Raw genomic sequence first — 57,671 nt, 5'->3', positions numbered from 1 at the left:
TCTTCGGTGGCGAACGCCGCATGGAACACCCGACGTTCGAAACGCACACCTTCACTGAGGGTGACCTCGAAGGCACGGTTGACGCTTTCCTTGACCATCATGCTGACCGGGATCGACTTGCTGGCGATAGTCGCCGCCACCTTCAGCGCCTCTTCCAGCAACTCGGCCTGCGGCACGATGCGCGCCACAAGGCCTGCGCGTTCGGCCTCTTCGGCGCCCATCAGGCGCCCGGACAGGCACAGTTCCATGGCCTTGGCCTTGCCCACCGCACGGGTCAGGCGCTGGGTGCCGCCCATGCCCGGCAGCACGCCCAGATTGATCTCCGGCTGGCCGAACTTGGCATTGTCGGCAGCGAGGATGAAGTCGCACATCATCGCCAGCTCGCAGCCACCGCCCAGGGCGAAGCCAGACACCGCAGCGATGATTGGCTTGCGGCGATTGGCAATGCGGTCCGAGTCGCTGAACAGGTCGTCAACGTAGATCTGCGGGTATTGCAGTTCGGCCATTTCCTTGATGTCGGCGCCAGCGGCAAAGGCCTTGGCAGAACCGGTAAGCACCACGCAGCCGATGTTCGGGTCGCGTTCGAGCTGGTCCAGGGCCTGGTTGATCTCGCCGACGATCTGCGCGTTCAGCGCGTTCAGCGCCTGCGGGCGGTTGAGGGTGATCAGGCCGACCTTGCCGTGGATATCCAACAGGATGGTTTCGAATGCCATGCAGTCTGCTCCTTCAAAGATTGCGCGCAATGACCATGCGCTGAATGTCGCTGGTGCCTTCGTAGATCTGGCAGACCCGAACGTCGCGGTAGATCCGCTCCAGCGGGAAGTCGCTCAGATAGCCATATCCGCCCAGGGTCTGCAAGGCATCCGAACAGACCTTTTCGGCCATTTCCGAGGCAAAAAGCTTGGCCATGGACGCTTCCACCAACGCCGGGCGCCCGGCATCACGCAGTGCGGCGGCGTGCAGCACCATCTGCCGAGCCACGGCAATCTTGGTGGCCATGTCGGCCAGGCGGAAGGCCACGGCCTGGTGCTCGATCAGTGGCTTACCAAAACTTTGCCGCTCGTTGGCGTAGTCGCGCGCCACTTCGAAAGCCGCACGGGCCATGCCGACGGCCTGCGAAGCAATGCCAATACGACCGCCTTCGAGGTTGGCCAGAGCGATCTTGTAGCCCTCGCCTTCCGCGCCCAGGCGGTTGGCCACCGGTACGCGCACATTGTCGAAGACGATCTGGCAGGTGTCGGAGGCGTGCTGGCCGAGCTTGTCCTCGACCCTGGCCACCTGGTAGCCCGGTGAGTCGGTGGGCACGATGAAGGCGCTGATGCCCCGCTTGCCAGCCTGCGGATCGGTCACGGCAAAGACGATCACCACGCCGGCATTCTGCCCGGACGTGATGAACTGCTTGCTGCCATCGAGCACGTAGTGGTCACCCTCAAGCCGTGCGCGGGCCTTCAGGCTGCTGGCGTCGGAGCCGGCCTGCGGTTCGGTCAGGGCGAACGCCCCCAGCATCGAACCCATGGCCAGCGGCGTGAGGAACTGCTCTTTCTGCTGCTCGGTGCCAAAACGCAGGATCGGCACGCAACCCACCGAGTTGTGCACGCTCATGATGGTCGAGCAGGCACCGTCACCTGCCGCGATCTCCTCCAGCGCCATGGCGTAAGCCACGTAACCGGTGTCACTGCCACCCCACTGCTCCGGCACCAGCATGCCGAACAGCCCGAGCTCGGCCATTTCCTCGATGGCCTCCTTTGGAAAGCGGTGCTCCTTGTCCCATTGCTCGGCAAACGGTTTGAGGCGCTCCTGGGCAAAGGCGCGGACCGCATCGGCGATCTGTTGTTGCTCGTCAGTTACCAGCATGGTTCACCTCAATACAGGCATTCGACAGCCATGGCCGTGGCCTCGCCACCGCCGATGCAGATGGCTGCCACACCACGGCGCAGGTTGTTCTGGCGCAGGGCCGACAGCAGGGTCACCAGGATGCGCGCGCCCGAGGCACCGATCGGGTGACCCAGGGCGCAGGCGCCTCCGTGGATATTGACCTTGTCGTGCGGCAGGTCGAGGTGCTTCATGGCGGCCAGGGTGACCACGGCAAACGCTTCGTTGATCTCGAACAGGTCGACTTCGCCCAGGCTCCAGCCGGTGCGCTTCATCAGCTTGTCAATGGCACCGATCGGCGCGGTCGGGAACAGTGCCGGGGTGTCGGCGAAGGCGGCGTGGCCGTGGATCACCGCCAGCGGCTTGAGGCCTCGCTTGTCGGCTTCGGAGCGGCGCATCAGCACCAGCGCGGCGGCACCGTCGGAAATCGAACTGGAGTTGGCGGCGGTCACCGTGCCCCCTTCGCGGAAGGCAGGCTTGAGCTGCGGGATCTTGTCCAGGCGCGCCTTGGGCGGCTGTTCGTCATCCTTGATGGTGCGCTTCTCCTTGCCCTCGGTGACCTCGACCGGCACGATCTCGGCGGCAAAGCGACCGTTCTTGATAGCGTCCTGGGCGCGGGTCAGCGAGGCGATGGCGAACTGGTCCTGGGCTTCGCGGCTGAAGGCATTGGCCTGGGCGCAGTCTTCGGCGAAGGTGCCCATCAGGCGGCCCTTGTCGTAGGCGTCTTCCAGGCCGTCCATGAACATGTGGTCGATGATCCTGCCGTGGCCCATGCGGTAGCCGCCACGGGCCTTGTCCAGCAGGTAAGGTGCGTTGGTCATGCTCTCCATGCCACCGGCCACCACCACATCGGCCGTGCCGGCCAGCAGCAGGTCATGGGCCATGATCGCCGCCTGCATGCCCGAACCACACATCTTGTTCAGCGTGGTGCAGGTGGTGTGCTTGTCCAGCCCGGCACCGAGTGCCGCCTGGCGCGCCGGTGCCTGGCCGAGGCCTGCGGGCAGCACGCAGCCGAACAGCACCTGCTCGACACTGCTGGCATCGATGCCGGCGCGCTCCACGGCACCACGAATGGCGGCGCTGCCCAGCTGCGGCGCGGTCAGGCTCTTGAGATCGCCCTGCAGGCCGCCCATGGGCGTGCGCACGGCGCTGACGATAACGATCGGGTCATTGGCGAGGGTCATGTGCGTTCTCCTTACTTGGCAGCCATGCGCAGTGCGCCGTCGAGGCGGATCACCTCGCCGTTGAGCATGCTGTTCTCGATGATGTGGCGGGCCAGGGCGGCATATTCCTGCGGGCGCCCCAGGCGCGGTGGGAACGGCACGCCTGCCGACAGCGAAGCGCGAACTTCCTCGGTCATGCCGGCCATCATGGGCGTTTCGAAGATGCCCGGGGCGATGGTCATCACGCGGATACCAAAACGCGCCAGCTCGCGGGCGGCCGGCAAGGTCAGGCTGGCGATGGCGCCCTTGGAGGCTGCGTAGGCGGCTTGGCCGATCTGGCCATCATAGGCGGCGATAGAAGCCGTATTGATGATCACACCGCGCTCGCCGCCGTCATCGGCCGGCCCTTCAGCCATGGCCGCAGCAGCCAGGCGCAGCAGGTTGAAGCTACCGACCAGGTTGACGTTGATGACCTTGGCGAAACTGGCCAGGCCATGTGGCCCCTGTTTGCCAAGCACTTTTTCGGCGCCGACGATGCCGGCGCAATTGACCAGCCCGTGCAGGCTACCAAAGGCGCTGACAGCTGCATCCACCGCCGCCTGAGCGGCCTGTTCGTCACTGATGTCGGCCACCGCGAAGCGGGTGTTGTCACCCAGTTCGCGTGCCTTGGCCTCGACGGCCTGGGCATTGAGGTCGACCAGCATGACCCTGGCGCCAGCCTCGACCAGCATCTGCGCGGTAGCTGCGCCCAGGCCAGAGGCCGCGCCGCTGACGATGAAGTGTTTGTTGGCTATCTGCATGATCGTGTTCCTTGTCAGGCGCTGGCAGGGGTGGCCTGTTGCGCGTGTTGTTTGGCGACTTCCTGGTTGCGCAGGATGAAGCGTTGCAGCTTGCCGCTCGGGGTTTTGGGCAGCTCGCTGACGAATTCGATTTCTCGGGGGTAGGCATGGGCGTACAGCCGCTGGCGCACGTGCTGGCGCAGGGTTTCCTGTAGCTCGTTACTGCCTTGATAACCGCTGGCCAGCACCACGAAAGCCTTGATCAGCTCGGTGCGCTCCGGGTCTGGCTTGCCGATCACTGCCGCTTCGATCACCGCCGGGTGCTCGATCAGCGCGCTTTCCACATCGAACGGGCCAACGCGGTAGCCGGAGGTGGTGATCACGTCGTCACTGCGGCCGACGAAGCTGATGCTGCCGTCCAGGTTCAACTCGACGGTGTCGCCGCTGAGGTAGTACTTGCCGACGAAGGCCTTGGTCGGCAAACCATGGTAGCCACTGAACCAGCACAGCGGTGACTGCTCTCGGTCGACCGCGAGAATGCCCGGCTGGCCGGCGGGCAGCTCGTTACCCTGCTCGTCCAGCACCACGATGCGGTGGCCGGGGATGGCGAAGCCGGCCGAACCCAGGTGTACCGGGTGCTGCAGACCATGATGGTTGCACAGCACCATGCCCAGTTCGGTCTGGCCGTAGTGGTCGTGAATGGTGACGCCCAGTTCATCGGCGAACCAACGGATCACCTCTGGGTTGAGCGGCTCGCCGGCACTGCTGACGACGCGCAGGCGGCCTTTGATCGGTGCCGAAAATTCATCACCGGCTGCGATCAGCAGGCGGTATGCGGTGGGCGAGCCTGCCAGGTTGGTAATGCCCAGTTGGCCGATCACCCGTGCACAGCTCTCGACGCTGAACGGGCCATCGTAGAAGGTGGTGGCATGGCCCAGCGACAAGGGGCCGGTGACAGCGTAGTACAGGCCATAGGCCCAGCCTGGGTCGGCCAGGTTCCAGAAGTTGTCGTCAGGGCGCAGGTCGATGGCGTCGCGCATGTAGCCCTGAAAGGCGACGATGGCACGCAGCGGCACTTCCAGCGGTTTGGCCGGGCCGGTGGTGCCGGACGTGAACATCAGCAGGAAAGGGTCATTGCCCGTGCGCATGACCGGCTCGCAATCGCCCGAGACCCGATCCAGGCATTGCTGGAAATCCAGCTCGCCGCTGCGGGCCTTCACGGTAATGATCGTCGGGCAGGCTTGCACCTCGTCCAGCTTGGCGCGGTTGTGGCTATCGGTGACCACGACCCGGGCGTGGGACTGTTCCAGGCGGTGCTCGATGGCCTTGGGGCCGAAGGCGGTGAACAGCGGCTGGTACACCGCGCCGAGGCGCCAGGTGGCAAGAATGGTGACCAGCAGTTCGGGAGTACGCGGCATCAGCCCGGCTACCCGGTCGCCGACACCCACACCCTGCGCACTGAGCACATTGGCAAAACGGGCTGCCTGTGCCTTGAGCTGATCGAAGCTGTAGTCGCGCGTGTTGCCCTCACGGTCTACATGGACCAGAGCCAGCTTGCCGACCCCGGCATGGCGGTCGCAGCATTCGACACAGGCATTGAGGGCATCGAGGTTGCCATGCAATGCGGCCATGGTGGCCTGGGCATGGTCGAATGCTCGAGCGGCCTCGGTGTAATCGCGCATCGTCGGACTCCTGATTTGTTGTTTTTGGAGTTGAACAATCGGTCCGACGATGTTCGCGCCACCCGGGCGTGGCGACAATGGCCAAAGCTGTCAATCTGGATGACCGGTTTGGCCGCAGGCCACAAGCACTACACCGGGGTTTCGATTGCTTCGCGGGTCAGCTTCAGGGCCAGGGCGGCCAAGGCCATCTCGCGTTCCTTGCGCAGGTTGGTGGCCTGGCGCAGGTACTCCTGATGCCCCAATGCCGCTTCGCTGGCGACGCTCGACTCCCACCGGGCTTCAACGGCTTCCCAGCTTTGCTGGAACGCTTCATCGATGGCGCCAAAGGCTTCGGGGTGCAGTTCGCGCAACGCGTCCACCCAGAACTCACGCTCACTGATGAAGACCACCCGCTCCTCGGACGCTTCGGCACTGATTACCTGCTGATAGGCTTTGTCCAGATCCGCCTGGGTGACACCGGCCAATGAGCCGAACAACATGTGCCGTGGCTGCCCCAACAGGTTCAGGCGCTCGGCCAGGCCGGTGCGGTAGGCCAGGCTCACTTCCACCTCCTCTTCGTCATGGGTCCCCCGCCACTGACCGTTTCCGTAGCGCTCATCCATCATCGCCCGGGCCAGGGCATTGACCTTTTCCAGGCGGAACAGGCGCTGGGCAAGCTGCAGCCGTTCGCTGCTGGTGGCTGCGGGTGCCCCGTTGTGGGTGAATTGCGACACATGCATCTGCACTTCAAGGTTGCTGAAACAGTGAGCCACACTGTCGGCGCAGGTACGTGGATCAGCGGCGATGTCGAAGAGGTCCTGACGAATGCGGTCATCCCCGGCTGCCGCGCCGATAACCCGCCAGACCCGCTCTGCCGTAGCCTGCGCAGCAGCCCTGAAATCGGCACTCTCGACCAGTTCGTCGAGCAAGCCGAAGAATGCATCGCTACCCGGTGTAGCGCGCAGCGTATCCCACTGCGCGCTGCGGGCCGCGTATTCAGTTTCATCAAGTGTGGCCAGCCACCGGCTGCCAGACAATGCAGGCTCGACATCTTCGATCGGTGCCAGCCGATGCCGACGCAACTGATCGTTCAGCATCACAGCCACCGGGTTGCCGGTCAGGACTATCACCTGGCGCCGTTGCACGGGCGAGTTCAGCAGCGCCGGCGTAACGGCTTCAATCTGGTTGTTGCGAAAATCGATGAGGGTGAGCCTTTCGCAGCGCTCGAGCCCCTCAGGCATGGCCCGCAATCCGGCGCTTCGTACAACCAGCGCCTGCAAATTGACCAGCTGTCCAACACGCAAGGTAACAGCGCCGATCGGGTTGTCACTCAGGTTCAGGTGGCGCAACGTGGTCAGACGTGCCAGCACATCGGCCTGTGCCTGGGTCAGGCGAAGGCGGTTGCCGGCCAGGATCAGCTCGCGCAGATCGGTAAGGCGCTCCAGGCCCTGTGGCAATGTGTGAAGGTCGTTGAAGCTCAGGTCCAGGCTCTTCAGGGAGGGGAAGTTTTCAAGGAAGCCTGCCGGCACCACCGTCAGTCTCAGATTGACCAAGGTCAAATGCGTCACATGAGAAAAATCGGTTCCTCCAGGAATGTCGGGCAGGTCGCCTAACGGCAAAGCGGCAAGGGCCAGGCGCATGCTCCAGCGCGCCTCCACATCGCCAGGTGCGCCCTCCACCCTTTCCACGATCCGTGGCCCCTCCAGCCGCCAGGTGCGGCGGAATTCATCGCTGGCCAGAGAGCGCAGCCGCCATTGCGCGGCATCCCCCTGCCGGGCCCAGGCTCTCAAGCTGCGGTCCAGCGCGTCATACTCCATTTCCTGACGCAGCAAGGTGGTAAAGGGGGATGACCTGCGCAGGAGCAGAAAGTGAATGAACCGCTCGACCTGAGCCTCGCTGAAGCCGGGATAGAGGCTGCGCACCCGGCGCCGCAACGTGGTCCCAGGTGAATCCAGGCATGACAGCACAGGGCCCAGGGGGTAGCCGACGCGGCCATCGTCCAGCCGCTGGATGGCCGCGCCCAGCGGCTTGGCTTCGCGCCAGCCCAGCAATGCCAGCAGGCCCTCACGATCCCGCGGCAACAAGGCCTGCATCCTTGCCCTGATATGGCCGGGTCCATTCTCACCGACCCCGCCCAGACGCTCTAGCATACTGCTCGATAGCGTAGCCGCCAGCACATCGAACAAGCCCTGCGGCTCGGCCACTTCAAGATCGCTGGCCAGGCCTCTTTCGTCATACAGTTGGAAGCTGCCGTCTGCCCACACCAGATCGAGGGTCTGCGATGCATCGCCAAAAGCCGGCAGCAACCGCGCCTGTACCGCACCGGTGGAGCTCCGCTCACGTAACACAAGATTGATCTGCCCGGCACTCAAACCCTGTCGCCGAAGCAGGGCAAACACCAAACGCACCAGGTCTGGGCCATAGCTGCCGTGCAGGAACAACGCCTCACGCATACGCACCAGGCGCACCTCCAGCAGCAGGCGCCGCGCCTGCTGGGCAAGGGCCAGTGGCAAGCGCAAGTCTTCGACCATGCGCTGGCGCATTTGCGGCGAAGCGGCCTTGAGCACGTCCAGTGCATAGGCTTTCGGCAGGCCGGGGAAATCGCGCCTGATCACGGCAAGTGCCGGATCGTCTGGCAGGCTGGCTTCGGCGAAATGGTCGAGCATGGGTTGGCGCAAGCGTTGCGCGGCATCGCTGATCGCCGCGAGCTGTGCGTCCGGCGCCTGCTCCTGCAGCGATAACCTGTCGAGGCACCACGTCAGCCGCTCGGCGTACTGCGGCCCTGCCCCAGCCGGGTCGAAAAATGCTTCATTCTCGCGCTGCACCTCGAAACGTCGCAGGGTGTCTCGTAGCCCGACCGGCAGCGGCCGGCTCTCCACCAGCAGCTGCCGCAGCTTCGCCTCGTCCACGCCAGCCACCAGCAGAATCTGCTCGACCTGTTCGGCACTCAGGGCCCTCGCAGCCGGCCACAGGCTGGTCAGCAGCCTGGAGCTGCCTTGCCATTCCAGCGGCCGGTCGTAACGCAACCACCAGCCACGCTCGCCATTGCCTCGCAACCCTGGGCCGAAGCGTTCGACACCGCCCTGGTGCAACAAGCGCCAGGTGCCATCGCCATCCTGGCGCACAGCGTAGAACGCCCCCTGATTGTGCCACCAGAGCTGATCGTCGCCAGAAAACAAGCCGTCGTGCCGCTCGGTCAGGGTAATGTCGGATGCCGCGGTGCGATACGGCGTCAGATCGTTCAGCCACAGGCGCTGCGAGCCCGACTCGGTAGTGACAGGCTCCAGGGTGTCGACGAAAGCACTGCGCAGGGCATGTACCCCCAATGTGGCAGTGCCCAGCAGCGCGACAGAGGCGGCAAGGCCCACCAGATGTTCCAGCGCCTCGTGCTGATGCCCCTGGGCCCAGTGATCGGCACCTTCATACACCTGGGTCAGCAATTGCCGGGCAAGGTCACCCAGCAGCACAGCATTGATGACGGGCACGAACAGCCCGGCAAGGCCCAGCAAGCCCAGCCCTGCGCCTTCCAGCGCAGCAAGCCGCTCAGCGCTGACGCGGCGGTCCACGTCGGCAGTGGGCACTGCGAGGAAGCGAGCGTCTTCCCTGATACGCCGGGCGTGTCGCCTGGCCATGGCGGTGAAGACATCATCCTTTATCGCTAGCCAGGTCGGTTGCAGATCGGGTTCATCGTCGCTCATGCGCTTGCCCAGCAACGTCAGGAAAGCTGCCCGCTCATGCAATGCGATACGCTGGACGAATGCACTTCTGAAAGCCTTACCCCGCATGCTCCGCACCAGCGCACTATTGACCGCATCCCAGTCCGCAAAACGCCGCAAGGGCTGCTCATGGTCATCAGGCAAGTAGATGATCACCCCCTTGAGTCTGTCCGGCGGGCCACCCGGGATATCACTCTGGCGTCGCGGCGGTTCGATCAACTCAAAGGCCATGGCGCCATCGACCTGGCAATCGAGAACCCGCAAAGCCCTGGCAACACCACTCCAGCCCTGAGCATGTCGGGCAGCCCTGCCTTGGATGAGCAGGCGAAGCATGTTCAGATCACTGCTCTGGAGTTGCTTTCGCAATGCGGCGATTTCCACCACCAGCGCCAGACGGGTGCGCAGATCGTTAGCCAGGGCCGTGGAAAAATCCCCAGTCAGCACCTGGTCAAGATGCTGCTGGTACGCACCGCCAACATCAGCCTCACGACACAGGCTGACCAGGTCATCGATCTGCCAGCTCAGCACCTGTGCCGATGAGCCTTCGGCCGGCTGCTGCTTGATGACCGCCGTCAGCTCGAAGAACGATTCGCCATCCGTGAAGTTCTGCAAGAGTGTCTGCAGCAGCGGCTGGTAGACCAGCACCTGTTCATAATCAGGGGGCAACACGCCCAAACCCGGGTCAAAAGGCCGCGGGCTGAGGCGAAGGCGTTCTTCACGCCACACCACGTTGTCCAGATCCAGCTGCATCTGCAGCTTCGCTTCGATGGCAGGGTTCAGGCGCTCTTTGGCGAAGCGGTCCAGCGGTTGCAGGCGTTTCAGCCGTGCGGTCAGCATGCTGCGGCTCGCCAGGTGATCAGCCACCGTTGCGCGCAGTGCCTTGATCGGTTCGGCCCCTGCTTTGCTCAGCCAATCAGGCAGTATTTCGACGATGAAATCGTTGACCGGGTGGGCGAGCTTGGGGTGTTCACTCGGTTGAAGCATGGCGATCTCCAGGCAATGACAAAGGCGATCAAATTGCGCCTGCACGAGCACGTCGTGCAGGAGGAATTTCGCCTAGGGATGCTCGCCTGCGGCCGCTCGGGAAGTCCCCTGTTGCGAGGCTTTCAGCTCATCCTGGGTGAGCCGCAGAGCAAGCGCATCGAAGGCTTGCTCGGTATCCCGGCGCAGCTGTTCGTAGCGCTGGGCATAAGCGCCGCTACCCAGTGTTTCTTTGCCTTCGTCCAAGGCGTCCAACTGCTGGTCGAAGTTGTCGGAGATCTGCTTGAACTGCTCGGGGTATCGCTCACGCAGGTACGCGATCCAGTAGTCGCGCTGGCTGATGTAACGCGCCCGCTCATCAGTTGCTTCAGCAGTATGGACTGCCTGGTAGGCACGATTCAGATCGTTTTGCGTCACGCCGGCAATTGCACTGAACTGCAGGGTCCGTGGCTGCCCGATCAGGTTCAGGCTGCCCGCCAGGCCCGTGCGATAAGCCAGGTTGACCTCGACCTCATCCAGGCCAGATTCACTTGCCTGGCGAACCAGGAATTCATTACGCGCGAAGGCTTCAACCTGATCGAGACGGAAAAGACGCTGGGCCAACTGCAAGCGCTCATCACGCGTAGCGAGCGGAGCCCCCCCATAAGTCGCCTGGAGGACCCGCATGCGCACTTCGAGCTGGCTGAAACAGTGCGCGACGCTGTCGACACAGGTACGCGGGTCTGCGGCCCGCTCGAACAACTCCTCACGGATCACGGCGCTGTTGTTCGCGGCGTCGATCATCGACCACACCCTGCGCGACAGGTCAGCCCTTGCCAGACGAAAATCAGAGCTCTCGGTCAGCTCTGCCAGAAGCTGGAAGAACTGGGTGTTTCCTGGCTCCCCCTGCAAAGCATCCCATTGCGTGGCATTGGCTGCCTGCTCGGCATCAGCAAGTGTTCCAAGCCAGGCAGTGCGGCCTTGCAAGGGATTGGCAACGCCCGCTTGCACACCGGCATCGAATGCCTGGCCCTGAGCATGGAGCCGCTCACGGTCAGCCACGGACAGCGGATTGCCATCGACCCACACCGCCCGGCGCAAGGCCAGCGGGGCGTCGAGCAGCGCCTGGGGCAGACTGGATATCTGGTTGCCACGCAGATCGACATACTCGAGCAGACCACACCACTCCAGCCCCCTTGGCACAGCGTGAAGCCCTGCCCGATTCAGATGAAGCTCACGCAGGCGCGACAACTGATTGAAGCTCAAGTTGATCGAGCCCAATGTGTTCTCACTCAAGTCCAGAATGCGCAGGCGGCCCAAGCCGGCCAGCGCGTCGACGTGTGGCACCGTCAAGCGAATCCGGTTGCGCGGCAGGCGCAGGTGGCGCAGGTGCGACAACCCCGCAAGGCCTTCTGGAATTGCGCGCAAGGCATTGTTGCTCAGGTCCAGCCGGCGCAATTCGGGAAAGGTGTGCAGAAAACCGCTGGGAAGCGACTCCAGGCGCAGCCCGACCAGCACCATGTCAGTAATGTGGGCAAAGTCCGTACCCACGGGCAGTTCAGGCAAACTGCCAGCCGGCACACCGACGATGCTGAGCCGCATGCCGCCTGGCTGACCGTTGCGGTAGACCACACGCTCGCCCTCAAGACGCCAGGCCCGCAGAAATGCATCGGCAACCGCTTGTCGGTGACTACGGCTGGGGTCGCCAACGGCGTCAGTCCAGAGCCGCAAACTTTGCGCAAGCTGTCGATAGTCTTGCTCTTGCCGCAACAACGTGGCATAGACCGACTGCGAATGAGTCAACATCAACTGCAGGTAGCGTTCTATCTCTTCATCGTCGAACGACGGATAGAGGCTACCGATACGGCGGCGCAGTATCGCACCCTGCCCGGGGCTTGAATGCCCTCGCCCACTGAGCAGATAGCCCACTCGACCATCGTCCAGGCGACGCATGGCGGATGCCAAAGGCCTGGCCTCACGCCAACCAAGCAGCCTTATCAGTTCCAGGCGTTTGCGTGGCAGCCACGCCTGTAACGATGCACGGATACGCCCGCAGACGTCTTCGCCGGTCCACCCTTGCTGTTGCAGGAAAACGGAGGGCAAACAGGCTGCGAGTACCTCGAAAAGCCCCTGAGGTTGCGCGACTTCGATCTCGCTGGCACGGCCCATGGCGTCGAACAGTTCGAAACTGCCGTCACGCCAGACCATTTCCGTGATGAGTTGAGCACCCGTGCGCTCAGGGAAGAGCCGCTCCAACACCGGTCCGGTAGCTGAACGCTCGCGCAAGACCAGATTCATCCCACCCGGTGCCAAACCGTGGCGGCGGAGCAAGGAGAACGCCAGGGTTACCCCATCGGCACGGTAGCTGTTACGTAGAAAAAGCACTTCGCGCGCCCTGGTCAGGCGGGCCTGCTGCAGCACGCCACGGGCCCGCTCGGCCAATGCCAGCGGCACGCGCGCTGCACTTGCCATGCGTTCGCACAATTCGGCACCGGCGCTCTTCAGCAAATCCAGCGCGTAAGCATCTGGCAGCCCGGGGAAGCTGCCCTGGAGCGTGGCCAGCAGCGGATCATGTGCAAGGTAACGCTCGGCGAAATGCTCCAGCATCGGGCCGCGCAGCGCCTCGGCCGACGCAAGGATCGACTGGTATTGCTCTGTCAGGCTTTCCCCATGCAGGTTCAACCTGTCGATACACCACTGCAACGCTTCGCTGTCATTGCCTGGCACATCCGCTTGCGCGAAGAACGCTTCGACCCGGGCATCGGCAGCAAAGCGCTCCAACGTATCGCGCAGGCTGATCGGCAAGGGCCGCCCTTCCACCCACAACCCACGCAAATGCGCCTCGTCGATATCCGCAACCATCAGGATTTGCGCGATCCGCGCCGGGTCAAGTTCCCTAGCGCCGGGCCACAGGCGCTTGAGCATCATCTCGGCCCCCTGCCACGTCAACGGCCGCTCCCAGGCAAGCCGCCAGGCACGCTCACCATTGCCTTCCAGTGCGGGCCCGAACACCTTTGGCCCGTCGCGATGCAGCAATCGCCAAGTGCCCGTCGCATCGCGGCGTACCCTGTAGAGCACACCATCGCGCCGCCACCCGTGCGCGTGGCCGTCACTGAACAGGCCATTGTCCAGCTCGGTCAAGGACGCCGTGAACGAGCGCCCCTCATAGGGCTGCAAGTCGAAGCGCCAAAGTCGTTGCTGGCCCGACTCGGTGACAACCGGCTCCATCTGCTCGACAAACGCACTGCGCAGTGCCCTATCGCCGGCAACGACAGCAGCCCCAGTAGCGAGTGTCGCGGCGATCTCGAGCAGGTGCTCCATCGCCTCATGTTGATGTCCCTGCGCCCAGTCTCCAACACCCTCGAACACATCAGCGAGCAGCCGCCGGGCCAAGTCAGCCAGCAGCAACGCGCCAACGGTCGGCACGAACAGCCCCACCAGATTCAGCAGCACCAGGCCCGCCGTTTCCAGTGCTGCCAATCGAGCTGCGGCCGTCCGCGCACTGGCCCGCTCCGTCGGTACAGCCAGGAATGCAGCATCCGCCTCGATACGTTGCACATGCCTGCTCGCCATGCCGGCGAAGACTTCAACGTCCATGGCAAGCCGTCCAGGCTCAAGGTCAGGCTCGTCGTCATTCATGCGCTTGCGCAGCAATGTCCGATAGCCGAGCTGGTTTTCCAGGCCAATGCGCCGAGCGAAAGCCTTTTCAAATTCGGCACCGTTCATGAGCTTGGCCAAGGCGCGGTTTGCCGCTGACCAGTCGTCGAACCGGTGAAAGGGATGCTCCTGATCATCTGGCAGGTAGAGCAGCACCGCCTGTAAACGATCCGGATTGAAAATCAGGCCAGGTATACCGCTCACAGTGCCGGTCAATTCGAATGCCAGTGCGCCATTCACTGTCTGGCCAAGCACCTGCAAGGCACCCATGCCCAGGCGCAGGCTCGAAGGCAGTTGCACCGTTTCACCCCGGCCGATCTGGCGCAGCATCCGCAGATCGCTGCCTGCCAATTGGCCCTTCAAGGCCGCGACCTCGACGGCTACCGCCAGGCCCAGCCGCGTCTCCTTGGCCAACTGGCGCTTGAAAGCAGGCGTCAACGTTTGTTTCAGATGCTCCTGGTAGGCTTTGCCCACATCCACCTTGCGGCACAGCGTGACGATGTCGTCGATCCGCTGGGTGAGGATATGCTCGCCTTCACCGGCAGCCTGCGCCTCACTGATCACCGCAGTCTGGTCGAAGTAGGACTCGCTGTCCTTGAAGTTCTGCAAGAGTTTCTGCAACAGCGGCACGGTCACGAAATACGACTCGAAATTGCGCACTGCACCCTGGACCACTTCCAGTCGGCGGCGCTCCTCCCGCCATCGAGCCTTGCTCACATCGATATCCAGCTGCAGTTGGTCTTTCAGCGCCTTCTCCAGACGCTCGGCGGCGAAGCGCTCGAGCGGTTGCAGTTTGCTCAAGAGCGCCACCATGGCCTTCTGGCTTTGCAGGTGCGCTGTCATGCAGGCACGCAAGGCCTGGATCTGTGCATGCGTGGCGCTTTTCAGCCAAGAGGGCAAAAGTTCGCCGATGAAGTCATCAGCCGGGTGCAGCAGTTTCGCAGGGACCTGGTCGGGCATGGTCGACTACCTCAGGATGGTTCGACCTGCCAGCCTGCGCCCGTTCAGGGCAGCCCGATAGCAGGAAGACCTGGCCCCTCAGCGCTGCCCATCACGCGCCTGATTCAGGGCTCGGTAGTGCCCCGGGTTGCAGCCGAACCATTTGCGAAATGCCTTGTAGAACGAACTGCTGTCGGCGAAACCCAGGCGCTCGGCGATCTCGGCCATGGGCCGCTCACCCTGGCTCAGCCAGGCAATGGCCAACTCACGCCGCACGCTGTCCTTGAGCCCTTGGTAAGTCTGCCCCTCCTCGCCCAGGCGGCGGCGCAGGGTCGAGGGCGACAGGCCCAGTTGCCGGGCCACGGCATCGGCGTCGGGCCACGCCGCCGGGTCCAGGTGCAGCAGGTTGGTGCGGATGCGCCGGCCCAGGCTGGCCGGGTCACGGTACTTGACCAGGATGTTGCCAGGCGCTTCGGCCAGAAACCGTTGCAGGTCATTGGCCGTGCGCCGCAGCGGCAGGTCGAGGCTATCGGCGGCGATGATCATGCGCGTGCACGGGCGGCCGAACTGCAGGTTCTCCGAAAACATCACCCGGTAATCATCGCAGAACGGCGGCTCCGCACAGCGCAGGTCGATGGCCAGGATGGGAATGCGTCGCCCCGCCAGCCAACAGGCCACACCATGCACGATCATCCAGAAAGTGAAGTAGGTGAAGGCACGCCGCGGGTCGTCACGGGGCTCGTTGATCACTATCTCGGCCAGGCTCTGCTGCCGCACCAGGCTCGGCTGCAAGTCTTCGAGCATCAGTGCAAGAAACGCCAGCAGGGTATCCAGGCCTTCGCCCAGGGTCGGCTGGGCCATGCTCGCCCGGCACATGAACGCCAGGCTGCCGCTGCGCAGGCCACGTGGGTCCATGGCGAAGAACTCGTCATTGCAGCGCCGCGCCAACAGCCGCCAGAGGCTTGCATAGGATTCGGCGCTGACCCGCGCCTCTGGCCGCTCGAGTTGGCCGATATCGATACCGGCGCGGGCCAGCAAGCCAGCATCGGGTTGCCCGGCCGGGCAGGTCTGCAACAGTGCCTCGCGCACCAGTTGCATGGAGATGGTGTCTTTCTCGCTCATCGGCCGTCCAGTCTGCTCTATGCCGGCCATCTTAGGCCCGCCGGGGAAAAACGCCAGCCCTGGTTCACAGGCTTTCAGCCAGCCCCAGGAAGGCCTGGATCAGGCGCAGTTCACGCCGCCGTTCCAGGCAGCCGAGCATGTGCTGATTGACCAGCCCTGCCCCGGCCAGTGGGCGTGCCACGACTCTCGGGTCATGGGCCACTTCAGTAGATGAGACCACGCCAATGCCCAGTTCCGACGCCACCGCCTCGGTGACCGCCTCGCGGCTATCCAGTTCCAGCAGCACCCTCGGCTGCACAGCCGCCTTGCTACAGGCCTGATCGAAGGTGCGGCGGGTGGTGGAGCTCGGCTCGCGCAGCACCATGATCTGCTGATGCAGCTCGGCCAATGGCAAGTCGCCCGTGCCGCTGGCCCAGGCATGCCCGACCGGCAGCAAGGCGCACAGGCGCGACTCGCAGAGGTTCTGCAGATGCAGGCCCTTGCGCGGCTCGATCTCGGTCAGCACCGCAACGTCGGCATGCTCGCTGAGCAACGCACTCAAGGTTTCCTGAGCATTGCCCAGGCGCAGGTTGACGGTGATGCCCGGGTAACGTTCGCGCAGCAAAGCCAGCATCGGCATGACCCGGTGCGGGCCGTCAGCAGCCACTTCCAGGCGACCTGTCAGCAACTGCCGGTTGGCTTCGAGCATGGCCTGGGCTTCCTCGGCCAGGCCGAACATGGCGCGGGTGATGGCCGCCAGGCGCGTGCCCTCTTCGGTCAACTCGACGCGCCTGGCAGTGCGCCGCAGCAAGGTGATCTGGTAGTGCTCTTCCAGCGCCTTGACGTGCCCGGTGACCGCCGGCTGGCTGATGAACAGACGCGCAGCGGCGCGGGTGAAGCTGCCTTCACGGGCCACGGCATCGAAAGCACGTAACTGGAACAGGTTCATTGGTATCGGCCTTACTTATAGCTCGGATAACAACAAACAATTTGATTGATGACAGGGCTAATTGCAACCTAGGCCCCGTAGTTTCACTCCACCGCTTGCGAGGAATAACGGAATGAGCAATGCCCCGATACTGCTGACCCCAGGCCCGCTGACCACTTCAATCCGCACCCGCCAAGCCATGCTGGTGGACTGGGGTTCCTGGGACCGCGACTTCAACCAGCTGACCGCCAGCGTGTGCGAGCAACTGCTGGCGATCATCGACGGTAGCGCCAGCCACCACTGCGTGCCCCTGCAAGGCAGCGGCACTTTCGCCGTGGAAGCCGCCATTGGCACACTGGTGCCTCGCGACGGCAAGGTGCTGGTACTGATCAACGGCGCCTACGGCCAGCGCCTGGCGAAGATCTGCAAAGTGCTGGGCCGCGCCTTCAGCACCTTCGAAACCGCCGAAGACCAGCCCACCACTGCTGCCGATGTCGACCGCCTGCTGGCCGCCGACCCGGCCGTAACCCACGTCGCGCTGATCCACTGTGAAACCAGCACGGGCATTCTCAACCCGCTGGCGGAAATCGCCCAAGTCATCAAAGGTCACGGCAAGCGCCTGATCATCGACGCCATGAGTTCGTTCGGCGCACTGCCCATCGATGCCCGTGAAATCCCCTTCGAAGCGCTGATAGCGGCCTCAGGCAAATGCCTGGAAGGCGTGCCGGGCATGGGCTTCGTCTTTGCCGAAAAAGCTGCCCTGGCCGCCGCCGAAGGCAATGCCCACTCGCTGGCCATGGACTTGCACGACCAGCACGCCTACATGGCCAAGACCGGCCAGTGGCGCTTCACCCCGCCAACCCACGTGGTCGCCGCCCTGCATGAAGCGCTGCAGCAATATAACGAGGAAGGTGGGCTGCCCGCCCGCCACCAACGCTACGCCGACAACTGCAAGGCACTGCTCGAAGGCATGGCCGCCATTGGCCTGCGCAGTTTCCTGCCGGCCGAGATCCAGGCACCGATCATCGTCACCTTCCACGCGCCGAAGGACGCCCGCTACCAGTTCAAGGACTTCTACGAGCGGGTCAAGGCCAAGGGCTTCATCCTCTACCCAGGCAAGCTGACCCAGGTCGAAACCTTCCGCGTCGGCTGCATCGGCGTGGTCGGTGCCGAGGGCATGCAGGCCGCCGTGAATGCCGTGGCCGAAGTGCTGCGGGAAATGGAAGTGCTGGACATCTAACCCTTTGCCCACCCGATTTCAGGAATAAGCGCACATGAACTACAGCAACCCCACCCAGCTGCAAGCCGCCATCCTCGACTGGGCCGGCACCGTGGTCGATTTCGGTTCCTTCGCCCCCACTCAGATCTTCGTTGAAGCCTTCGCCGAGTTCGACGTGCAGGTTTCCATCGAGGAGGCCCGTGGCCCGATGGGCATGGGCAAGTGGGATCACATCCGTACCCTGTGCGACGTGCCGGAAATCGCCGAGCGCTACCGCAAGGTGTTCGGCCGCACGCCGACCGACGATGACGTCACCGCTATCTACAACCGCTTCATGCCGCTGCAGATCGAGAAGATCGCCGTGCACTCGGCGCTGATCCCCGGCGCCCTGGAAACCCTTACCGGCCTGCGCCAGGGCGGCCTGAAGATCGGTTCGTGCTCGGGCTACCCGAAGGTGGTGATGGACAAGGTAGTGGAACTGGCGGCGCAGAACGGCTACGTTGCCGACCACGTGGTGGCTACCGACGAAACCCCGAATGGCCGGCCGTGGCCGGCCCAGGCGCTGGCCAACGTGATTGCCCTGGGCATCGACGATGTGGCGGCGTGCGTGAAGGTCGACGATACCGTGCCGGGCATACTCGAAGGGCGCCGTGCCGGCATGTGGACCGTGGCGCTGGTGTGCTCGGGCAATGCCCTGGGGTTGACCTGGGAGGGTTACCGGGCCTTGAGCGCCGAGAAGCTGGAAAGTGAGCGCAAACGCATTCACCAGCTGTTTGCCGGGTCGCGGCCACATTACCTGATCGACACCATCAATGAACTGCCAGAGGTGATTGCCGATATCAACCGCCGCCTGGCCAACGGCGAGATGCCACAGGCGTCCTGACCGATCGCTGCCGTGCCCCCTCGTGGCAAAGCCCGCGCCAACAGGTTCACCAGCAACCCTGTTGGCGCGGGCTTTCTCGCACGTCTCGTTCAGCCCCTGCTTCGCCCCAGGCTGCGAATGGCCTGCAAGGTAAGTTGCAACCTCAAGGCATGGGTATCGGCATCCTGCTCGTTGTCCAAGAGATCAAGATGGAACCGGTACTCCGCCTCGCCCAACTGCCCGCGCTGCCCTTCGATCAGGTTAAGCCGTTGCTGATACAGTTGGGTCAAGTTACTGAAGGCGTCAGCATTCACCAGTGCCACATAACGTTGCCAGAACGACCGGCGGCACAGGCTGGCTGCCAGGGCCTCGTCCGTTTCGATCACACGTAACGCGCGAACGGCCTCGAGCAACTGCTCACCGGTTATCCGGCCGTCCTGTGACTCTCGCATTGCCAATGGCTGTTCAGGCAGGTTCAAACGCTGGCGAAGACGCACCCGATAGCCCAGGACAATGGCCGTGCGGTCTACACGGCTGCGCAAGGCTAAACGCCGAGCGACCTCCCGCCGAGCGTGCTGATCGAGAAAGTCCAGACGCATCAGCGCCCGCCCCAGCTCCAACAGTTCGATACCACTGCCGACAGCCACGCGGCCAGTGGCCCGCGCAACGCGCAAGCGCAATGACAACTGGCTGAAGCGCTCGATGGCCGCATTATCGTCGGCTATTGGTTGCGCCATCAGCGCATCGATTTCCTGGCGGAATTCGGCATTGCTTTCCCTCTCGGCCAGCACACTCCAACCCCGCTCGAGCAGGTGCGACTGCGGCCAACTGAAACCGGCGAATTCAATCAAGTCGCCCAGCAGCGCCTCAAGCCTTGCCCCTTGCTCAGTGGCCTGCAACCTGTTCCACAGCTGGCTGCGACTACCCGGCGCCTCGGCGTGCTCCCCGACCCACCATTGACGAACAGCGGCCGCCGACCTGGGCAGTTCATAGGGCTCTTCCGAGATGCTTTCCAAGGCATAGAAGCGCTGCACGGCCCCGCTGCTGATCGGGTTGCCATCAAGCTGGATCACACGGCGAAACTCATAAGGCATCTGCAGCAAGGCATCCGGGGCATCCTGCAGTTGGTTGTCGCGCAGGTCTGCTACCTCGAGGAAACCACAGAGCTCCAGCCCTGTCGGCCAGGCACCCAGGCGACAGTTGCGCAAATAAAGGCTCACCAGATGGGGCAAATGATTGAACTTCATTGCAAATTGACCCAGTGGGTTCTGACTGAGGTCGAGATGGGTGAGGCGCGGCAACCCGGTCAATGCTTGCTGGGCTGCGGCATCCAGCCGAATATTGTTACGCGCCAGGCGTAACTCGCGCAGTCCGGTGAGGTAGGAGATGCCCGCTGGCAAGCGCAACAAGCCATTGCCGGCCATGTTCAGGACCTGCAGGTGGGTGAACGTGCCGATGAACTGCGCCGGCACTTCGGTGATTGCCGTACCACTTACCACCAAGGAGGTGATGTAGGTGAAGTCCAGTTGTAACGGAAACTCTGGAAGGGTGGTGATATTGAGGTCGGTCAAGGTCAAGCGTTGCCCTGCCACACCTCGATCATTCGCAGGCACCGGTTCGGCCTGTGCAGCCCAAGCCCTGCGCAGGCGCTGGACAACGTGTCCACGGATCTGCCGCCGGGCATCGTTGAGCTCGCTGCCTTGCCAGCGCTGCAGCGCCCTCTCCAGCTGCTCGTGGTCGTGCTGCAGCCCAAGCAAGAGTTCATACGCCGACGCCCGCCCTGCGAGCAAACGGTGCAGTTCCGCATCGATTTGCGCCTCGCTCAAGCCCGGGAAATACCGGCGCATACCCTCTCGCAGCACATCTCTGGAGCTCCTGCGCTGGCCTGCACCGCGCCCGCTGAGCAGATAACCGACGCGACCGTCTTCCAGGCGTTGCCCGGGGTTGAGCCAGCGCTCCCGGTCAGGCCATTCCAGAAAACGTGCAATTTCCTCATGGCTTGCGGGCAACTGCTCCAGTGCAAGAGCCCGTAGCGTCTGACTGACCGGCTCGTCCCCCTGAATTCCCAGTTCAACCTGCTGACCGGGCGACAACAAGGCGGCGATGACTTCGAAGAGATCCCCTGGGTCGTTGACAGAAAGCGCAAGCGTGCTGCCATCACTGGTGAAGGCATTGAACTGTCCATCCTGGCGTACCAGTTCCCGCAATGGCGTCCCTTGCTCCTGCGCCACCAGACTGGCCACTATGCGCCCGTCCACTTCACCTTCACGCAGGTTGATGTTGAGCGTCTGCGGGCCCAGTTGATTGATCAATGCGAAGATCAACTCACCGGTTTCAGTGGAATATGCGCTGGCCAGGTAAAGCCCGGCCAACGCCTTGCTGATCCTCGCCACTCGCAGTAACGAAGCCGCTCTGCGCGCCATTGCCAGGGGTAGCTTGCCAGTCCTTAGCGCTTCATGGCGCTCAACCGTGCCGGCCTCGGCTTCCAACCGCTTGGCAAACGCACCTCCCAAACCAGGGAAATCTTTGTACAGCAGCGTCAGCAGTGGTTCATTGCCAACAGACTCCAGGCGCGTCAGATGTGTGTATAGCTGCCCACGCAGTTTCAGCTTTGCCGCCTGCACTTGTGCAACGCCCTTGCCCACATCGGGTAATGCCTCGCACCAAGCCAGTAACTGCTCGTCCTGTTCATCAAGGCGTTTGTACTGCAAATGCTCGAAGAAACGTTCGATCTGCTCGTCTGCTTCAAAGCTGCGTAGCGACTCACGCAGGTTGACGGGCAGTACCCGGTTTTCCATCAGGATGCCACGCAGTTCGTCTTGATCGACCCCTGCCACGTTCAGTATCTGCGCGGCTCGCTGGGCATCGACCATCGGGTGGCGTGGCCACAGCCGATCGAGCATCCGGCTGCTGTCATCCCACTCCCAGGGCCGTTCGCATATCGGCCGCCAGCAGCGCTCATCGTTATGCAGCACGATTGGCTCGTAGGCCCCCGAACGCCGTTGGTGACGCAACCGATAAGGGCCTTCTGGGTCGGGCCGATGCACTTCATAGTAACGTGAACCGGAGCGCAACCAACGCTGCTTGCCATCGCCATACAGGCCATCGGGGTGCAGGACGATGTTCTCGGGTACCGACTCGTAAGGCACGAGGCTGTTGTCCCACAGGCGCGCAACGCCAGTTCTCACATTGACAGGCTCCATGGCAGCAACCAGGGCACTGCGCACGACACTCACGCCAATCACGGTCGCCGTGGTGGCCGCCAGCGCTTCAGCCACACCCAGCATATGCTCCAAGGCTTCATGGCGGTGGCCCTCATACCAGTCCTGCGCGCCCTCGAACACATCGCCCAAGGTCTGCAATACCAGTTGCCCCAGCATCACAGCCCCCACCACCGGGATAAACAACCCTGCCAGATTGGTCAGGTTCAAGCCTGCTGACTTCCAGGCCTCATGCCTGGCACGGGCGGCTCGGGCGTCGGCTTCGGCGGTTGGCACCAGCAGCAACCGCGCATCGTCCTTGGTGCGCTTGACTTGGCCACTGGCCAGCGCTGCAAAGATACTGCCTTCAACCACGATACCTTGCATTTCAAGGTCAGGCTTCGGGTCTTTCAGACGCTTGCCGAGCCGCTCGACAAAATCGGCGCGGGTGCGCAGGCTGATCAATTGGGAGAAAAAGGAGTGATAGGTTTCGCCTTGCAGCAACGTGACCAGGGTGCTGTTCAACGACGCTTCATCAGCAAAATAGCGCAATGCCTGCAGCGGGTCGCCTGGCAAATAGAGGAGGATCCCCGTCTGCTGCCCTTCCACATTGCGCAAGCGGACAAGCATGCCATCGCTGGCCACCTGACCGAGCACCTTCAATGTTCCGCCATAAGCGCGCAGCCCCGAATGCTGGAGGTGTATCTGCTCGCGAGTCATCTCCAGCAGTGCGACCTCGACATCAGCTGATATATCGCCTTTCATCGCGGCAATCTTGCTGGCCAAGGCCAGACCGGAACGCTTGTCCTCGGCCAGAATGCTCAGGGCGGCCGAGCCGAATACTTCATCCAGCCTTTCCTGGTATTTTTTACCTGCATCCAGCTTGCGGCACTCGGACGCGATCTGCGTCGCCGAGATCGACAGCACTTCATCGTGCCCCGGCGCAACCAGCCCAGACCCTTCATAAAATGAGCCATCAGCCTCAAAGTTGCTCATCAACCTCAAGGCGCCGTTGCTGCGTAAAGCCTTGTAACCAAACTGCTGCATGTCGCTACTGCCAAGCCTACCGACCCAGGGCGTCACCACCAGCCACTCGAGCGCTGAAAACGCCACCCCCTTGGGCAGTGGCTTGGCCAATAACGATTCAAGGTGCTTTTCGGCAAATACATCCAAAGGTTCAAGCTTGAGGGTGAGCCCACGCAAGCGTGCCTGGCTGGACTGGTGGGTTTTGAAGGCAGTGCGCAACGCTGCCAACTGGGCGTGAGGGGCATGCCTCAACCAGGCGGGCAGCCTTGCGCCAATGAAGTCATTGGTGGCGACGTCGATCTTATCTTCGACCGAGCGCACCGCCGCGGAATTGTTGATCATGGTCACTCCAGCGATCAGCTTCAGGAGTGCCAATACTGTTGGAAACCAGCGGTATCACTTCAGCTGGAATGGATGCCGCGAACACAGCTGACGAGGCCAGACCGGGCATCCTCCCGCGGGCGGTTCAGACCGCCCGGTTCAGTTTCACCCAGGAAGCGAACTTGTCGATGAAGCCCTGCAGGAACGGCCGCGTCTTGTCGCTGAGTTTGCCACTGTCCTCGAACAGGCTCGCCGCACCACCGATGTAGGCCTCGGGCATCTGCATGCAGGGCATGTCCAGAAACACCAGCGACTGGCGCACGGCATGGTTGGCGCCAAACCCGCCAATGGCCCCTGGCGAGACGCTCACCACCGCCGCCGGCTTGCCGCTCCAGGCGCTCTGCCCATAAGGCCGAGAGCCCACGTCGATGGCGTTCTTCAGGCAGCCCGGTACCGAGCGGTTGTACTCCGGGGTGACGAACAGTACCGCATCGCTGTGGCGGATCTCATCGCGAAAGCGCTTCCAGGGCGCGGGTACGCCCTCGGCCTCGACATCCTCGTTGTACAGCGGCAAGTCGCCGATTTCGACGATCTTCAGGGCTAGGCTGGACGGCGCCAGCTCCGAAAGTGCGCGGGCCACCTTGCGGTTGTAGGAGTCCTTGCGCAAGCTGCCGACGACGACCGCTACCGAATACACCTGGCTCATGGCGATTTCCAACCTTTGCTGGGAAAAGAGACGTCAGTAGTTATAGATGACCGTTCCTCGGCGGCCTGGTTTTTTTTCCACCCTTGGAAAACTTCCTGATGCCTTTCACGGTCTATCCCTGCAGACATTTCCCACGTAATTCAGAGGTTTCCCCCCAAATGGCAGCAGTAATGGTCGGCCAGTTCCACGCCCGTGACGCCGAAGGCCGCATCTACCCCGTCCACGAATTCCAGGAGTCCACCCTCCAAGCGGACGGCAGTGCAGTGGGTGCCCCGATCACCACCTACCGCCTGGCTATCGGCGATCGCGTCAATCATCTGGGTGAAGACCGTTTCGAACTGGCGCAGACCGGCGTCGAGATCATTCGCATTCCTTGATGCAGTCCACCGTGTACTGGCCGCCATCGTTCTGCAGGCCATGCACATCGGCAACGAAACCCGGAAAACCGCTATTGAACGCCCGGGCAAACGCCAGATAGTCGAGGATCGAGCGGGTTGCTTCGGTGAACCGCTCACCTGGCATGATCAGCGCAATCCCCGGCGGGTACGGCACCAGCATCACCGCCGCGACCCGGCCCGGTAAGGCCTCGATCGGCACCGCCTCCACCTCTCCCCGCACCATCTGGTCATACGCCCGCGCCGGGCTCACGGCCACTTCCGGCAGGCGCGTGAACAACCGCTTGAGCTGCTTGGCCGTAGCGTTGGCGCGGTAGCAGTCATGCAGCTGGTCACACAAGTCGCGCAGGCCCAGGCCTTGATAGCGTGAAGCATCGACGGCAACCACGCTGGGCAGGCAGGCACTGAGTGCGCTGTTGCCGTCGTAATGGCGTTTGAACTCCAACAACTCCGTCAGCAAGGTACTCCACTTGCCCTTGGTGATACCCATCGAGAACAACACGAGAAAGCTGTACAGGCCGGTCTTTTCCACTACCAGCCCGCGCTCCCAGAGGAACTTGCTGACCACGGCCGCGGGGATGCCATGCTCACCCAACACCCCACCGGCACTGAGCCCGGGCATCACCAGGGTGACCTTCAGCGGGTCGAGCAGTACGTAGTCGTCGTTGACCTCGGCAAAACCGTGCCACCCTGCCCCCGGTTGCAGCAACCAGTCGCGCACGGCCAGCCGATGGATGCCCTCCGCCACCGGCGGCTGCCAGATGCTGAACCACCAGTCGTCTGCCGCGATATGCTCGCGCAGGTTGGCCAGAGCGCGACGAAAACTCAGGGCTTCATCGAACATTTCCTGCAGCAGCGAACGCCCAGCCGGGCCTTCCATCATGGCCGAAGCCACGTCGAGCGAGGCGAGAATGCTGTATTGCGGTGAAGTGGAGATATGCATCATGAAGGCTTCATTGAAGCGGTCACGGTCCAGCTGACGTTGGGCGCCATCCTGCACGTGAATCATCGAAGCCTGGCTGAAGGCCGCGAGCAGCTTGTGCGTCGAATGGGTGCTGAACACCAGTGGGCTACCCGCGCTGCAGGCCGTTCCCATGGCGTAGCGACCCTCAAAGAATTCGTGGAACGCCGCATAGGCGAACCAGGCTTCATCGAAGTGCAACACCTCGACACTGGTGCCCAGCGCCTGCTTGATCATGCCGGCGTTGTAACAAAGCCCGTCGTAGGTCGAGTTGGTCACCACCGCCAGCTTGATCCGCGGCTCACGCCCCTTGGCCAATGGGTGGGCCTGCACCTTGGCCTGGATTGACTCAGGGCTGAACTCACTCAACGGAATCGGGCCGATGATGCCCAGTTCGTTGCGCTCGGGGCACAGGTAGATGGGAATGGCGCCGGTCATGATGATGGCGTGGACCACTGACTTGTGGCAGTTGCGGTCCACCAATACCAGGTCGTCACGGCCGACCATGGCGTGCCAGACGATCTTGTTGGCGGTGGAAGTGCCATTGATCACGAAAAAGGTGTGATCGGCGCCGAAATTGCGCGCTGCGCGGGCCTCGGCAGCGGCCAGAGGGCCGGTATGGTCGAGCAGCGAACCCAGCTCAGGCACCGAGACCGACAGGTCCGAACGCAGCGTGTTCTCACCGAAGAACTGGTGAAACGCCTGGCCTACCGGGCTCTTGCGGTAGGCCACGCCCCCACCGTGGCCGGGCGTGTGCCACGAGTAGTTGGACTGGGCAGTATGCTGCACCAGTGCCTTGAAGAACGGCGGCAGCAGGCCGTCGAGGTAATTGTGCGCAGCGCGTGCCACCTGGCGAGCGAGAAACGGCACGGTGTCTTCGAACAGGTAGAGAATGCCGCGCAACTGGTTGAGCTCGCTCATGGCCTCGGCCGGGGCGTTTTCCAGGGTGACCTGCTCGCCCAGGGCAAAGATCGGCAGGTTCGGCGCACGCAGCCTGGCCAGACCAATCAGCTCGGCCATGTTCTGCAGCAGGTGGGTGTTGTCGCCGACGCCTTCGGCGGCGATCAGCATGCAGGCCAGGCCATGGTGGGTGGTGGCGACCAGGCGCGCTTCGGCGTGGTCGGCGGCCTTGATGATAGCGAAGCCGTCCTGGCTCAGTTCCTCGGCGATGCCACGGATGCGCTCGCCGGCAACGCTGTCGGCCTTGATCGCACGGTGGACGATGAGGATGGGGAACTTGAGGTCCTTGTACATCCGGCTACTACCTCCACAGGACTGGTTGTCCTATTGAGGGTAGTAGGCCGGTGCAGGCTTGCCGATCAGCTGGCCGGTGTCTCGGTCAGGGTTTGCCACATCGACGGCCCACCCGCCGACTTGGCCACTGCCGCCAGCCGCTCGGCATGCGCCTCGAGTTCTTCGGCACTGGCCATGATCACCCGCCCTGGCGCCCGCCCGACGATACGGCGGATCTCGCTGCCACCGCTGCCCTGCCCCTCATTGTCTTCGGCCCCGTGCCCGGCCAGCGACAGGCTGGTCTGGCCACCGGTCATCGCCAGGTAGACGTCGGCCAGCAACTCGGAGTCGAGCAATGCGCCGTGCAGTTCACGGCCGGAGTTGTCGATGTCGTAGCGTTTGCACAGCGCATCGAGGCTGTTGCGCTGCCCAGGGTGGCGGGCACGGGCCAGCAACAGCGTATCGAGGATGGTGCAGTGCCTGGAAATGTCGGCGCGGTCGCTCTGCCCCAGCAAAGCGAACTCGTTGTTGATGAAGCCGACGTCGAACGCCGCGTTGTGGATGACCAGCGTAGCGCCCTGGATGAACTCGAAGAACTCCTCGGCCACATCGGCGAAGCGTGGCTTGCCGACCAGGAACGCATCGGTAATGCCGTGGACGTTGATCGCGCCCTCGTCACTTTCGCGATCGGGCTGCAGGTAGACGTGGAAGTGCCGCCCGGTCAGGCGCCGGCCCATGACCTCGACACAGCCGATCTCGATGATCCGGTGGCCTTCACTGACCGGCATACCGGTGGTTTCGGTATCGAGAATGACCAGACGTTTATCTTGCTGCTGCTCCACGCGGGGCGCTCCAACTTGCATCAGTTACAAAGGCGGCGATTGTACCGCAGCTCAACGCTTGGCGCGCACTTCCTCGACGCCGCGGTTGGCCAGCTGGTCGGCACGTTCGTTGCCGGGGTGGCCGATGTGCCCGCGCACCCACTTCCAGGTGACCTTGTGGCGGTTGACCTGCTCGTCGAGCAACTGCCAAAGGTCGGCGTTCTTCACCGGCTCCTTGGCCGCGGTCTTCCAACCGCGCTTCTTCCAGTTGGCCATCCATTCGTTGATGCCTTTCATCACGTACTGCGAGTCGGTGGTCAGCACCACGTCGCATTCACGCTTGAGCGCCATCAGCCCCTGGATCGCGGCCATCAGTTCCATGCGGTTGTTGGTAGTTTCGCGCTCGCCGCCCCACAGTTCCTTCTCGACGCCCTTGAAGACCAGCAGGACGCCCCAGCCGCCTGGGCCGGGGTTGCCCTTGCAGGCGCCATCGGTATACATCTCGACGCTATCGCTCATGTACCACTCATGTTCAGTGCTTTTCGGTATCCGGGTTGGCGGTGGTACGGTTGACCTTGGCCAGCGGCAGCGGCAGCAGCTTGCCCATCGGCTCGCGGCGCACCTGGCGCAACGGCCGCAGGCCGACCACCATCTTGCGCGCCACCAGCAGGTAGACCCCGCCGCCAGCACACTGCCAGCCCCCCGCCATCCGTTCCCAGCCTGCCAGGCGTTGCTGCCAGGCCGGCGAAGTGAGCGGCGGACGATAGCACCCGAAGCGGCGTTTCTCCAGCGCGAAGCCCAGCAGGTTGAGCCAGTCACCGACCCGTGACGGCGAGATGCAGCGTGCCTTGCGCAGGGCGCCATGGCTGAAGAAATGGCGCACGCCCCAGCCGCTCCAGGGGTTGATCCCGACGATCAGCAGGTGCCCGCCCGGGCGCACCGCGCTGGCTGCCTCGCGCAGCAGGCCATGGGGCGACAGGCTGAAGTCCAGGCCATGCTGCAGCACTACCACGTCGGCGGCATGCTCGCTCAATGGCCAGGCCTGTTCCTCGCAGACGATTTCCACCCCGGGCAGCGGTGCGCCAAGGCGCACGTTGCGCTGCACCTGTGGCGCGCTGGGCGGCGCCTCGGCACAGGGGCCATAGTGCACGAGGTAGCCACCGAAGAAGCGCCCGAGCTCTTCTTCCAGCAGTTTTTCCTCTTCCTTGAGCATCAGCTGCCCGAGTGGGCCGTTGAACCACTCACGGGCCAGACTGATCAGTTCGACCCACTCCGGGTCGGCCTGAGCAAAGGCTTGGTCGGTCATTGCGCTCTCCCTCGAAGGTTCTCGCACAGCGCCATCGCGGCTAAGATGCCCTCATGTGCCACGCCAGGCGATACGGATCCGCACCATGATACAGATCGACGCTCTTCCCGCTTTCTCCGACAACTACATCTGGTTGTTACAGGATACTGCCAAACGCCGCTGCGCGGTGGTCGACCCTGGCGATGCCGGCCCGGTGGAGGCCTGGCTGGCCGCCCACCCCGGCTGGGCGCTGGACACCATCCTGGTGACCCACCACCACCATGACCATGTCGGCGGTGTCGAACGCCTCAAGCAGCAGACCGGTGCCCGCGTCTGCGGCCCGGCCCGCGAGCAGATCCCAGGCCGCGACCTGGCGCTGGACGAGGGTGACCAGGTCAGCGTACTGGGCGTGGTCTTCCGGGTATTGGCCGTGCCGGGCCACACCCTGGGGCATATCGCCTACTTCAGCGATCAGCCGGCAACCCCGCTGCTGTTCTGTGGCGACACCTTGTTCGCCGCCGGCTGCGGGCGCATGTTCGAAGGCACGCCGGAGCAGATGCAACCTGCCCTCGCGCGCCTGGCAGCGCTGCCGGAGCAAACCGAGGTCTACTGCACCCATGAGTACACCCTGAGCAACCTGCGCTTCGCCAAGGCCGTAGAGCCTACGAACCCACACGTTCTGCAGCGGTTCGAGGACGTTAGCCAGTTGCGCGCTGAAAATCGCATCACATTGCCATCAACGATCGCACTCGAGCGCCTGACCAACCCTTTCCTGCGTACCTCTGAAACATTAGTTAAACAAAAAGCAGACGAATGGAAGGGACATTCAAACGACTCGCAGGTCACTGTTTTTGCTGCTTTGAGGTCTTGGAAGGACACCTTCTGATAACCTCAAGATATATCGCAGAGGGTTCACAACGGTTGACCCAGGCGGGTGCGGTTTCTAGAATCGCCGAAATTTTTCGCCCGGAAACCTGTCTCAGCCGATGTCTTCCCGTAGCCGCAGAACCGCTCATTCAGTCGCCCTGACGCGCCTGGCCCAAATCAGTGCGCTGGCGCTGGCCGCCACCCTGGTGGGCTGCCAGAGCACCCGTCAGCTCGACGAAGCCGACAGCGTTCGCGCGCACAGCTACCAGGCACGGATCAAGCACAAGCCTTCGCCGCTGGCGGTCAAACCCGCCGAACCGCCGCAAGATGTGTGGGAGCGCATGCGCCAGGGCTTCGCCCTGCAGGACAACATCGACGTCAACCCACGCATCGAGCAGCAGCGCCTGTGGTTCGCCAGCAACCCGTCGTTCCTCGAAAGTGCCGGCGAGCGTGGCAGCCTCTACCTGCACTACATCGTCGAACGCCTCGAAGAGCGCGACATGCCGCTGGAGCTGGCCCTGCTGCCAGCCATCGAAAGTGCCTACAATCCGATGGCCTATTCGCGCGCCCATGCCGCGGGCATGTGGCAGTTCATTCCCTCCACCGGCCGCCACTTCAACCTGCGCCAGACCAACTTCTACGATGGCCGGCGCGACGTGACCGCCTCGACCAACGCCGCGCTGGATTACCTGACCCGTCTGCACGACATGTTCAACGGCGACTGGCTGCTGGCCCTGGCGGCCTACAATGCGGGTGAAGGTACCGTCAGCCGTGCCATCGAGCGCAACGAAAAGCTCGGCCTGCCCACCGATTACTGGAACCTGCCCCTGCCGCAGGAAACCCGTGACTACGTGCCCAAGCTACTGGCGCTGTCACAGGTGGTCTCCACACCTGAAGCCTACGGTGTGAACCTTACGCCGATCGCCAACGAGCCCTACTTCGAAGCAGTGGCCATCAACGACCGCCTCGACCTGTCGCGGGTCGCGGCCTTCGCCAACATCGACGAAGACGAACTGATCCAGCTGAACCCGGCCTTCAAGAAACGCATGACCGTGGACGGCCCGCAACAGCTGCTGGTACCGACCGCCAAGGCGCAACTGCTCAGCGACAGCCTGTCCAACCTCAAGCCCGAGCAATTGGTCAGCCTGCAGCCGAACAAGGCCGTGTTCGCCGCCGCCGTGGCCGAAGCCAAGGCGCCTGCAGCGCGCAGTTACCGGGTCAAGCGTGGCGACAGCCTGAGCAGCATCGCCAAGGCCAACCGGGTGGCAGTCAAGGACCTGCAGCGCTGGAACAAGTTGCCGGGCAACCGCGTCAAGGCCGGCCAGGTCCTGGCCCTGCGCGGCGGCAGCGCGCCGAGCGCTGCCGGCAATCGCGTTGCGGCCTCCGGCCAGCGTTCCACCCAGTACAAGGTGCGCAAGGGTGATTCGCTGTATCTTGTAGCCAAACGTTTCAATGTCGAGATGCAGCACCTCAAGCGCTGGAATCCGCGCAGCGGGCATGCACTCAAGCCAGGCCAGACCCTGACCGTCTACCTGTCCCACTGATGTAACCCTGGGGCTGCTTTGCAGCCCATTCGCGGGCAAGCCCGCTCCCACAGGTACAGCACAGGTTCCAAAGCCGGTGATATACCTGTGGGAGCGGGCTTGCCCCGCGAATGGGCCTGAAAAAGCCCTGCAGAAATCCCCTGCACCTTCTCTTTTTCCATACCCGCCAAGCTGTTACTGTACCCCGATCAAAGCCCAACGCCTCTGGATCGGATGCCGACTTGATACGTCCCCTCCTGCTGTCACTCAGCCTGGCCTTGAGCTTTCCCGCAGCCGCGATGGTGAGCGAAAGCCACGGATACGCGCAGTTCGGCACGCTCAAGTACCCAGCCACATTCACCCACTTCGACTGGGTCAACCCGCAAGCGCCCAAGGGCGGTACCTTGCGGGCCATGGCTTTCGGCACCTTCGACACGCTCAACCCCTACACCTTCAAGGGCACCAGCCCGGTTACCACGCCGAATTTTCTGCAATACGGCGTCAGCGAGCTGAACGAAACATTGATGGTCGGCACCGGCCAGTACGACCCGTCCGGTGACGAGCCCACCTCCAGCTATGGCCTGATCGCCCGCTCGGTGGAGTACAGCGAAGACCGCAGCTGGGTGGTGTTCAACCTGCGCCCGGAAGCGCGCTGGCATGACGGCACGCCGATTACCGCCGCCGACGTGGCGTTCACGTACCGCACCCTGCTCAAGCAAGGCCACCCGATCTACCGCACCAACCTGCAGGAAGTGCAGCGCGTCGACATCCTCGGCCCGCTGCGTATCCGTTTCGTCTTCAAGCGTGCTGGCAACCCGCTGTTGATCCTGCGCCTGGGCGAGATGCCGGTACTGCCCAAGCACTATTGGCAAAAGCGTGACTTCGAGGCCACCACCTTCGAGCCGCCGCTGGGGAGCGGGCCGTATCGCATCACCCAGGTGGAGCCTGGCCGGCGCCTGGTGTTCGAGCGGGTGAAAAACTACTGGGGCAAGGACCTGGCGGTAAACCGCGGCAAGTACAACTTCAACCGCGTCGAGTACGAGTTCTACCGCGATGCCACCGTGGCCTTCGAAGCGTTCAAGGCCGGTGAGTTCGACATCTATATCGAGCACCAGGCGAAAAACTGGGCCAACGGCTACAACTTCCCGGCCGTACGCCGTGGCGAGGTGATCAAGGCACAGATCCCGCATCGCATCCCGACCCAGACCCAAGGCCTGTTCATGAACAGCCGCCGGGCCGCCTTCAGCGACCCCAGGGTGCGCCAGGCGCTGGGCCTGATGCTCGATTTCGAGTGGACCAACCGCGCGCTGTTCAGCAGTGCCTACCGCCGTGCGAGCAGCTACTACCCCAACAGCGAGTTCGCCGCCAGCGGCGTGCCCACCGGCAAGGAGTGGCTGCTGCTGGCGCCATTGCGCGACCAGTTGCCCGACAAGCTGTTCACCCAGCCCTACCAGGTCAGCCATACCGACGGGCGCGGCATCGGCCGCCAGACCCTGCGCCAGGCCCTGGGACTGCTCAATCAGGCCGGCTGGAAGCTTGACGGCCAGCGCCTGGTCAATGCCAAGGGCCAGCCGCTGCGCATGGAACTGCTGCTGGTGAACCCGAGCCTCGAACGCATCCTGCAACCTTATGTCGAAAACCTGGCCAGTATCGGCATCGAGGCGCGCTTGCGCACCGTAGACCGTGCCCAGTACAAACAACGCCTGGACCAGTTCGATTTCGACATGATCCTGATGACCCTGAACCAGACCTTGAGCCCCGGCCTCGAGCAGTGGCTGTACTTTCATTCCAGCCAGGCCTCGATCAAGGGCAGCAAGAACTATGCTGGGGTCAAGGACCCGGTGGTCGACCACCTGCTCGACACCCTGCTGGCCGCGCGCACCCGCGACGACCAGGTCGCCGCCGCCCGCGCCCTGGACCGCGTGCTTTCATGGCAGTACTACATGATCCCCAACTGGTACCTCGACAATCACCGCCTGGCCTACCGCAACCGGTTCGCCTTCGTCACCACGCCGCCCTATACCCTCGGGCTGAATACCTGGTGGATAAAGCCTTCGGAGAACGCCCAATGAAGCCGACGCATCGCCTGGCCTGCAGCCTGCTGTTCGCCTGCCTGAGCCTGCCCGCGCTGGCCGCGCCGCAACACGCGCTGACCTTGTATGACGAGCCGCCGAAATACCCGGCCGACTTCAAGCACTTCGACTACGTGAACCCCGACGCCCCCAAGGGTGGCACCTTCCGCCAGTCCAGCTTCGGCGGTTTCGACAGCCTCAACCCGTTCATCAACAAGGGGGTGTCGGCCGACAACGTCAGCATCATCTACGACACCCTGATGCGCCAGAGCCAGGATGAGCCGTTCACCGAGTACGGCCTGGTCGCCGGCAAGATCGAGAAGGCCCCGGACAACAGCTGGGTGCGCTTCTACCTGCGCCCCGAAGCACGCTTCCACGATGGCCACCCGATGCGCGCCGACGACGTGGTGTTCACCTTCAATACCCTGATCAAGGACGGTGCACCGCTGTATCGTCAGTACTACAGCGATGTGGCCGAAGTGGTCGCCGAAGACCCGCTCAAGGTGCTGTTCAAGTTCAAGCACAACAACAACCGGGAACTGCCACTGATCCTCGGCCAACTGCCGGTATTGCCCAAGCACTGGTACGAAAACCGTGAATTCACCCGGGGCAACCTCGAACTGCCGCTTGGCAGCGGCCCCTACAAGGTTGCCGAGGTCAAAGCCGGGCGCTCGATCCGCTATGAGCGGGTCAAGGACTACTGGGCCAAGGACCTGCCGATCAACCGTGGCTTCTACAACTTCGACGCCATGACCTTCGATGTCTACCGCGATAACAACGTGGCGCTGGAGGCACTGAAGGCCGGCGCCTTCGACTACGAACTGGAGATGAGCGCCAAGAACTGGGCCACTGCCTACGACGTGCCCGCCGTGCGCGACGGGCGCCTGATCAAGGAAGAACTGCCCAACGGCAATCCGGTGGGCATGCAGGGCTTCATCTTCAACCTGCGCAAGCCGGTGTTTCAGGACGTGCGGGTGCGCAAGGCGCTGAGCCTGCTGTTCGACTTCGAATGGACCAACAAGCAGTTGTTCAACGGCGCCTACATTCGCACCGACAGTTACTTCGAAAACTCCGAGATGGCCGCCAGCGGCCTGCCCTCGCCAGCCGAGCTGAAAATCCTCGAGCCTCTGCGGGGCAAGGTACCTGACCAGGTATTCACCGAGGCGTTCACCAACCCGGTGAGCGACGGCAGCGGCATGATCCGCGAGCAACAGCGCCAGGCCTACAAGCTGCTGCAGGAGGCCGGCTGGAAGATCGTCGACGACAAGATGGTCGACAAGGATGGCAAGCCGGTGAACCTCGAGTTCCTGCTCGCGCAAACCCAGTTCGAACGCGTACTGCTGCCGTTCAAACGCAACCTTGCCGACCTGGGCATCGGTTTCGAGATCCGCCGCGTGGACGTCTCGCAATACATCAACCGGCTGCGCTCGCGCGACTTCGACATGATCGTCAGCGGTTACCCGCAATCCAATTCGCCGGGCAACGAACAGCGTGAGTTCTGGTCGAGCGCCGCCGCCGACAACCCCGGCAGCCGCAACTTCATGGGCCTGCGCGACCCCGCTATCGATCAACTGGTGGAGGCGCTGATCAATGCCGACTCGCGCCAGAGCCTGATCGAGCACTGCCGTGCCCTCGACCGCGTGCTGCAATGGGGCTACTACGTGGTACCCAACTGGCACATCAAGACCAACCGCGTGGCCTACTGGAACCACATCGGCCACCCCAAGGTTTCGCCGAAGTACGACGTCGGCATCGATACCTGGTGGATCAAGCCCAACGTGACCCCAGCGGTCAGCGAAGCCCCGACGCAAGAGGCCCACTGACATGCTGGCCTATATCCTGCGCCGCCTGCTGCTGATCATTCCGACCCTGTTCGGCATCCTGATCATCAACTTCATCATCGTCCAGGCCGCCCCCGGCGGCCCGGTGGAACAGATGATCGCCAAGCTCGAAGGCTTCGAGGGCGCCACCAGTCGCATCGCTGGCGGCGGTGCCGAAGTCTCGGTGGCCGGCTCCAACTACCGCGGTGCCCAGGGCCTGGACCCGGCGCTGATCGCCGAGATCGAGCACATGTACGGCTTCGACAAGTCGGCGCCAGAACGCCTGTGGATCATGATCAAGAACTACGCCACGCTGGACTTCGGCGACAGCTTCTTCCGCGACGCCAAGGTCATCGACCTGATCGCCGAGAAACTGCCGGTGTCGATTTCGCTGGGGCTGTGGAGCACGCTGATCATGTACCTGGTGTCGATCCCCCTGGGGATCGCCAAGGCAGTGCGTCATGGCAGCCACTTCGACGTCTGGACCAGTTCGGCGATCATCGTCGGCTACGCCATCCCCGCGTTCCTGTTCGCCATCCTGCTGATCGTGCTGTTCGCCGGCGGCAGCTACTTCGACTGGTTCCCCTTGCGCGGGCTGACCTCCAACAACTTCGACGAACTGTCCGCCACCGGCAAGGTGCTGGACTACTTCTGGCATCTGGTGTTGCCGATCACCGCGCTGGTGATCGGCAACTTCGCCACCATGACCTTGCTGACCAAGAACAGCTTCCTCGACGAGATCAACAAGCAGTACGTGGTCACCGCCAAGGCCAAGGGCCTGAGCCGGCCGCGGGTGCTGTACGGGCATGTGTTCCGCAACGCCATGCTGCTGGTGATCGCCGGCTTCCCGTCGGCGTTCATTGGCATCTTCTTCACCGGCTCGTTGCTGATCGAGGTGATCTTCAGCCTCGACGGCCTGGGCCTGATGAGTTTCGAAGCGGCGATCAACCGCGACTACCCGGTGGTCTTCGGCACCCTGTTCATCTTCACCCTGCTTGGGCTGGTGGTGAAACTGATCGGCGACCTGACCTACACCTTGGTCGATCCACGCATCGACTTCGCCAGCCGGGAGCACTGACATGGCCCTTTCTCCCCTCAACCGTCGGCGCTTCGAGCGCTTCAAGGCCAACCGCCGAGGCTGGTGGTCGCTCTGGCTGTTCCTGATCCTGTTTGGCCTGAGCCTGGGCGCCGAACTGATCGCCAACGACAAACCGATTGCCGTGCGCTACGAAGGCTCATGGTACTTCCCGGCGTTCAAGCGCTACCCGGAAACCACCTTTGGCGGCGAGTTCCCGCTGGAGGCCAACTACAAGAGCCCATACATCCGCGACCTGCTGGAGAAGAAAGACAGCTTCGTGCTCTGGGCGCCGATCCCGTTCAGCTACCAGAGCATCAATTACGACCTGCGCGTACCAGCCCCGGCGCCGCCCTCGGCGGATAACTGGCTGGGTACCGACGACCAGGGCCGCGACGTGCTGGCGCGGGTGATCTATGGCTTCCGCGTCTCGGTACTGTTCGCCATCACCCTGACCGTACTGAGTTCCATCGTTGGCGTCATCGCTGGCGCCTTGCAGGGCTTCTACGGTGGCTGGGTGGACCTGGCCGGGCAGCGCTTCCTGGAAATCTGGTCCGGCCTGCCGGTTCTGTACCTGCTGATCATCCTCGCCAGCTTCGTGCAGCCGAACTTCTGGTGGCTGCTGGGCATCATGCTGCTGTTCTCGTGGATGAGCCTGGTGGACGTGGTGCGCGCCGAGTTCCTGCGCGGGCGCAACCTGGAGTACGTGCGCGCGGCCCGCGCCCTGGGCATGCGCAACGGCGCAATCATGTACCGGCACATCCTGCCCAACGCGATGATCTCGACCATGACCTTCATGCCGTTCATCCTCACCGGAGCCATCGGCACCCTGACCGCGCTGGACTTCCTCGGCTTCGGCCTGCCCCCCGGCGCGCCGTCGCTGGGTGAACTGGTGGCGCAAGGCAAGTCCAACCTGCAAGCCCCGTGGCTGGGCATCAGCGCCTTCGCCGTCCTGGCGATCATGCTGAGCCTGCTGGTGTTCATCGGCGAGTCCGCCCGCGATGCCTTCGACCCGAGGAAGTGAAATGAGCGAACAGAACCTGATCGAAGTGCGCGACCTGGCCGTGGAGTTTGTCACCGGCGAGCAGGTCAACCGCGTGGTCGACGGCATCAGCTTCGACATCCGCAAGGGCGAGACCCTGGCCCTGGTCGGCGAAAGCGGTTCGGGCAAATCGGTCACCGCGCACTCGATCCTGCGCCTGCTGCCCTACCCGCTGGCGCGTCACCCGAGTGGCAGCATCCGCTATGAAGGCCAAGACCTGCTGCAACAGAACGAGAAGACCCTGCAGCGCATTCGCGGCAACCGCATCGCGATGATCTTCCAGGAGCCGATGACTTCGCTGAATCCGCTGCACTGCATCGAGAAGCAGATCAACGAAATTCTCCTGCTGCACAAAGGCCTGACCGGCAAGCAAGCCACTGCACGCACGCTTGAACTGCTGGAAATGGTCGGCATTCCTGAACCGCGCAAGCGCCTGAAGGCCCTGCCCCACGAGCTGTCCGGCGGCCAGCGCCAGCGGGTGATGATCGCCATGGCCCTGGCCAACGAGCCGGAGCTGCTGATTGCCGACGAACCGACCACGGCGCTGGATGTGACCGTGCAGTTGAAGATCCTCGATCTGCTGAAAAAGCTGCAGGCGCGGCTGGGCATGGCCCTGCTGCTGATCAGCCACGACCTCAACCTGGTGCGCCGCATCGCCCATCGCGTGTGCGTGATGCAACGCGGGCAGATCGTCGAACAGGCCGAGTGCGCCACGCTGTTCAGTGCGCCGCAGCATCACTACACGCAGATGCTGATCAATGCCGAGCCCAGCGGGTTGCCTGCGCATAATCCGATTGGCGCGCCGTTGCTGGAGGTGAAAGACCTGAAGGTGTGGTTCCCGATCAAGAAGGGGCTGTTGCGCAAGACGGTTGACCACGTAAAGGCGGTGGACGGGATCAACTTCAGCCTGCCCCAGGGGCAGACGCTGGGGATCGTCGGCGAGTCCGGGTCGGGCAAGTCGACACTGGGGCTGGCGATTCTGCGGCTGATCTCCAGCCAGGGCGGGATCCGCTTTCATGGCCAGCAGCTCGAAGGGATGAACCAGAAAGCCGTGCGGCCACTGCGGCGGGAGATGCAGGTGGTGTTCCAGGACCCCTTCGGCAGCCTTAGCCCGCGCATGTGCGTGGAGGACATCGTTGGCGAGGGGCTGCGGATTCACAAGATCGGCACGCCTGCGGAACAGGAGGCGGCGATCGTTGCGGCGCTGGAGGAAGTGGGCCTGGACCCGCGAACCCGTCATCGTTACCCGCACGAGTTCTCCGGTGGCCAGCGCCAGCGCATCGCCATTGCCCGGGCGTTGGTGTTGAAACCGGCGCTGATTCTGCTGGATGAGCCGACCTCGGCGCTGGACCGCACGGTGCAGCGGCAGGTGGTGGAACTACTGCGTAACCTGCAGGCCAAGTACAACCTGACCTACTTGTTCATCAGCCATGACCTGGCGGTGGTCAAGGCGTTGAGTCACCAGTTGATGGTGATCAAGCATGGGCATGTGGTGGAGCAAGGGGATGCGCGGGAGATCTTCCATGCGCCGCAACATGTTTATACGCGGCAGTTGTTGGAAGCGGCCTTCTTGAGGGAGTGAATCCTCGTGAGGGCCACCTGGTGCCTGTCTGCAGAATGCATGGTGGCCACCAGGTGTCGGCCGAGCGATTTGCAGCGCCTGTGAGATCGAGCGCCGCCCGCGCGGCGCATCGCGGATGAATCCGCTCCTACATTTGTTGCAACGTGGCCATGCCTATAAGGCCATGGTTGTCAGCCTTGTTGGCATGACGGGATTCAGAGGTGCGCATTGATGCCGCCTCATACGGCTTGAGGCGTGCGCCAAGGCGGGCAACCATCGCCTGTCAGGTTCGGTACGTTGCAACAAATGTAGGAGCGGATTCATCCGCGATGCGCCGCGCGGGCGGCGCTCGATTTCTGCCACCCTGCAAAAACCAAGGCATGCACCAAGCACCCCCACCGCATTCCCGCGACAAACCCTCCACCCTTTATCATCAAAAATTCTGATCACGATCGTCTTTCATCATCAGCCAGATCGGGAATAGATTCTGCGCAGTCAACTCCCAGCAGCAACGGTAGCCCCCATGTCCAGCCAACAACAAAAGCCCGCCTCCCCTGCCCTCGACACGCTGATCCAGCGCTCCGGCCTGCCCGGCCCATCCCTCAGCGATGCCCAGGCCCATGCGCTGCTGCAGGCGCACTACGGCCTGGATGGCGAGCTGACTGCGCTGGGCAGCCAGCAGGACCTGAACTTCCGCGTGGACGCAGCGCCAGGGCGCTTCGTGCTCAAGGCTTGCCATGGCAGCTACGCCCAGGTCGAATTGCAAGCACAGCACGCCGCCCTGGCCTACCTGCGCGAGCAGGGCTTGCCAGTGCCGGCCGTGCAGGTTGCGCAAGCGGGCGAGACCTTGCTGGCGGTGTACATCGACGGTCAACCCCTGCGGGTACGCCTGCTCGAGTACATCAACGGCCAGCCACTGACCCGCCTTGCGCACATGCCGCCACGCCTGATGGCCGAACTGGGCAGGCTGTGCGCACGGCTCGACCAGGCCCTGGTCGACTTCGACCACCCAGGCCTCGAGCGCACCCTGCAATGGGACCCGCAACATGCCCAGGCGCTGATCGAGCACCTGCTGCCGGTGCTGCAGGACGCCGGGCAGCGCAGCCGCATCGAGCAGGCCACACGCCTGGCCAGCGAACACCTGGCCCCCTTGGCAGACCGGCTGCCGACCCAGGCCGTGCACCTGGACATCACCGACGACAACACCGTGTGGGCCCACGATGAACACCGCCAATGGCAACTGCAGGGGGTGATCGACTTCGGCGACCTGTCGCGCACCTGGCGCATCGCCGACCTGTCGGTGACCTGCGCGGCGTTGCTGCACCATGCCGAAGGCGACCCGCTGCGGATCCTGCCGGCAGTCAGTGCCTACCAGGCGCTCAACCCGCTGACCGAAGCCGAACTGCGTGCCCTGTGGCCATTGGTGCTGAACCGTGCAGCAGTGCTGGTACTGAGCAGCGCCCAGCAATTGGCCGTGGACCCGGACAACCAGTACACCCGCGACAATGTCGCCCATGAATGGGAAATCTTCGATACCGCCACTGCCGTGCCATTCAGCCTGATGCAAGCGGCCATTCTGCAGGCCGCCGGCCTGCAAGCCGACGCAGCGGACCTCACTGGCTGTACACCGCTGCTGCCCGAGCTGGCCGGGCAGCCCGTCACCCGCATCGACCTGGGTGTGCTAAGCGTCCATTGCGAAGCCGGTAACTGGGAGCAAGCCGGCTTCGACCAGCATCTGCTGACCTCGCAGCCGGCGCCTGCCTGCAGCCTGCACGGGCAGTATCGCCTGTCGCAAACCCACATCGACCGCCCCGAAGAGCCTGCCACCTGCGCGCTGGGCGTAGAGCTGCATGTGCCCAACGGCAGCCAGGTACAAGCGCCCGAGGCGGGCACCTGGCAACGTCACGGCGACGGTCGCGGCTGCCTGCGCACGCCACACTGGGCCCTGTGGTTGCAAGGGCTGGAAGAGGCTCCGGCTGATGGCCAGGCGTTGGCCAAAGGGCAATCCCTGGGCAGCAGTTGCGGCTTCCTCAGTGTCCAGCTGTGCCTCGACACCCACATCCAGCCACCGTTCTTTGCCACACCGTCCCAGGCTGCCGCCTGGCTGGCCCTGTGCCCATCGCCTGCCGCGCTGCTGGGTTTCGATTGCGATGCCGACCCCTTGCCCGACCCGCAGGCCCTGCTGGCCCGCCGTGACGCCAGCTTCGCCCGCTCGCAGAAACACTACTACGCGCAACCGCCGCAGATCGAACGCGGCTGGCGCAACTACCTGATCGACCTGCAGGGTCGCTCCTACCTGGACATGCTCAACAACGTCGCCGTGCTGGGCCACGGCCACCCGCGCATGGTCGCCGAATCGGCGCGCCAGTGGTCGCTGCTCAACACCAACTCACGCTTCCATTACGCCGCCATCACCGAGTTCTCCGAGCGCCTGCTCGACCTCGCTCCCGAGGGCTTCGACCGGGTGTTCATGGTCAACAGCGGCACCGAGGCCAACGACCTGGCAATCCGCCTGGCGTGGGCCTATAGCGGCGGCCGCGACCTGCTCAGCGTGCTGGAGGCCTACCACGGTTGGTCGGTGGCCACCGATGCGATATCCACCTCCATCGCCGACAACCCGCAGGCGCTGGAAACCCGCCCGGACTGGGTGCACCCGGTAGAGGCGCCGAACACCTTCCGCGGCCGGTTCCGCGGTGCCGACACGGCCGCCGACTACCTGCGCGACGTCGACGCCAAGTTGGCCGACCTCGACGCCCGAGGCCGCCAGCTGGCTGGCCTCATCTGCGAGCCGGTGTACGGCAATGCCGGGGGCATCTCGCTGCCGGCCGGTTACCTGCGCGAGGCGTATGCCAAGGTCCGCGCCCGCGGTGGTGTGTGCATTGCCGATGAGGTGCAGGTCGGTTATGGCCGCCTGGGCGAGTACTTCTGGGGCTTCGAGGAACAGGGTGTGGTGCCCGACATCATTACCATGGCCAAGGGCATGGGCAACGGCCAGCCGTTGGGTGTGGTGATCACCCGCCGCGAGATCGCCGAGGCCCTGGAAGCCGAGGGCTACTTCTTCTCCTCGGCCGGCGGCAGCCCGGTCAGCTGCCGCATCGGCATGGCGGTGCTGGACGTGATGCAGGAAGAAGGCCTGTGGGACAACGCCCGCGACACCGGGCGCTATTTCAAGGCGCGCCTGCAGGCACTGGTCGACAAGCACCCGCTGGCTGGCGCGGCCCATGGTTCGGGCTTCTACCTGGGCCTGGAACTGGTGCGCAACCGTGAAACCCTGGAGCCGGCCACCGAGGAAACCATGCTGCTGTGCGACCGCCTGCGCGAGCTGGGCATTTTCATGCAACCGACCGGCGACTACCTGAACATCCTCAAGATCAAGCCGCCGATGTGCACCACCCGGGCGAGCGTCGACTATTTCGTCGACAGCATCGACCGGGTGCTTGGCGAAGGGCTGTAAGGGGGCTGTAAACCAGGCCGGCGAGTGTTCATACTTTCCGGCCTCTTCCTCAGGTTTACGGACATGGCCTTCAGCAGCGACTCCCTGGCAATTTTCCTTGCTGTGCTGGAAGCGGGCTCGTTCTCTGCCGCCGCCCGCAAACTGGGGCGTGTGCCGTCGGCCGTGAGCATGGCCATCGCGCAACTGGAGGCCGAACTGGACCTGGCCCTGTTCGACCGGGCCACACGCAAGGCCTTGCCCACCAGCGCCGCCCTGGCCCTGGAGCCGCAGGCGCGGCAGGTGATCTGCCAGCTCAACCTGCTCGATGCGCAAGCCCTGCAACTGCATCAGGGGCTGGAAAAGCGCCTGACCATCGCCATGGCCCCGGAACTGCAGACCGGCCGCTGGAGCCAACCGCTGGAAACACTGGCGAAGGAATTTCCCAGCCTGGAGATCGAAGTGCGCTCGGCGACCCAGACCGAGGCAGTGCGCTTGCTGCATGAAGGCAGCGTACAACTGGCGCTGGTGTTCGAGCGCCCGGGAATCGATGAGCGCGAGTCCTTTCTCGAAGCCGGCAGCCAGTTGCTGGTGGCCGTGGCCTCGCCGCGCCATCCGGCAGGCAGCAACAGCGGTACGCCGTTGCCTGAGGAAGCGTTTGCCGAACAGCGGCAGATCATCGTGGCCTCGGGCAAGGCCACCGGTTCGGACCCGCGCATGGTGCTGTCGCGGCGCATATGGTTGACCGACAGTTACCTGGCGACGCTCGATCTTGTGCAGTCCGGCCTGGGCTGGGCCTACTTGCCACAGCCGCTGGTGGAGCCGCTGATTGCCTCGGGGGCACTGGCCGAGGTGCGCTTTGACAACATGGCCAGCCGCTTGCGGCTGTGGGTGGACATCATCTGGCTGAAACCACGACCGTTGGGCTTGGGCGCCAGGCGTTATCTGGAGGTGATGCGTCAGCTCTTCGACAAAGAACCACCCAGGGCTTGAAACGGCGCGGGCCATGTGGGAGCGGGCGTGCCCGCGAAGCAAGCACCGCGGAGTTTGGCACCGGCTTTGCCGGTGTTCGCGGGCATGCCCGCTCCCACAGGGATCACATCAGGGCTGAGGTGCCACCAGGCGATACCCCACCCCGGCCTCGGTAATGATGAACCGCGGCGCCGTCGGGTCATCGCCAAGCTTCTGCCGCAAATGCCCCACCACGATCCGCAGGTAGTGGGTATCGTCGACATGGGTCGGCCCCCAGATGTCCTTGAGCAGTTGCTGCTGGGTGATCACCCGCCCCGGATGCCCGGCCAGTTGCGCCAGCAGTGCGTACTCCTTGCGCGTCAGTGCGATTTCCAGGCCATCCAGCGTCACCTTGCGAAAGGCGAAATCCACTACCAGTGGCCCGAAGCTGGCCGTCACTTCGCTGCCACCCGACTGCGGCACCTGGCGCAGCAGCGCGCGCACCCGGGCAAGAAACTCCTGGATGCCGAATGGCTTGGTCACGTAGTCATTGGCGCCACCATCCAGCGCGTCGACCTTCTGCACTTCGCTGGCCCGCACCGACAGCACCAGCACGGGCACTGCGCTCCACTCGCGCAACTCACGCAGCACCTGCTGGCCATCCATGTCCGGCAGGCCGAGGTCGAGCACCACCAGGTCGGGCTTGGCCAGCGCGGCCTGGGCCAGCCCTTCGTTGCCGGTGGCGGCCTCGATCACCTTGTAGCCCTGGGAACTCAGGCTGATGCGCAGGAACTTGCGGATCTGCGGTTCATCGTCGATGACCAACAGGGTGGCGGATTGGCTCATGGGATTTCGCTTTCGGCTTCAGGTTGCTGGGGCAGCGGCAAGCATAGAGTGATGCAGGTGCCGTGGCCATCGATGCCTTCGCTGACCAGGATCTGCCCACCATGGGCACCGATCATGCCCTGGCAGATCGCCAGGCCCAGGCCAGTGCCCTGGCCGCCGCGATCGCCACGGGCAGCGGTGTAGAACATGTCGAAGATCTTCTCCCGTTCAGCCACCGGAATGCCGGGGCCCTGGTCGCTGACGGCGAAGTGCAACTGCTCGCCGTGCACCGATACCCGCAGTTCCAGGCGGCCTTGCGCGGGCGAAAAGCGCGCGGCGTTTTCCAGCACATTGATCAGCGCCTGCTCGATCAACGCGGCATGCACGAACAGCAGCGGCAGTTCAGCGGGCACGTCGGTATGTACGCGCAACGGCGCCAGTACCGCGCGCAGGCGGTTGAGGGCACTGCCGACGATATCGGCGGGGGCCACCCAGTCGCGGGCAAGCTTGAGGCCGCCGTGGCCAAGGCGAGTCATGTCGAGCAGGTTCTGGATGTAGCGGTCAAGGCGTTCAGCCTCGTTGCGCGTACCTTCGAGCAGCTCGCGGCGGTCTTCGACGGGGATCGCCTCGCCCAGCGCCAGCAAGCTGTCGATGCTGCCGCGCATGGCCGTCAGCGGGGTGCGCAGATCGTGCGACACCGAGGCGAGCAAGGCGCTGCGCAGCTGCTCGGTTTCGCCGTGCAGGCGGGCGGCTTCGAGTTGTTCGGCCAGCCGGGCACGGGCCAGGGCCTGGGCCAGGGGTTGCCCCAGGGCCATCAGCAGGCGCCGGCGCTGGGCGCTCAGCGGCTCGCCGGAACGCGGGCGCACGCCAAGCAGGGCCAGGGGTTGGTCGTCGACCGCCAGCGGCCACCACCACCAGCGGCCATTGGGCAAGGTATCGCTGCCGTGGCCGGCGGCCTGGCCGTGCTGCCAGGCCCACTCGGCGGCGGCACGTTCGTTGTCGCTCAAGGCCTGGGCTTCGCCGCTTGCCAGCTGCAGCAGGCCTTCGCTGTTGCGCTCCAGCAGGCACACCTGCACGTCTTTCCAGCCATTGAGATGGCGACCGGCCGCGTTGAACACCGCCTGACGGTCGGTGGCCACGGTCAACCGGCGCGACAGGTCGAGCAGTTGGTTGGTCTGCGCCTGAGTTTCCCGCAGGGCCTGCAGCTGGCTGCGCTGGCGGGCCGCGAGATTGCCGGTGAGGGCCGCCATGAGCAGGAAGAACACCAGCGTCAGCACGTCTTCTTCGCGCTGAATGCTGAACGAGAAGTTCGGCGGAATGAACAGGAAATCGTAGGTCAGGAACGACAGCGCCGCACAGGCCAGCGCCGGGCCCAGGCTGCTGCGCACGGCCACCAGCAGCACGGCGGCGAGGAACACCAGCGAGATGTTGGGTAGCGCCAGCACGCTCGATACGCCCCAGGCCAGGCCCGCTGCCAGCGCCGTGGCCAGCAGCGCCAACAGGTAATGGCGCCAAACCCACACCCGGCTGACCGCCGCACGCGCCGGGCGTGCCTGGCTGTCGCGGTCGAGCACGTTGATCTCCAGACCATGGCTTTCGCGCAACAGCCGGGTAGCGACACCGGCACCGAACAGGCGCCGACGCAGCCGGTCACGGGATTGCCCGACCAGCACCAGGCTGGCACGGCGCTCGCTGGCGTGCTGGATCAAGGTCCGCGCCACCTCGCCAGCGCGCAGCAACACCACCTCGCCACCCAGGCGCTCGGCCAGTTGCTGGGCCGCCTGCAGGCGCTGGCGCGCAGCTTCGTCACGCAGCCGGCCGTTGTCGACGTGCACCAGGCTCCACGGCAGGTGGCGGCGCTGGGCAACACGGCTGGCGTGGCGCACCAGGCGTTCGGCCTGGTCATCGCCATCCACGCCCACCAGCAGGCGCCCGCGCAAAGCCGGCGCCGCTTCGCCGCGCAGGCGGTAGCCGTGGGCCAGGTCAGCGTCGACCTGAGCGGCGGCGGTCTGCATGGCCAGCTCGCGCAGGGCGGTAAGGTTGGTTTGCGAGAAGTATGCGTCGATGGCCGCCCGCGCCTGTTCCGGCACGTAGACCTTGCCTTCGCGCAGGCGTTCGAGCAGTTCACGAGGTGGCAGGTCGATCAGCACCAGCTCGAATGCTTCCTGCAGCACCCAGTCGGGCAGCGTTTCGCGCACCTGCACGCCGGTAATGCCGCGGACCGTGTCGTTGAGGCTTTCCAGGTGCTGGACGTTGACCGTGGTGTACACGTCGATACCTGCGGCGAGCAGCTCCTGCACGTCCTGCCAGCGTTTGGCGTGGCGGCTGCCGGGGGCGTTGGTGTGTGCCAGCTCGTCGACCAGGACCAGGCTCGGCGCGGCCTGGAGCAGGCCGTCGAGGTCCATTTCCTCAAGGGTGACCCCGCGGTACTCGCTGCGCAGCAGGGGCTGCTGGAGCAGGCCACCGAGCAGCGCTTCGGTCTCGGCTCGGCCGTGGGTTTCGACCACCCCGGCCAGCACCTGCACACCTTGGCGTTGCTGGGCATGGGCGGCCTGGAGCATGGCGAAGGTCTTACCGACGCCAGGAGCGGCGCCGAGGAAGACCTTGAGCCGGCCGCGACCGCTGCGTGGGAGGTTGGCCAACAGCGCGTCTGCGCGGGAGGAGTCACTCATGTTTATTCCTGTTTCCTGCAATCAGCACACTTCAGGCGCAAACGCCGTAGCTGTGGGAGCGGGTTTATCGGGGCGCCGAAAAATCCGCTCCCACAGGTTCTCTGCTAGCCGTTCAAGTCATTTTTCAATGGCCTAGCTGGTCCAGGGCCTGGTTCAAGGCCAGCACATTGACCACCGGCGGCCCGATCAATGGGTGGAGGGTGGCCTCTTCCAGCAAGGCTTGCAAGCGCTCTACTGGCACCTGCCGCGCTGCGGCTACCCGGGGAATCTGGTAAGCCACCGCTGCCGGTGGCAAGTGCGGGTCCAGGCCGCTGCCCGAGGTGGTCAGCAGTGCCTGGGGCACCGGCCCCAACTGCGCCTGGTACAGCGTCGCAGCATCGCCTTTGACCCGTTCGGCCAGCGCCGGATTGCTCGGGGCCAGGTTGCTCGCGCTACTGGCCACGGTGGCAAAAGCACCCGCCGAAGGCCGTGAATGGAACCAGCCATCGCCCTGGAAATCCTGGGCAATCAAGACCGAACCCCGCACCTGCCCGCGCTCATCGCGCAGCAGGCTGCCATTGGCCTGGTCGGGGAACGCCAGCTGGGCAACTCCGGTCACCGCCAACGGGTACAGCGCGCCGGTGACCACTGTCATCAGCAGAATCAGGCTCAACGCCGGGCGTACGTAATGGTTCATGATGGCCTCCTCAGACCAGGTGCAAGGCATTGAGCAGCAGGTCGATCAGCTTGATCCCGGCAAATGGCACGACGATGCCACCCAGCCCGTAGATCAGCAGGTTGCGCCGCAGCAGGTGCGCCGCGCTCGCTGCCTGCACGCGCACACCCCGCAGCGCCAGCGGAATCAGGACGATGATGATCAGCGCGTTGAACACGATGGCCGAGAGGATCGCGCTCTGCGGGCTGGCCAGCTGCATCAGGTTGAGCACGCCCAGCTGCGGATAGATGGCGGCGAACAGCGCCGGCAGGATGGCGAAGTACTTGGCCACGTCGTTGGCAATGGAAAAAGTGGTCAGCGCCCCGCGGGTCACGAGCAACTCCTTGCCCACCTGCACCACGTCCAGCAGCTTGGTCGGGTCGCTGTCCAGATCGACCATGTTGGCGGCCTCACGCGCCGCCTGGGTACCATCGTTCATGGCCATGCCGACGTCCGCCTGGGCCAGCGCCGGGGCGTCGTTGGCACCGTCACCGCACATGGCCACCAGGCGGCCATCGTTCTGCTCCTGGCGGATGCGTGCCAGTTTCTTCTCCGGCGTGGCTTCGGCGAGCACATCATCCACCCCCGCTTCGGCAGCAATGGCTGCAGCGGTCAGCGGGTTGTCGCCGGTCACCATCACCGTGCGGATGCCCAGCTTGCGCAGCTCGGCGAAACGCTCGCGGATGCCCGGCTTGACCACGTCCTTGAGGTGAATCACGCCGAGCAGACGCTTGTCCAGGCACACCAGCAGCGGGGTGCCACCACTCTGGGCGATGCGCTCCACTTCACGGGCCAACGCGGCGGGCAGGTCGAGGCGCTGCATGCCGACGAAGGCCAGCACCGCATCGACGGCACCCTTGCGGTAGCGGTGCTGCTGGAAGTCGATGCCCGACAGGCGCGTCTCGGCGCTGAAGGCGATTGCCTGGTACTGCCCGGGCGACGGCTCGATGAAGTCGTGCAACTGGCGCAGGTATTCGACGATCGACTTGCCCTCGGCGGTGTCATCGGCCAGCGAGGCAAGCAAAGCGCCCTCCCCCAGTTCCTTGGCGGTCACCCCTTGGGCGGCATGCAGGGCGCTGCAGCGGCGGTTGCCGAAGGTGATGGTGCCGGTCTTGTCGAGCATCAGCGTATGCACGTCGCCAGCCGCCTCCACCGCCCGCCCGGAACGGGCGATCACATTCAGGCGCACCAGGCGGTCCATGCCGGCGATGCCGATGGCCGAGAGCAGACCACCGATAGTGGTGGGAATCAGCGTCACCAGCAGCGCGGCGAGGAAGATCAGCGGCAGGCTGCCACCGGCAAAGTGGGCAAACGGCTGCAGGGTCACCACCACGATCAGGAAGATCAGGGTCAGGCCGATCAGCAGGATGTCGAGGGCGATTTCGTTGGGGGTCTTCTGCCGCTTGGCGCCTTCGACCAGGGCGATCATGCGGTCCAGGGTCGATTCGCCGGGGTTGCTGGTGATGCGGATCAGCAGCCAGTCGGACACCAGCCGGGTGTTGCCGGTAACGGCCGAACGGTCGCCCCCGGATTCACGGATGACCGGCGCAGATTCACCGGTGATGGCCGCTTCGTTGACCGCCGCGATGCCTTCGAGGACCTCGCCGTCACCGGGGATCATCTCGCCGGCCACCACGCGCACCACATCGTCCTTGCGCAACGCCGTGGCAGCGACGCTCTCGAAACTGCCATCGCGTTTGCGCCGCTGCGCCATCAAACCCTGGCTACCGGCCTTGAGGCTGTCGGCGCGGGCCTTGCCACGGCCTTCGGCGAGGGCCTCGGCGAAGTTGGCGAACAGTACGGTGAACCACAGCCACAGGGCGATCTGCGCGGCAACGCCGGTGCTGACGCCATTGCCAGGCGCGAAACACAAAGCGGTAGTGAGGATGGCCGTCAGGGCGACCACCAACATCACCGGCGCGCGCTTGAGCTGACGTGGGTCGAGCTTGACGAAGGCCTGCACCAGCGCTGGGCGCCACAGGGCGGCGAAACGGGTCTGGTCCTTGGCGCTGTGCGAGGTTTTCACTTCAGGAATGGGCATGTTCATGGATGATTCCTCAGAAACCCAGGCTCAGTTGTTCGGCGATCGGCCCGAGGGCCAGGGTCGGCAGGAAGGTCAGGCCACCGACCAGCAGGATGGTCACCAGCAACAGGCAGGCGAACAGCGGGCCGTGGGTGGGAAAACTGTTCAGGCCCTGGGGCGCGCTCTTCTTCGCCGCCAGGCTGCCAGCCAGGGCAAGGATCGGCAGGATGTAGCCGAAGCGGCCAATCAGCATGGCCAGGCCGATCATCACGTTGTGGAACACGGTGTTGGCGCCAAATCCGGCGAAAGCCGAGCCATTGTTGGCGGTGGCCGAGGTATAGGCGTAAAGCAGCTGACTGAAGCCATGGGCGCCCGGGTTGCTTACCGCGCTGGCTGGCCCTGGCAGGCTGGCGGCGATGGCCGCGAGCACCAGTACGCCAACTGGCATCACCAACAGGGTCGCCACCAGCAGCTGCACTTCCCGCGCCTGCAACTTCTTGCCCAGGTATTCGGGCGTGCGGCCGATCATCAGGCCGGCCAGGAACACAGCAATCAGCACGAACAGCAACATGCCGTAGAGCCCTGCACCGACGCCGCCGAAAATCACCTCGCCGACCATCATGTTGACCATCGCGACCATGCCGGTCAGCGGGTTGAGGCTATCGTGCATGGCATTGACCGAGCCGTTGGAGGCTGCGGTGGTGGTCACCGTCCACAGCACCGAACCGGTGGTGCCGAAGCGGCTCTCCTTGCCTTCCATGGGCGCGCTCTGTTGCACCTGGGCGCTTTCCAGTGCCGGGTTCGGCTGAAGTTCCGACCACAGCGCAGTGGCGCCGCCAAGCAGGAACAGGCCGAACATGCAGGCAATGATTGCGCGGCTCTGGCGCAGGTCCTTGACGTAGTGACCAAAGGTGAACACCAGTGCCACCGGGATCAGGATGATCGAGGCCACCTCGAACAGGTTGCTCCAGGCCGTGGGGTTCTCGAACGGGTGCGCCGAGTTGACGCCGAAGAAGCCGCCACCGTTGGTACCCAGCTGCTTGATGGCGATCTGGCTGGCGGCCGGGCCCAGCGGGATGGTCTGGTCAGCCCCCTGCAGGGTCACGGCGTGGGCGTAGTCGGCGAAGGTCTGAGGCACACCCTGCCAGACCAGCAGCAGCGCAAGCGGCAGGCACAGCGGCAGCAGGCCGTAGAGGGAGGCGCGGGTCATGTCGACCCAGAAGTTGCCCAAGTGGGTGGTGGAACGGCGAGCGATGCCGCGGCACAGCGCGACCAGCACGGCCAGGCCGGTGGCGGCGCTGACAAAGTTCTGCACGGTCAGGCCGAGCATCTGGCTCAGGTAACTGACCGAGGCCTCGCCACTGTAGGCCTGCCAGTTGGTGTTGGTGACGAAACTCACCGCCGTGTTGAACGCCAGCGACCATTCCTGGCCGGGCAGGTGCTGGGGGTTGAGTGGCAGGTAGCCTTGCAGCAGCAGCACGGCGAACAGCAACAGGAAGCCCGCCAGGTTGAAGGCCAGCAGGGCCAGGGTGTACTGCTGCCAGTTCTGCTCCTGGTCGGCGCGCACGCCAGCCAGGCGATAGCAGCCCCGCTCAACCGGCCCAAGCACGGGCGTCAGCCAGGTGCGCTGCCCTTCCATGACCTTGTAGTAGAAGCGCCCAAGCCAAGGTGCCGGCAACAGCACGATGGCGAAAAAAGCCACTAGCAAAGCGTAATCGTAACTGTGCATGGCCGCTCCCTAGCTGCGATCGGCGCGCAGCAGCGCCACCAGCAGGTAAACCGCCAACGCCACTGCCAGTAGCAGTGACAGACCGTCGAGCATGTACATGAGTGGAACTCCCCTTTTGGCGGCTTGTACCGCTTTGGGGGAATTGTCCGAGCGAGGGGCGTAAAGGGGCGAGACCAGGGGGTGGGGGTGGGAATAAAGAATGCGTAAAGATGAGGTTTGTTGAATGGCTGCACTGGCCTCTTCGCGGGTAAGCCCGCCCCCACAGGAACCGCACCGAATTCAAGGGTAGCGGTGATCCTGTGGGAGCGGCGGTTCGGCGCCCCGATTTACCCGCGAAGAGGCCGGTACAGGTTTATTGCTGGGCCTGCGCCGAATTACGGCTCCAGTCCAGCAGCAGGCTGTAGCCGACCGCCAGCAAGGTCGGGCCGATGAACAGGCCGATGAAACCAAAGGCGATCAAACCGCCGAACACGCCGAGCAGCACGATCACCAGCGGCAGGTTGCCGCCGCGACTGATCAGGTACGGCTTGAGCACGTTGTCCACGCCGCTGATGACGAAGGTGCCCCAGATGCCCAGGAACACTGCCATGCCGTACTCACCCTTCCACACCAGCCAGCCGGTCGCCGGGATCCACGCCAGCGGTGGCCCCATCGGAATCAGGCTGAGCATGAAGGTAAACAGCCCCAGCACGATCGCCCCGGGCACCCCGGCGATCAGGAAGCCGATCAACGCCAGCAGGGCCTGGGCCGCAGCCGTGCCGATCACGCCGTTGACCACCCGTTGCACGGTGCCGGCCACCAGCTCCAGGTAGTAATCGGCACGCTCGCCCACCAGCCGGTTCAGCAGACGCAAAACGAATGCCGACAAGCGCGGCCCGTCACGGTAGAAGAAGAACACGAACACCAGGCTCAGGGTCAGCTCCAGCACACCACTGCCAATCTGCGCACTGCGCGCCAGCAACCAGTTACCGACCTGACCCAGGTAAGGTTTTACCGACGCCAGCAAGGCTGCACCCTGCTGGTCGAGGGATTGCCACCAGCTGACCAGGCGCTCGCCAACGAAGGGAATGCCGCCGAGCCAGTCAGGCGCATCGGGCAGGCCATCGACCTGCACGTCACGGACAAAGGCGGTGGCATCGCGGATGTGGTCGGCCAGGTTGAAGCCCAGCCACACCAGCGGCAAGGCGACGATCAGGATCCAGGCCATGGTCAGCAGGCTGGCGGCCAGGGTTTCGCGCCCCCCCAGCACGCGGGTCAGCAGGCGCATCAACGGCCAGCTGGCAAAAGCCAGGATGGCGCCCCACAACAACGCGGAAATGAAAGGTGCCATGACCCACAGGGCGGCACCGAGCAGCGCCAGCAGCAGAATCTGGATCAACAGGCGGTCATTGTTGGCCATGGTGGCACTCACTCAACGAATCAGTTCCAGGTGCAGGCCATCGGTAGGTGCAGTGCCGACTTCGAGCCGGCCGTCACGCACGCCAGCCTTGACCAGTTGTTCGCGCCAGGCCCCAGCCTGGGCGCCACTCAAGCTCGCGCGCAGGGTGCTGTCGAGGTTCAGGCTGCGTGCCAGCAAGGTCACCCAGCTGTCCCGTGGCTCAGCCAGGTCAGGGTAGTCGAGCTTGCCGGTGTCGCGCATTTCGCGCAGCACGGTGGCGGCGGTCGGCAGTATTTCGCCCAGCGGGCTACTGGCGACGAACTCTTCCACATGCAGGTAGGCACGGCGGTTGCCACGGGTGACGCTGTACAGCGCAACCAGGGTGTCGGCCTCCTCGGCCGAGCGGCGCAGGAGGATGAACGCCTGCTGCTCGTCGCCACCGTTCAACCGGGCATTGGCGAACACATCATTGGCCCACAGGCTGCCTTCGCCGCAATCGCGGCCCTGGCACCAGAACAGCGGGTAGCCGCCGTCATGCTGCAGCGTTTCGCGGGCGCTGGTGAAGGCTTCGCGGGCACTGCGCTCGACCGGCAGCTCGTAAGTGACCGAGCTGACCTGGCCGCGGCTTTCGATCTTGTCTTCGACGCGCAGGCGGCCGCTGATCTTGCGCAGCGGGCCCATGGGGTAGACACGTTCCTGCTCCCCGGCCGGGCGCTGGTCGACCACCTTGGCGTCCACCGGCACCGGCAGGCTGCCGGCCCAAAGCAAGGGGCTGGCCAGCACGAGGCAGGCGGCGAAGGCAGTACGGATGGAAACGGGCGCGCTCATCGGCGACCCATGCGGCGCGGCGCGCCGGGTTGAAGCTCCAGGATATCTGGCAGTTGCATGGTTGTCTCCCTGTTCAACCCGCCCAGCCTCGGCACTTGCCCGGTGCAAGTCAAGCAAAGCCAAAGAAGCGATTGAAACAGTCTGCGACAAGGGCCGCACCCTGTTCATCGTTCAAGTGCAGGTGATGCCCGCCGGGCAACAGCGTCTGCGCAAAGGGTAGCTGCTCCAGCAGCTCGGTGTGGCGCGCCAGCATCCCGTCAGCGGCCACCACCAGGCTGGCCGGGCAACTCACACGCCGCACGTAGGCCATGGCCTGGGCCTGGCTCAGGCGCACCGGTGACGGCAAGGTCAGGCGGCTGTCGCTGCGCCAGCTGTAACCGCCGGGCACCGGCATCAGGCCGCGTTGGGCCAGCAACTCGGCGGCTTCCCGAGTGACCGCGACCATGCCCTTCATGCGCGCTTGCACGCCCTCCTCCAGGCTCGTGTAAACGGACTTGCGCTTGCCGTCCAGGCGCAGCTGGGCCTGGAGGGCCATGCCCAGGCGTTCAGCGGCATCCTGCTCGGCACCCGTGGGGGGAATGACTCCATCGATCAAGGCCAGATGGCTGACCCGGTCGGGCAAGGCACCGGCCAGCTGCACCGAAATGATCGCGCCCAACGAATGCCCGAGCAGGGCAAAACGCTGCCAGCCCAGCTGTTCGGCAACCCGCAGCACATCGTGGGCGTAATCGGCCAAGGCATAACCCGCGCCCAATGGACGGTGCTCGGAATAACCGTGCCCGGCCAGATCAAGGGCGACGATGCGCAGCCCGTTCAACCGCGGTGCCAGGCGGGCGAAGCTGTTGGCGTTGTCCAGCCAGCCGTGCAAGGCGATCACCGGCAGTCCATCGTCCGGGCCGAACAGGTGGGCGGCCAGCTCGATATGGCCCAGGCTCAGGCGGACTTCCTCGACCTGGGTGCTCATGCCTGGCTCCAGCGGTCGAACAGGCCCTTGATCAGGCTGGCGGTGTCGGTTGGCCGTTCCAGTGGGAACATGTGCCCGCCCGGCACGCTGTGATACTCGCCCCGAGGCATGCCGCGCACCGCCAGTGCATGGTGGCGGCGGATGACCGTGCTGCGCTCGCCACGCACCATCGCCAGCGGCACCTGCAACTGGCGCGCGGGCGCCGGGCTGGCGTGGGGGATGCTGCGGTAGATGCTGATTTCCGTGGCCGGGTCGAAGCGCAGGCGCAAGCCATCCTCGCCCACTTGCAGGCCATGCTCGAGGTAGGCCTCCAGGCAATCCGGGTCGAAGTGGCGGAACAGCGACTTGCTGGCAAAGTAGGCACGTGCGCTGTCACGGTCGGCGAAGGCTTCACGCCGCCCGAGGGTGCGGCCAGCCGGGGTGATGCGGTCGATGAAGCCGAAACGCTTGGCGGTGCGCAGCAGCCATTGGTCAGCACGGGTCAGTACCGGTGAGTCGAGCATCACCACGCCACGGTACAACTCGGGCCGACGCAAGGCCGCGTGCAGGTGCAGCACGCCCCCCAGCGAATGGCCGACACCCCAGACCGGCGCCTCCTGCTGCACCAGGTGGTGCAGCAGTTCATCGACCAGATTCTGCCAGTTGTCGTCCACCGGAAAGCGCGGGTCGTGGGCATGCTGGGCCAGGTGACTGACCTGATAATCCGGCGCCAGGGCGGCGAACAGCTTGCCGTAGGTGGCCGAAGGAAAACCGTTGGCATGGGCGAAGAAGATCTGCTGCGACATGGCGCCTGGTCCGGACGGGGATGATGGCCCATTGTCGGCATCGCGCTGGCACACGGCAACGTCTGTAATTGTCATCGCCAAGGGCAATCAGGTCATGCCGACTTGTCGAAACTGGCCAGCGAACGGCGCAGGCATGCCTGCATGTAGGTAATCTGGCTCTCCAGTGCCTCACGGGCCAGGCGTTGGTCCTTGAGATCGAGCTGCAGGCGGCGCAAGGCCAGGCAGCTGGCCTGCAGCAGGTGAGACATGCGCATGCAGGATTGCTGCAACTCGTGCAGGTCCTGCTCGACATGCAGGTTATCCAGTGGCTGCTGCTCGATCTTGTTGCGAATTCTGCCCATCAGGTGATAGAGCTTGGCGTCGGCCGCTTCTCTCAACAGGCTGTACTGGGCGAAATCGAGTCGGTGGTTGCCCTGCACGGCTTCAATCGTGGGTTGCAGGTCCACTGAGCGCAAAAGCTCATACATCAACCCGATCATTCAGCGCTCCCTGTCTTTTCGTTTAGCGGTGACTCCGGCGCCAAGCATCCATTGGATCCAAAATATTGGCAACTGATAAAAATGCCAGTTGCTCCCACTCAGTCAGGCGCATTAAGCGCGCGCAACGTCATCAGCCCTGCCAGCGGCCAGCCACCTTCCAGCTCCGCCAGGCTGGCCGTGCTCATCCCTGCCGGCTGCTGTACATGGCCATGCTCCAGCATGCCGACCAGCGAACCCACCAGTGGCTGGTGGCTGACCAGCAACACATGCTCCAGGCCCAGGCGCTCGATCTCGCCGATCACCTGCCGCACATCGCTATCGGGTGTCAGCCACGGCACGGTGCGCACAGGTTCGGCGAAGCCCAGGGTGTCATGCACCAGGGCGGCCGTCTGTTGCGCGCGCACGTACGGGCTGGCAATGATCGCCTGCAAAGGCTGGCCCAGCAGCCGCGCAGCACTGTGCAGCACCTGCTCGCGACCATGGCCGGTCAGGCGCCGCTCGGCGTCGGTATTGGCGCGCGGCTCCGCTTCGCCGTGGCGCAGCACCCACAGCTTCACAGCTTGGGCTCCTCGTCGCGCACCGGGTGCGCTGCCGGGGACACGGCGTGGGGCGCCTCGCCTTCCGGAGCACGCGCTGCCGGCCAGTCGGCGAATGGCCAGGGCTTCTGGTCAGTGTGGAAGGTACCGAAACGGCCGATCTGCGCCAGGTACTGGCTGAGGCTGTCACCAAAATTCATCAGGCTGGCGCTCGGTGCGCCATAGACCAGGCGATAGACCAGTTGCACCAGCACCAGGCCGCCGAGCAGCAGCTCGGCCAGTTGCCAGACCACCAGGAACACCAGCATCCACAGCACCCGCAGGATGATCGACTCGCGCTGGGCGCGCTCGGGGGTATCGTTCATGTGCTGCTCCTTCGCTTAATTGAAACCACTGGTGGAAATGAAATCGACGTCGGTCTTGGGCTCTGCGCGCATCAGGTGCTCGATCACCTGGTTCAGCGTGCGGCCTTCGAACAGGATGGCATGCAGGCCGGCCACCAGCGGCATGTAGACCTGGACTTCCTGGGCCTTGGCCTTGAGCACCTTGAGCGTATTGACCCCTTCGGCCACTTCGCCCAGGCGGTTGACGGCCTGTTCCAGGCTCAGGCCCTGGCCCAGCGCGTGGCCGACCTGGTAGTTACGGCTCTTGGGCGACGAGCAGGTGACGATCAAGTCACCGACACCGGCCAGGCCGAGGAAGGTCATGGGGTTGGCACCCTGGCTGACGGCAAAGCGGGTCATCTCGGCCAGCGCGCGGGTGATCAGCATGCTCTTGGTGTTCTCGCCCATGCCCAGGGCTACTGCCATGCCGGCGATGATGGCGTAGACGTTCTTCAGCGCGCCGCCCAGTTCGACACCGAAGCGGTCGCTGCTGGCATAGACCCGGAAGGTGCGCCCATGCAGTACGTCCTGCACCTGTTGGCACAGTGCTTCGTCTTCACTGGCGACCACGGTGGCGGTCAGGGCGTGCTCGGCAATCTCGCGGGCCAGGTTGGGGCCGGACAGTACGCCGATACGGGCCTGGGGCGCGATTTCCTCGAGGATCTGGCTCATCAGCTTGAAGCTTTGCGCCTCGATGCCCTTGGTCAAGCTGACCAGGCATTTGCCGCGCAGCAGCTCGGCATGCGGCGCCAGTACGCTGCGCAGGGCACTCGAAGGCAGCGCAACGAAGATCAGGTCACTGGCTTGCAAGGTGGCCAGCAGGTCGTTGACCGGCTCGACACCGTCCTGCAGGCGGATGCCCTTGAGGTAGCGCGGGTTCTCGCGGTTGACCCGCATCGCCTCGGCCTGCTCGGGGTCGCGCATCCATTGACGCACCGGTACGCCATTCTCGGCCAACAGGTTCGCCACAGCGGTGCCGAAGCTGCCGCCTCCCAGAACTGCAACAGGTTGCTGTTCAGTCATATTCAATCCGTTAAAGCCATTAAGTTAAGTGGCGACCTGAACATTATACGGGTCGCCTGCTACAGAACCAGTGGTGGGGGGTTTCGGGTTTGTCATGGGTTTTTTAGCGCCTGTGAGATGTGCATGCCTTGAGGGTTTCAGCGCCTGTGAGATCGAGCGCCGCCCGCGCGGCGCTTCGCGGGGCAAGCCCGCTCCCACAGTCTGTT

At 64.1% G+C, this 57,671-nt stretch carries 41 protein-coding genes (1 of these 41 running past the window's edge); 12 read left to right on the top strand and 29 right to left on the bottom strand.

Annotated elements, in window-relative coordinates; translation table 11 throughout:
• The 9 genes from ACIPZ5_RS25250 to ACIPZ5_RS25210 all read right to left on the bottom strand — a co-directional run.
• Positions 1 to 713, bottom strand: the 5' portion of a protein-coding gene (locus ACIPZ5_RS25250; RefSeq protein ID WP_400811248.1) for an enoyl-CoA hydratase. 61 nt of this gene lie to the left of the window's left edge; only the first 713 of its 774 coding nucleotides appear in the window; its start codon is at positions 711 to 713; its stop codon lies off the left edge, out of view.
• Positions 714 to 726: 13 nt separating this feature from the next.
• Entirely contained in the window at positions 727 to 1,854 is a 1,128-nt protein-coding gene (locus tag ACIPZ5_RS25245) for an acyl-CoA dehydrogenase (protein ID WP_261943376.1), read from the bottom strand.
• A gap of 8 nt (positions 1,855 to 1,862) precedes the next feature.
• Complete coding sequence (locus ACIPZ5_RS25240; protein WP_343598530.1) at positions 1,863 to 3,056, bottom strand: acetyl-CoA C-acyltransferase; 1,194 nt, start codon at positions 3,054 to 3,056, stop codon at positions 1,863 to 1,865.
• 11 nt (positions 3,057 to 3,067) lie between these two features.
• Entirely contained in the window at positions 3,068 to 3,835 is a 768-nt protein-coding gene (locus tag ACIPZ5_RS25235) for an SDR family NAD(P)-dependent oxidoreductase (RefSeq protein ID WP_343598531.1), read from the bottom strand.
• Positions 3,836 to 3,849: 14 nt separating this feature from the next.
• Positions 3,850 to 5,496: an acyl-CoA synthetase gene (locus tag ACIPZ5_RS25230; protein WP_400811246.1), complete on the bottom strand. Its 1,647-nt coding sequence runs from the start codon at positions 5,494 to 5,496 to the stop codon at positions 3,850 to 3,852.
• A gap of 128 nt (positions 5,497 to 5,624) precedes the next feature.
• Entirely contained in the window at positions 5,625 to 10,175 is a 4,551-nt protein-coding gene (locus ACIPZ5_RS25225; protein WP_400811244.1) for an NEL-type E3 ubiquitin ligase domain-containing protein, read from the bottom strand.
• A gap of 72 nt (positions 10,176 to 10,247) precedes the next feature.
• Positions 10,248 to 14,768 (bottom strand): NEL-type E3 ubiquitin ligase domain-containing protein, encoded by a 4,521-nt coding sequence (locus ACIPZ5_RS25220; RefSeq protein WP_400811242.1) that lies wholly within the window; start codon positions 14,766 to 14,768, stop codon positions 10,248 to 10,250.
• Between the two features lie 78 nt (positions 14,769 to 14,846).
• Complete coding sequence (locus ACIPZ5_RS25215; protein ID WP_343598535.1) at positions 14,847 to 15,869, bottom strand: AraC family transcriptional regulator; 1,023 nt, start codon at positions 15,867 to 15,869, stop codon at positions 14,847 to 14,849.
• 64 nt (positions 15,870 to 15,933) lie between these two features.
• On the bottom strand, positions 15,934 to 16,797 hold the full coding sequence (locus tag ACIPZ5_RS25210) for a LysR substrate-binding domain-containing protein (RefSeq protein ID WP_261943369.1): 864 nt from the start codon (positions 16,795 to 16,797) through the stop codon (positions 15,934 to 15,936).
• 112 nt (positions 16,798 to 16,909) lie between these two features.
• Between ACIPZ5_RS25210 and ACIPZ5_RS25205 the strand changes: the two genes are divergently transcribed.
• Both ACIPZ5_RS25205 and phnX read left to right on the top strand, forming a co-directional pair.
• Complete coding sequence (locus ACIPZ5_RS25205) at positions 16,910 to 18,016, top strand: 2-aminoethylphosphonate--pyruvate transaminase (protein ID WP_261943368.1); 1,107 nt, start codon at positions 16,910 to 16,912, stop codon at positions 18,014 to 18,016.
• 34 nt (positions 18,017 to 18,050) lie between these two features.
• Positions 18,051 to 18,878 (top strand): phosphonoacetaldehyde hydrolase, encoded by an 828-nt coding sequence (phnX, locus tag ACIPZ5_RS25200; RefSeq protein WP_400811240.1) that lies wholly within the window; start codon positions 18,051 to 18,053, stop codon positions 18,876 to 18,878.
• An 89-nt stretch (positions 18,879 to 18,967) separates the two neighbouring features.
• On the opposite strand, the gene ACIPZ5_RS25195 is transcribed toward phnX, so the two are convergent.
• Entirely contained in the window at positions 18,968 to 23,425 is a 4,458-nt protein-coding gene (locus ACIPZ5_RS25195; protein ID WP_343598537.1) for an NEL-type E3 ubiquitin ligase domain-containing protein, read from the bottom strand.
• Positions 23,426 to 23,549: 124 nt separating this feature from the next.
• Positions 23,550 to 24,110 carry an NADPH-dependent FMN reductase gene (locus ACIPZ5_RS25190; RefSeq protein WP_343598538.1) on the bottom strand — a complete coding sequence of 187 codons (561 nt, stop codon included), beginning with the start codon at positions 24,108 to 24,110 and terminating at the stop codon, positions 23,550 to 23,552.
• A 158-nt stretch (positions 24,111 to 24,268) separates the two neighbouring features.
• On the opposite strand from ACIPZ5_RS25190, the gene ACIPZ5_RS25185 reads away from it, so the two are divergent.
• Positions 24,269 to 24,487 carry a hypothetical protein gene (locus tag ACIPZ5_RS25185; RefSeq protein ID WP_261943364.1) on the top strand — a complete coding sequence of 73 codons (219 nt, stop codon included), beginning with the start codon at positions 24,269 to 24,271 and terminating at the stop codon, positions 24,485 to 24,487.
• Here ACIPZ5_RS25185 and ACIPZ5_RS25180 read toward each other — a convergent pair.
• The 4 genes from ACIPZ5_RS25180 to ACIPZ5_RS25165 all read right to left on the bottom strand — a co-directional run bounded on the left by ACIPZ5_RS25180 (position 24,471) and on the right by ACIPZ5_RS25165 (position 28,826).
• Positions 24,471 to 26,720 (bottom strand): Orn/Lys/Arg decarboxylase N-terminal domain-containing protein, encoded by a 2,250-nt coding sequence (locus ACIPZ5_RS25180; protein WP_343598539.1) that lies wholly within the window; start codon positions 26,718 to 26,720, stop codon positions 24,471 to 24,473. The genes ACIPZ5_RS25185 and ACIPZ5_RS25180 overlap by 17 nt on opposite strands.
• A gap of 65 nt (positions 26,721 to 26,785) precedes the next feature.
• The gene (dnaQ, locus tag ACIPZ5_RS25175) at positions 26,786 to 27,541 is read right to left on the bottom strand and encodes a DNA polymerase III subunit epsilon (RefSeq protein WP_261943362.1); all 756 of its coding nucleotides are present in this window, start codon (positions 27,539 to 27,541) and stop codon (positions 26,786 to 26,788) included.
• Between the two features lie 51 nt (positions 27,542 to 27,592).
• Positions 27,593 to 28,039 (bottom strand): ribonuclease HI, encoded by a 447-nt coding sequence (gene rnhA / locus ACIPZ5_RS25170; protein WP_261943361.1) that lies wholly within the window; start codon positions 28,037 to 28,039, stop codon positions 27,593 to 27,595.
• A 13-nt stretch (positions 28,040 to 28,052) separates the two neighbouring features.
• Positions 28,053 to 28,826 (bottom strand): methyltransferase domain-containing protein, encoded by a 774-nt coding sequence (locus tag ACIPZ5_RS25165; protein WP_313712563.1) that lies wholly within the window; start codon positions 28,824 to 28,826, stop codon positions 28,053 to 28,055.
• 85 nt (positions 28,827 to 28,911) lie between these two features.
• On the opposite strand from ACIPZ5_RS25165, the gene gloB reads away from it, so the two are divergent.
• From gloB to ACIPZ5_RS25120, 9 genes are all read left to right on the top strand, one after another.
• Positions 28,912 to 29,691 (top strand): hydroxyacylglutathione hydrolase, encoded by a 780-nt coding sequence (gene gloB, locus ACIPZ5_RS25160; RefSeq protein ID WP_400811236.1) that lies wholly within the window; start codon positions 28,912 to 28,914, stop codon positions 29,689 to 29,691.
• 100 nt (positions 29,692 to 29,791) lie between these two features.
• The gene (locus ACIPZ5_RS25155; RefSeq protein WP_343598566.1) at positions 29,792 to 31,216 is read left to right on the top strand and encodes a transglycosylase SLT domain-containing protein; all 1,425 of its coding nucleotides are present in this window, start codon (positions 29,792 to 29,794) and stop codon (positions 31,214 to 31,216) included.
• 278 nt (positions 31,217 to 31,494) lie between these two features.
• Positions 31,495 to 33,267 (top strand): extracellular solute-binding protein, encoded by a 1,773-nt coding sequence (locus ACIPZ5_RS25150; RefSeq protein WP_400811265.1) that lies wholly within the window; start codon positions 31,495 to 31,497, stop codon positions 33,265 to 33,267.
• Complete coding sequence (locus ACIPZ5_RS25145; RefSeq protein ID WP_261943357.1) at positions 33,264 to 35,090, top strand: extracellular solute-binding protein; 1,827 nt, start codon at positions 33,264 to 33,266, stop codon at positions 35,088 to 35,090. The genes ACIPZ5_RS25150 and ACIPZ5_RS25145 overlap by 4 nt, the downstream gene beginning before the upstream one ends.
• A 1-nt stretch (position 35,091) precedes the next feature.
• Positions 35,092 to 36,165: a microcin C ABC transporter permease YejB gene (locus ACIPZ5_RS25140; protein WP_261943356.1), complete on the top strand. Its 1,074-nt coding sequence runs from the start codon at positions 35,092 to 35,094 to the stop codon at positions 36,163 to 36,165.
• Between the two features lies 1 nt (position 36,166).
• On the top strand, positions 36,167 to 37,186 hold the full coding sequence (locus ACIPZ5_RS25135; RefSeq protein ID WP_261943355.1) for an ABC transporter permease: 1,020 nt from the start codon (positions 36,167 to 36,169) through the stop codon (positions 37,184 to 37,186).
• Between the two features lies 1 nt (position 37,187).
• On the top strand, positions 37,188 to 38,786 hold the full coding sequence (locus tag ACIPZ5_RS25130; RefSeq protein ID WP_343598568.1) for an ABC transporter ATP-binding protein: 1,599 nt from the start codon (positions 37,188 to 37,190) through the stop codon (positions 38,784 to 38,786).
• A 502-nt stretch (positions 38,787 to 39,288) separates the two neighbouring features.
• The gene (locus ACIPZ5_RS25125) at positions 39,289 to 42,219 is read left to right on the top strand and encodes an aminotransferase (RefSeq protein WP_400811232.1); all 2,931 of its coding nucleotides are present in this window, start codon (positions 39,289 to 39,291) and stop codon (positions 42,217 to 42,219) included.
• Positions 42,220 to 42,282: 63 nt separating this feature from the next.
• Positions 42,283 to 43,188, top strand: coding sequence for a LysR family transcriptional regulator (locus tag ACIPZ5_RS25120; protein ID WP_261943352.1), 906 nt, complete (start codon positions 42,283 to 42,285; stop codon positions 43,186 to 43,188).
• 108 nt (positions 43,189 to 43,296) lie between these two features.
• On the opposite strand, the gene ACIPZ5_RS25115 is transcribed toward ACIPZ5_RS25120, so the two are convergent.
• From ACIPZ5_RS25115 to ACIPZ5_RS25050, 14 genes are all read right to left on the bottom strand, one after another.
• The gene (locus ACIPZ5_RS25115; protein WP_343598570.1) at positions 43,297 to 43,992 is read right to left on the bottom strand and encodes a response regulator; all 696 of its coding nucleotides are present in this window, start codon (positions 43,990 to 43,992) and stop codon (positions 43,297 to 43,299) included.
• Entirely contained in the window at positions 43,989 to 46,643 is a 2,655-nt protein-coding gene (locus ACIPZ5_RS25110; RefSeq protein WP_400811230.1) for a DUF4118 domain-containing protein, read from the bottom strand. The genes ACIPZ5_RS25115 and ACIPZ5_RS25110 overlap by 4 nt, the downstream gene beginning before the upstream one ends.
• 124 nt (positions 46,644 to 46,767) lie before the next feature.
• Positions 46,768 to 47,319, bottom strand: coding sequence for a potassium-transporting ATPase subunit KdpC (gene kdpC / locus ACIPZ5_RS25105; protein ID WP_343598572.1), 552 nt, complete (start codon positions 47,317 to 47,319; stop codon positions 46,768 to 46,770).
• A gap of 10 nt (positions 47,320 to 47,329) precedes the next feature.
• Positions 47,330 to 49,384 carry a potassium-transporting ATPase subunit KdpB gene (kdpB, locus tag ACIPZ5_RS25100; RefSeq protein WP_343598573.1) on the bottom strand — a complete coding sequence of 685 codons (2,055 nt, stop codon included), beginning with the start codon at positions 49,382 to 49,384 and terminating at the stop codon, positions 47,330 to 47,332.
• 10 nt (positions 49,385 to 49,394) lie between these two features.
• Positions 49,395 to 51,089, bottom strand: coding sequence for a potassium-transporting ATPase subunit KdpA (gene kdpA / locus ACIPZ5_RS25095; RefSeq protein WP_400811227.1), 1,695 nt, complete (start codon positions 51,087 to 51,089; stop codon positions 49,395 to 49,397).
• A gap of 9 nt (positions 51,090 to 51,098) precedes the next feature.
• Positions 51,099 to 51,188: a K(+)-transporting ATPase subunit F gene (gene kdpF / locus ACIPZ5_RS25090; RefSeq protein WP_033696222.1), complete on the bottom strand. Its 90-nt coding sequence runs from the start codon at positions 51,186 to 51,188 to the stop codon at positions 51,099 to 51,101.
• A gap of 253 nt (positions 51,189 to 51,441) precedes the next feature.
• Positions 51,442 to 52,488 (bottom strand): AI-2E family transporter, encoded by a 1,047-nt coding sequence (locus ACIPZ5_RS25085; RefSeq protein WP_400811225.1) that lies wholly within the window; start codon positions 52,486 to 52,488, stop codon positions 51,442 to 51,444.
• Positions 52,489 to 52,500: 12 nt separating this feature from the next.
• Entirely contained in the window at positions 52,501 to 53,295 is a 795-nt protein-coding gene (locus ACIPZ5_RS25080; protein WP_400811223.1) for a DUF4892 domain-containing protein, read from the bottom strand.
• Between the two features lie 109 nt (positions 53,296 to 53,404).
• Positions 53,405 to 54,259, bottom strand: a complete 855-nt coding sequence (locus ACIPZ5_RS25075; protein WP_400811221.1) for an alpha/beta fold hydrolase — start codon at positions 54,257 to 54,259, stop codon at positions 53,405 to 53,407.
• A complete protein-coding gene (locus ACIPZ5_RS25070) occupies positions 54,256 to 55,044 on the bottom strand; it encodes an alpha/beta fold hydrolase (RefSeq protein WP_400811219.1) in 789 nt (262 codons plus the stop codon). The genes ACIPZ5_RS25075 and ACIPZ5_RS25070 overlap by 4 nt, the downstream gene beginning before the upstream one ends.
• A gap of 92 nt (positions 55,045 to 55,136) precedes the next feature.
• Entirely contained in the window at positions 55,137 to 55,523 is a 387-nt protein-coding gene (locus ACIPZ5_RS25065; protein WP_400811217.1) for a hypothetical protein, read from the bottom strand.
• A gap of 98 nt (positions 55,524 to 55,621) precedes the next feature.
• The gene (gene sixA, locus ACIPZ5_RS25060) at positions 55,622 to 56,080 is read right to left on the bottom strand and encodes a phosphohistidine phosphatase SixA (protein ID WP_400811215.1); all 459 of its coding nucleotides are present in this window, start codon (positions 56,078 to 56,080) and stop codon (positions 55,622 to 55,624) included.
• On the bottom strand, positions 56,077 to 56,424 hold the full coding sequence (locus tag ACIPZ5_RS25055; protein ID WP_400811213.1) for a DUF4389 domain-containing protein: 348 nt from the start codon (positions 56,422 to 56,424) through the stop codon (positions 56,077 to 56,079). The genes sixA and ACIPZ5_RS25055 overlap by 4 nt, the downstream gene beginning before the upstream one ends.
• A 15-nt stretch (positions 56,425 to 56,439) precedes the next feature.
• On the bottom strand, positions 56,440 to 57,465 hold the full coding sequence (locus tag ACIPZ5_RS25050) for an NAD(P)H-dependent glycerol-3-phosphate dehydrogenase (protein WP_400811211.1): 1,026 nt from the start codon (positions 57,463 to 57,465) through the stop codon (positions 56,440 to 56,442).
• Positions 57,466 to 57,671: the final 206 nt, after the last annotated feature.

This window comes from Pseudomonas sp. NPDC089428 (genome assembly GCF_044749325.1).
GTDB lineage: Bacteria > Pseudomonadota > Gammaproteobacteria > Pseudomonadales > Pseudomonadaceae > Aquipseudomonas.
The sequence above is the reverse complement of the archived record's forward strand: the minus strand, read 5'-3'. Positions and strand labels throughout refer to the sequence as shown.

Bases quoted from the DNA above. Each gene is read 5' to 3' on its own strand.
- ACIPZ5_RS25120 (WP_261943352.1), top strand. From the start codon at position 42,283: ATGGCCTTCAGCAGCGACTCCCTGGCAATTTTCCTTGCTGTGCTGGAA.
- ACIPZ5_RS25145 (WP_261943357.1), top strand. From the start codon at position 33,264: ATGAAGCCGACGCATCGCCTGGCCTGCAGCCTGCTGTTCGCCTGCCTG.
- kdpF (WP_033696222.1), bottom strand. From the start codon at position 51,188: ATGTACATGCTCGACGGTCTGTCACTGCTACTGGCAGTGGCGTTGGCG.
- ACIPZ5_RS25110 (WP_400811230.1), bottom strand. From the start codon at position 46,643: ATGAGTGACTCCTCCCGCGCAGACGCGCTGTTGGCCAACCTCCCACGC.
- ACIPZ5_RS25230 (WP_400811246.1), bottom strand. From the start codon at position 5,496: ATGCGCGATTACACCGAGGCCGCTCGAGCATTCGACCATGCCCAGGCC.
- ACIPZ5_RS25225 (WP_400811244.1), bottom strand. From the start codon at position 10,175: ATGCTTCAACCGAGTGAACACCCCAAGCTCGCCCACCCGGTCAACGAT.
- ACIPZ5_RS25150 (WP_400811265.1), top strand. From the start codon at position 31,495: ATGGTGAGCGAAAGCCACGGATACGCGCAGTTCGGCACGCTCAAGTAC.
- ACIPZ5_RS25130 (WP_343598568.1), top strand. From the start codon at position 37,188: ATGAGCGAACAGAACCTGATCGAAGTGCGCGACCTGGCCGTGGAGTTT.
- ACIPZ5_RS25240 (WP_343598530.1), bottom strand. From the start codon at position 3,056: ATGACCCTCGCCAATGACCCGATCGTTATCGTCAGCGCCGTGCGCACG.
- ACIPZ5_RS25220 (WP_400811242.1), bottom strand. From the start codon at position 14,768: ATGCCCGACCAGGTCCCTGCGAAACTGCTGCACCCGGCTGATGACTTC.
- kdpC (WP_343598572.1), bottom strand. From the start codon at position 47,319: ATGAACCATTACGTACGCCCGGCGTTGAGCCTGATTCTGCTGATGACA.
- ACIPZ5_RS25055 (WP_400811213.1), bottom strand. From the start codon at position 56,424: ATGAACGATACCCCCGAGCGCGCCCAGCGCGAGTCGATCATCCTGCGG.
- ACIPZ5_RS25205 (WP_261943368.1), top strand. From the start codon at position 16,910: ATGAGCAATGCCCCGATACTGCTGACCCCAGGCCCGCTGACCACTTCA.
- ACIPZ5_RS25080 (WP_400811223.1), bottom strand. From the start codon at position 53,295: ATGAGCGCGCCCGTTTCCATCCGTACTGCCTTCGCCGCCTGCCTCGTG.
- ACIPZ5_RS25140 (WP_261943356.1), top strand. From the start codon at position 35,092: ATGCTGGCCTATATCCTGCGCCGCCTGCTGCTGATCATTCCGACCCTG.
- ACIPZ5_RS25210 (WP_261943369.1), bottom strand. From the start codon at position 16,797: ATGAACCTGTTCCAGTTACGTGCTTTCGATGCCGTGGCCCGTGAAGGC.
- ACIPZ5_RS25075 (WP_400811221.1), bottom strand. From the start codon at position 54,259: ATGAGCACCCAGGTCGAGGAAGTCCGCCTGAGCCTGGGCCATATCGAG.
- ACIPZ5_RS25185 (WP_261943364.1), top strand. From the start codon at position 24,269: ATGGCAGCAGTAATGGTCGGCCAGTTCCACGCCCGTGACGCCGAAGGC.
- ACIPZ5_RS25065 (WP_400811217.1), bottom strand. From the start codon at position 55,523: ATGATCGGGTTGATGTATGAGCTTTTGCGCTCAGTGGACCTGCAACCC.
- ACIPZ5_RS25245 (WP_261943376.1), bottom strand. From the start codon at position 1,854: ATGCTGGTAACTGACGAGCAACAACAGATCGCCGATGCGGTCCGCGCC.
- ACIPZ5_RS25085 (WP_400811225.1), bottom strand. From the start codon at position 52,488: ATGGCCAACAATGACCGCCTGTTGATCCAGATTCTGCTGCTGGCGCTG.
- gloB (WP_400811236.1), top strand. From the start codon at position 28,912: ATGATACAGATCGACGCTCTTCCCGCTTTCTCCGACAACTACATCTGG.
- rnhA (WP_261943361.1), bottom strand. From the start codon at position 28,039: ATGAGCGATAGCGTCGAGATGTATACCGATGGCGCCTGCAAGGGCAAC.
- ACIPZ5_RS25155 (WP_343598566.1), top strand. From the start codon at position 29,792: ATGTCTTCCCGTAGCCGCAGAACCGCTCATTCAGTCGCCCTGACGCGC.
- kdpA (WP_400811227.1), bottom strand. From the start codon at position 51,089: ATGCACAGTTACGATTACGCTTTGCTAGTGGCTTTTTTCGCCATCGTG.
- phnX (WP_400811240.1), top strand. From the start codon at position 18,051: ATGAACTACAGCAACCCCACCCAGCTGCAAGCCGCCATCCTCGACTGG.
- ACIPZ5_RS25235 (WP_343598531.1), bottom strand. From the start codon at position 3,835: ATGCAGATAGCCAACAAACACTTCATCGTCAGCGGCGCGGCCTCTGGC.
- ACIPZ5_RS25215 (WP_343598535.1), bottom strand. From the start codon at position 15,869: ATGAGCGAGAAAGACACCATCTCCATGCAACTGGTGCGCGAGGCACTG.
- ACIPZ5_RS25195 (WP_343598537.1), bottom strand. From the start codon at position 23,425: ATGATCAACAATTCCGCGGCGGTGCGCTCGGTCGAAGATAAGATCGAC.
- ACIPZ5_RS25050 (WP_400811211.1), bottom strand. From the start codon at position 57,465: ATGACTGAACAGCAACCTGTTGCAGTTCTGGGAGGCGGCAGCTTCGGC.
- kdpB (WP_343598573.1), bottom strand. From the start codon at position 49,384: ATGAACATGCCCATTCCTGAAGTGAAAACCTCGCACAGCGCCAAGGAC.
- ACIPZ5_RS25190 (WP_343598538.1), bottom strand. From the start codon at position 24,110: ATGAGCCAGGTGTATTCGGTAGCGGTCGTCGTCGGCAGCTTGCGCAAG.
- ACIPZ5_RS25165 (WP_313712563.1), bottom strand. From the start codon at position 28,826: ATGACCGACCAAGCCTTTGCTCAGGCCGACCCGGAGTGGGTCGAACTG.
- ACIPZ5_RS25135 (WP_261943355.1), top strand. From the start codon at position 36,167: ATGGCCCTTTCTCCCCTCAACCGTCGGCGCTTCGAGCGCTTCAAGGCC.
- ACIPZ5_RS25115 (WP_343598570.1), bottom strand. From the start codon at position 43,992: ATGAGCCAATCCGCCACCCTGTTGGTCATCGACGATGAACCGCAGATC.
- ACIPZ5_RS25180 (WP_343598539.1), bottom strand. From the start codon at position 26,720: ATGTACAAGGACCTCAAGTTCCCCATCCTCATCGTCCACCGTGCGATC.
- ACIPZ5_RS25125 (WP_400811232.1), top strand. From the start codon at position 39,289: ATGTCCAGCCAACAACAAAAGCCCGCCTCCCCTGCCCTCGACACGCTG.
- ACIPZ5_RS25070 (WP_400811219.1), bottom strand. From the start codon at position 55,044: ATGTCGCAGCAGATCTTCTTCGCCCATGCCAACGGTTTTCCTTCGGCC.